Here is a 57671-nt window from a genome sequence, read left to right as displayed (position 1 = left end):
TTATCAGCATATAAAGGTAAAAGCGTTCCATTGGTTGTCATAGCAATGTCTTCGATTCCTGGAATTTTTGAGAGCTTTTCTATTAAGATAGGCAAATCTTTTCGCATTAAAGGTTCACCACCCGTGATGCGTATTTTCACCACACCTAAGTCCTTTGCAAAAAGGGTAGCAAGCTGTTCAATTTCTTCGAAACTAAGCAGTTCTTCTTTATTCAAAAAAGGATAATCTGGTCCAAAAATTTCAGCAGGCATACAGTACGTACATCTAAAGTTACAGCGATCTGTTACTGATATTCTTAAATCGCGCAATGGTCGATGTCTCTTATCCAATATACTGTCCATACTTTGCCTCCTATTCTGTAATACGCTGATGGTGAGTGTAGATATTAAAAGATTTTCCTCTGACGAATCCAACTGTCGTGATATTTAATTCTTCTGCCATATTAAGCGCCAGCTCAGTAGGTGCTGATTTTGAGATGACGATCGACACTCCTAGTTTTGCTGCCTTCAATAAAACTTCTGACGATATCCGGCCGCTAAACACAAGGATTTTATCTCTAAGTGGAATTCGATGAAGTAAACAGTATCCATAGATTTTATCTAAAGCATTATGTCTTCCTATATCAGTTCTAGTGATGAATAGCTTCTCTGTGTCACACAGTCCAGCATTATGCACACCACCAGTATGTTGAAATAATTGGCTTTCTTCTTGTAAACACTTCATTAGATGCATACAGGTTTCAGCAGAAATGTTGATTCGATCAATGGCTGTTTTTGCCGTTTTCACATCTTGGAGAAAATAAAAGTGTCTCCCTTTCCCACAACAAGAACCAATCACTCGCTTTGTAAAATCTGATGACTGAAATCCGCTTGAGTGAACTAAATCAACATATGCAAAGCCCATACTTTCATCTATTGTAAACCTTTTAATCTCATTTTCAAATCGAATGACTCCTTCTGAAGCTAAAAAACCGATAACCAATTCTTTCAAATGATCTGGTGAACAAACAAGTGTCACAAATTCCTCTCCATTCACGATCACAGTTAAAGGGAATTCTTCTACAACTTCATCTGTTTTGCAAGTAAATTGGCCTTCACTGTATTGGTGTATGACTCGTTTCTTTTTAACAGAAGGATTCATTGTATGATCTTCCTTTCAGCACAAATTTAGTTATATGATCCAATCAAATTATGATATTATTTTAAAAAGTCATAAAATTGTAACATATTCCTATCTTATCAAACTTTTTGATTGCTTTATATGGGGGAACAAAATGAACAAATCGAAAAATCGCTGGCTCATTGCAACAAGTGCTGTAGGAATTCATTTATCTATTGGGTCTGTTTATGCTTGGAGTGTTTTTACGAATCCTTTACATCAAGCTTTTCAGTGGTCATTGACAGAAATAAGCTTGACCTTCAGTATTGCTATTTTATTTTTAGGATTATCTGCTGCTTTCATGGGGCATTTCGTTGAAAGGTATGGTCCAAGAGCATCGGGGCTTTTCTCAGCCATTTTCTTCGGTATCGGAATGACAGGATCAGGGTTCGCTGTCCACATGTCCTCACTCCCTCTCCTCTATTTATTTTATGGTGTACTCGCTGGGATAGGATTAGGGGTAGGTTACATTGCACCTGTATCAACTTTAGTGAAATGGTTTCCGGACCGAAGAGGACTTGCAACCGGCTTAGCTATTATGGGTTTTGGATTTGCTTCTCTTATTTGCAGCCCAATTATCCAATATCTCATTGAAAAAGTGAACATCGCAAATACCTTTTACATTCTTGGAATTTCCTATTTTATGATCATGGTGATCTCATCTCTTTATTTATCACCACCAACATCTGAAGACGTCAAACAGTTTGATGTGTTAAAAACAAATCAAAGAAAAATCCCTCAGGATTTATCACAGCTTACAGCAAATGAAGCGATCAAAACACGACGTTTTTATTATTTGTGGCTCATGCTCTTTATTAATATCACATGCGGAATTGCCATTATTTCAGTTGCATCGCCTCTTGCACAAGAAAGTGTTGGATTCACTGCAGGTGCTGCAGCTACCCTTGTTGGTATTTTAGGTGCTTTTAATGGTTTAGGGCGGATTGGCTGGGCATCCTTCTCAGATTATATCGGAAGGCCGAATACGTATACAATCTTCTTTAGTATCCAGCTCATTGCCTTTCCTTTACTCCCCTATTTAAAAGAACCGCTCGTCTTTTCAATCGTGATGGCGATCATTTATACGTGCTATGGAGGAGGGTTTGCTTCAATTCCAGCCTATATTGGGGATTTATTTGGCACGAAACAACTTGGTGCCATACACGGTTATATTCTGACTGCCTGGGCCGCTGCTGGTTTAGCTGGACCTTTATTTTCATCCTTTATTCGAGATATAACAGGTAACTACACGCAAAGTCTGATGGTGTTCTCTGGCTTATTTTTCATCGCTTTTATCATATCTCTTCTCATACGGAAAGATATTCAACAGCTTAGAGAAACAAACCTTACTGCTACTTCTTCTGTCTCAGCCCGACCTTAATTTGAATTTGACAGAATCACAATCTAAAGGTAATTTTTAGATATGAAAACGCTTCATAAAGTAATAGGAGGGTGATGATATCATGGGGAAAACAAAACATAAGGGGCCTATTAAGCTTAATAAAAAACCCTCACCAAAGCTATGGGCCTCTTTTGCGCCTATGGGGCTTGGAAAAGTAAAACCGAAACACATTCGAGATACGATGAAAGTGGCATGGGAAAACAAGGATAATCTCCCCTATGCATATCGTATTTTAACGCAGGGCGTGTGTGATGGCTGTGCCCTGGGTGTTTCAGGGTTATATGACCAAACGCTCGCAGGACCTCATATATGCACCACAAGACTAAATGTACTTCGTCTTAATACAATGCCAGCTATTGATCCAAAATGGTTCGAAGATATTCAACAGCTCAAACAAATGGACAGCACCTCTCTTCGCAAACTTGGCCGTATTCCTTATCCACTGATTCGAAAAAAAGGTGACAATGCCTTTACGCGTATTTCCTGGGATGATGCATTAGATCAAATCGCAGCTAAAATCAAATCAATTGATAAACGGCAGCTCGCTTTCTATTTAACGGCTAGAGGAATTACAAATGAAGTCTATTATACCGCTGCGAAGGCAGCTCGCTTTATCGGGACAAATCATATTGATAATGCGTCTCGCATTTGTCATTCACCGAGCAAAACCGCTCTTAAACGATCCCTTGGTATAGGAGCCTCCAGCTGTAATTACAACGATTGGATCGGAACGGATGTCTTAATTTTTTGGGGATCTGTCGCAGCAAACAATCAGCCCGTTTCCACTAAATATATGTATGCGGCGAAAAAGAAAGGAACCAAAATTATTGTCATCAATCCGTACAAAGAGCCTGCCATGGAAAAGTACTGGGTTCCCTCTATTCCAGAAAGTGCTCTATTCGGCACAAAAATCGCGGATGATTTCTATCAAGTCAATATAGGCGGCGATATTGCGTTTATGAACGGCGTCATCAAACATTGGTTTGACATGGAGCAGCATGCTCCCCATTCCGCTCTTGATCATGAATTTATTCAAGCCCATACTACCGGCATACAGGATTTAAAGCAGCATGCCGCACAGTTGAAGTGGGAGGACCTAGAAGCATCATCAGGCTTATCAAAAGAAAGAATGAAGGAATTTGCGATCCTCCTTGCCAATGCCAATTCAGGCGTTTTTATTTGGAGTATGGGTCTTACCCAGCACCGCTTTGCAACTGATAATATATCACAGGTCGCCAACCTTGCTATGTTACGTGGATTTATTGGCAGGAAACATTGTGGTGTCATGCCAATTCGGGGGCATAGCGGCGTTCAAGGTTCTGGTGAAATGGGTGCTGATCCATTCGTTTTGCCGGGCAGTGATTTTGATGAAGAGAATATTGAAAGAATCGAAAAAATTTGGGGGTTTGACATTCCGAAATGGCATGGTGACACCATTGGGCAATCCTTTGAGAAAATGGCTCTCCCAAAAGAACATCCGCAAAAACTCAAAATGCTGTTTACGAGCGGCGGAAACTTTTTAGAAACGATGCCAAATCCAGAAGCGATCGAAAAAGCTTTATCTGAGCTTGAACTCCGTGTCCATCAAGATATCATTTTGAATACCTCTACACTTGTAGAGGCAGAAGAGACGGTAATTGTTCTGCCTGCTATGACAAGGTATGAACAGCCAGGAGGCGGTACATCCACTAGTACGGAACGCATGGTATATTTCAGTCCAGAAATTGAAGGACCTCGTATTGAGGAAGCCAGATCAGAATGGGACATTTATATTGATCTTGCAAAAAGAGTCCGGCCAGAAGATGCTGAGCTGATTCATTTCGAAACGGCTGAAGACATTCGCCGTGAGATTGCGGTCGCAAATCGAAACTATGACGGCATCCAGCATTTGCGTCATAAAGGAGACGTTTTTCAATGGGGTGGCGCATGGCTATGTGAAGACGGGGAGTGTCCAACACCGGACGGCAAAGGACATCTTCTTCCTGCCCAGCTGCCTCAATACCGAAAAACGGAAGGACATTTTAATATCACGACAAGAAGAGGAAAGCAATTCAACTCCATGATCTATAGTGAAAAGGATGCCTTTAATGGTGGGAAGCGTCATTCTATCTTGATGAATAACGAAGATGCAAAAGAACTTTATGTCCAAGAAGGTGATCCAGTTGTCTTGTTTAATCAATATGGGACCTATCAAGGAGTGGCTCAATTCGGGGATTTGAAACGTGGCAATATCGCTGTTTATTGGCCTGAAGGGAACGTTTTAATTCCAAAGGGTGTGTATGAGAGCTACTCACAGATTCCCGAGTATAATACGGCGGCCATATTAGAAAAAGCCGAAACTTTTCATGCAAGAAAAGATCAGCACTACGTGGAGAAACGAATTGATGAATTAGAAACTACTTTGAATTGATCTTCAACTAAAAAACAGCTGGGGAAAACAATCCCCAGCTCCCATTCATATCCTACTGACCAAAAGCGCTCGCTTCATTTTGTAGAATGTGATTCAATTCTTCGGCATTCGCAGCCGGTTGATATTGTCCACCACCCGCTTTTGCAACAGACTTTAGACTTTTTGCTTCTTTTTCATTCACGTCAAAGCCGATGATATTGACAATGGTGTCAATTCCGTCTTCATGTAATTCCTTTGCTGCTTGTGAAGGGCTTCCTCCACAAGTTTCTTTACCATCACTGACGACATAGACAATATTTTTTCCTTCAGCCTGGTGATCTTCAAAATCTTGTTTCGTATCTGTTAATGCTTTTGCAAGTGGTGTCCAGCCGGTCGGCTTATACACATTCAGTGCTTGCTGAAATGTTGATGGCTCATATGATCCAAATCCGTAAACGGCTTCAGAGCTTCCACAAGAAACTGCTTTTCCTGCATTTTTATTGGTTCCTTCATGACCAAACACACGTAGCAGGACTTGTGTATCTTCTGATAAAATACTTGCGAAGCTTTGAATAGAACGTTTGGCGATATCGATTTTCTTTTCGTCTTCAACTGATTGTGCCATGCTGCCGCTTAAATCAAGTAATATCACCACATGAGCAGGCTCCTGTTTTGTCACAGCATGAGCTGGTGAAGAAAGAAGCAGGACAAGACTAGCCAAAATGGTTAATACAATATTTCGTTTCATTCATAAAAACCTCCCTTTTTACATTTGTACAGAAAAAGAGAAACGATAGCATACATCAATCGTTTCCCTTTTGTTCAGCAAGTTATTCGTGTAGTTTTAATGATTCTGCCGACAAGATAGAACCCATTTCTTTACCAGTGCTTGCTTGGTAGTATTGGCCTTTACCCGCTTTGGCTACTTGCTTCAATTGACCTTCATAGCCATCGTTAAAGTCTAATCCGATCACATTAACAACAGTCGATCCTTTTGAGTTATGCAATTCTTTTGCTACTTTTACTGGATCTCCGCCACAAGTTTCTTCACCATCAGTGATTAGGTACACAATATGTTTTGTTCCACCATTAAGCTGTTCATCCGTTTGCTTTGCATTTTCAAGAGCACGAGCAATCGGTGTCCAGCCATTTGGTCCAAGTCCGTTTAAAGAGTTTTCAAAGCTTTCTTTTTCGTAAGGCTGTACGCCATAAACGCCTCTAATGACTTCACATGATTGAGCTTTACCTGAATTTTTGTTGTTACCTTCAGAGCCAAACAAGCTCATACGAATTTTAGCGTCTTTTGGAAGTGACTGAGCAAATTTAAATACCTCTTGTTTTGCGAGGTCAAATTTGCGTTCTCCCTCTACTTTTCTTGCCATGCTTCCACTTGCATCAAGTAAGATAGTAACTCTTACATCTTTGTTATGTTTTTTGACTGTAGATGCTTTTGCAAATACTGGTGAAGAGATTGACATAGATAATGTCAATACAGCTAAGGTTACGAGTGTAAATACTTTTTTCAACATCATTTTTCCTTCCTCCTTATGTATTTAATTGAAACATCTTAATCGTAAAATATTCTGTCTTAGAATGGTATAGGACTCGGTCCCTTTTTCTCTTTCATCAAAATCACTAAAAATCTGTCAGTTGTCTAGATATATTCACCTAACACATCATTTTTTCTTTTGTTTTCTCCTTCTTTCGAGGTGCTTTGTATCGGCCATCGGTTCTTGTCGGGACGTAAATGTTTAAGATTTCCTGAGGTGCGTCTTAAGTCGCAAATTGACACATTCTGTTCAAACCTCTTGGAACACAAAAAAAGATGCCCCATTTCTGAGGCAACTTTGCTTTATTTTTTAGCCATATACGTGTTGAGAAAACGTTCAGCTGATTCAATTTGAATCCCTTTATAATAATGTTTCACGATAGCCTCTACTTTTTTGCCTGACTGTGCCATATAGTGCGCACCATACTGACTCATTCCAACCCCATGGCCATACCCTTTTGTCGTAATGATAATTTGCTGGCCCTGTCGTTCCCATGTAAAGTCCGCTGAATGAAGTCCTAGTGACTCTCGAATGTCTCTGCCTGTCAGTGTTTTACCGTTTATTACGGCTTTCGCTACTTGATTTCCTGGCGTCCGTTCTACTATCTGTCCTACCTGAGCCTGCTGAGTGAGCGTCACACCTAATTTTTGCTGAAATTCACTAACTGTGATGGTTTTCTTATTTTGAAATTTTGGCGATTTTTCGTCCCATTTACTTGAGACACTTTTCAAATATGGGATTTCGTTTTTCCAATAAGCTTCGGCATTTTCCGTTTTTCCGTTACTTGTTGAAAAGAATGAGGCATCAATTGGCTTCTCATCATAAGTCAGCACTTTTCCTTGTGTGCTGGCGACAGCTTCTGTGACTTTTTTTAACTTCCAATTGTACGCTTTCCCCCAAATTTTCTTGAGTTCCTGCTTGTTTTTATAAACTTGGAACATTTGGGTGTCATCTACAAGAGAGCCCTTTGGTGATTTGACAGTCTTATCGATGATCATTTGTCTGACGATATACGTTCTTGCAGCGAGTGCCTGTGCCTTGAGTGCTTCCATTTCAAAATCAGCTGGCATTTCAGACGCTACGACACCGATCACATACTCTTCTAAGGGGATGTTTTCTACCTGCTGATGAGCTGAACGATAGACGGGGATAGCGACGGGTGATTGCTTCAATTTGACTGTACCCTTCACTTCTTTTTTAACTGATGGCTCCGCTGATACATGCTGGCTTACCTCCGGTTTCCCTTGAAACGTCGGCAACACAAGTAAAGTTGGAATCATTAAAATAATGATGCATATTCCTGCGATTGTCCATATCATTGGTTTCATATTTGGCTGCCCCCATTTGTCATTGAATCTCTTTTATCCTATGGGCGGGGACAAGCTAATATGACAGCTTCTTTCATTCAGTGGACAAGTCTTTTGATGAAGATATGAGGCTGTTTATCAACTGATTTTACTGTTCGTCTTTATGAATAAAATTTAAGATGGTTGGATACACTAATGATAAGCTTTAAAAATAAAGCATTCTATGATTCTAAAAAAAATCAGCATGCCCTATGGACACACTGATTTCTTTATGATTACGCGTTCAGATCTGATACAACTTGTTCTTGTGTCACATCTGCTGTTTCATCGTTTACTCTTTCAATATCTGCACCGATTGCTGCAAGCTTCTGGTGGAAGTTCACATAACCACGATCGATATGTTTCAACTCAGTGACACGTGTATGACCTTCTGCTACTAATCCAGCAAGTACAAGTGCTGCTCCTGCTCTTAAATCAGTCGCTGATACTTCAGCACCTTGAAGTTGAACCGGCCCGTTGATAATCACAGAGCGACCCTCAATTTTAATATCGCCATTCATGCGGCGGAATTCTTCAGCATGCATAAAGCGGTTTTCAAACACCGTTTCTGTAATCATACTTGTTCCGTTCGCACGAAGCAATAGCGCCATCATCTGAGATTGCATATCCGTTGGGAAACCAGGATGTGGCATTGTTTTTAGATCGATTGGCTTGAGCTCAGATGGTCCAATGACTCTTAAACCTTCTTCTTCTTCAATGATCTGAATACCCATTTCTTCCATTTTTGCTACAAGTGATGTCATGTGCTCTGGCACTGCGCCCTTTACAAGAACATTTCCTTCTGTAATAGCTGCTGCCACCATGAAAGTACCTGCTTCAATTCTGTCAGGGATGATGTTGTGTTTTGCACCGTGAAGTGTTTCCACACCTTCGATTTTGATTGTACCAGTACCAGCTCCGCGAACCTTACCGCCCATGGCATTGATGTAGTTTGCCAAATCAACAATTTCAGGTTCTTTTGCTACGTTTTCTAAAATCGTTGTTCCTTCAGCTAATGCTGCTGCCATGATGATGTTTTCAGTTGCACCGACACTTGGGAAATCCAAATAGATTTTCGCACCTTTTAAACGGCCTTTTACTTCAGCCTCGATGAAACCATTTCCTACTTGAATTTTAGCTCCCATTGCTTCAAAGCCTTTTAAATGCTGGTCAATTGGTCTTGAACCAATCGCACAGCCTCCAGGTAATGCAACTCTTGCATGACCTGTTCTTGCTAAAAGTGGTCCCATGACGAGCACAGACGCTCGCATTTTACGGACATACTCAAACGGAGCCTCAGTTTCTAGTGCATGAGATGCATCCACTGATACTTCGTTATTTTCAAAATGTACTTCTGCTCCTAAATGACGTAACACTTCATTGATTGTATATACATCGGAGAGCGTAGGTACATCACAAATTACGCTTTTTTCTGTACTTGCTAACAAAGATGCAGCGATAACTGGTAAAACGGCATTTTTTGCGCCTTCTACTTTAACTGTGCCGTTTAACTTTTGACCGCCGCGGACGATGATTTTTTCCAAGGTCTTCCCCTCCGCGTCCCAAATTCTCTATATTAATATTCAGTCGTTACGATTGGTGTGCCAACCGTAATCGTATGATTTTCGTTCATTTCCGAACTTCTGATGGCAATTTGAACATTCATTTTATCATTTGAAGTCATAATGAACTGTTCCCACTTATCTGTGTAAGCGGAAAGCGACACAAAATTAGACTCAACGAGATACTCAACTGGTTTTGCTTGAAATTCATTTGCTAACGTTTCAGCTTTTTTTTGCAAAACAACATCCATCATACCATTTGCATGACCATCGAGACAAGTAAAAATTACAAATTTCTCTTGTAATATGCTTTTTGCATGACGTACGAACTGATCATATGTATGCTCCCAGGTATTCAGTGGGCGAGCACCTTTTTGCTCATATAATAAATACGACTTTTGATTGGATTTTGTGTCGGTCTTCACGAGTAAAATTTTCGATAAAGTATCATTTTTTTCATCTTTGTAAATTCCTGTGACTTTGGTGACATGTTTCTCTTCTTTTTCGGTCCACTCATACTGTCGTAGTTCGTCTTTCAAACGTTGCACTTTTTTTGAAAATTGATCGGATGAAATGTCTACATTTGTTTTGGCGTGAAGGGTCCATCCATCTACTTCAATTTGCTGGTTTTTCAGACCTTCTGCTATTTGGGCGAGCGGAGAAGATTCTTCCGCACGAACACCTTGAATCATCAGAACAAAAAAAAGAATAAACGCAAATAATGGCCAACCTTTTACATACTTTCTCACTTGTCATTCCCCCTTGCTACAAGTGTTGCCGCAAGGAGGTCTATGCATACGTGGAAAAGTCATCAAAGACCATACTTTTGACGCTTCTTTTTACGTTCCCGCATAAGGCAGTGACCAAACCTTTTATGTTAGAACATATAAGGAATTTGTCTAGAGAAATTTAAGTAATCAAGGAAGAAATTGCTGACTGCAGATGCGATGGCAATGGTAATGAGCATCATCAGCAATCTTGCCTGAACGATTTTCCCTTTTTTAATCAGTGGATCAATATTTACGGCAAGCAATGCCCACCATGTAACCGCAATAAAAAACAGGTGGATCACAATACTCACGATGGCTTGTTGTCCTACGTCTTCCATATAGTTGAATCCTCCTTTTATTTATTTCTGTAAAGGAAAACTCCCTTTCATTATATCCTCGAAAATCGGAAAGATGAATCATTTGGAAAAAAGAGCTACATTTAGAGTAAATCCCCTCTTATCCTGGTGCCAAGGAGATGATATACTGCGTGTGGAAGGAGCTGAACACATTGAAAGATTCTTTTCCTGACTTTGTTGATTTGTACGGAGAACTGGTTCCCTCATTTGATCATGAATGGGAGGCCATTGCTTTCTACTTTGATTATAGACAGACACAGCTAGAAGAATTAGCGCAATTGTGTCATTTTCATAACATTTCTTTGGATTATTCTGAGGAAAGCCTGTATCAGTTAGAATCACTATACTTTGATGCATTTACCAAGCAGCTGTTTGCTGAGTGGAAAATGCCAATAGATGCATTAGAAGCGATGATGAGTGTGTATATGGGAGAAGTTGTCCTCCGTCATCATTCAGATGCTGACTGGGTAGTACGGCCTTATATGGACTCTCCGCATCAATATACGCTTGGTTTGCGCCGGCACAATAAAACGTGGCATAGTACGCAGTTTTGCGAGCACTTATATCTTGAAAAACAGGATTCTCACCCGTATGTGTCGATGTACCAATCTCTCATGTCATTCTAAAAAAATCCTTCTTATCACAATGATAAGAAGGATTTTCTGTTTTATTTCCCTGCTACATTTAAACGGTTTAACGCCCGTTTTAATGCGAGTTCCGCCCGGCGTACATCACTTTCATTCGGGTGGTTCAAATGCTCTTCAGCACGCTGTTTCGCTGATTTAGCACGATCGACATCAACTTTATCTGATGTTTCAGCGGCCTGAGCAAGAATGGTTACTTGTTCAGGGCGAACTTCAACAAATCCGCCACTTACTGCAACCAATTCAGTTGATCCACTATGTTTTAAGCGAACTGCACCGATTTTTAGCGGAGCAACCATTGGAACGTGGCCAGCTAAAATACCAAGCTCACCGCTTTCTGCTCTGACACTGACCATTTCCACATCCGCTTCATACACTGGGCCGTCGGGAGTAACGATATTGACTTGAACGGTCTTCATGCTTTTACCCTCCTAAGGACCAGATTAGGCCTCTACACCCATCTCTTTGGCTTTTTCAACCACTTCTTCAATGCGTCCAACTAAGCGGAATGCATCTTCTGGAAGGTGATCGTATTTACCAGATAAGATTTCCTTGAAGCCTTTAACAGTTTCTTTCAATGGCACATAAGAACCTTTTTGGCCAGTGAACTGCTCTGCTACGTGGAAGTTTTGAGATAGGAAGAATTGAACACGACGTGCTCTGTGTACCACAAGCTTATCGTCCTCAGATAATTCATCCATACCTAAAATGGCAATGATATCTTGTAGTTCTTTATAACGCTGCAATGTTTGCTGCACTTCACGCGCAATGGCATAATGCTCTTCACCAACGATCTCAGGTGCAAGTGCACGAGATGTTGAAGCAAGAGGATCAACCGCTGGGTAAATACCCATTTCAGTCAGCTTACGCTCAAGGTTTGTCGTTGCATCAAGGTGAGCGAACGTTGTTGCTGGAGCTGGATCCGTATAGTCATCCGCAGGTACATAGATCGCTTGAATCGATGTAACCGATCCTACGTTTGTAGACGTGATACGTTCTTGCAGCTGACCCATTTCTGTTGCAAGTGTCGGCTGATAACCTACCGCTGAAGGCATACGTCCAAGTAGAGCTGATACTTCAGAGCCTGCTTGTGTAAAACGATAGATATTATCGATGAAGAACAATACGTCTTGACCTAGTTCATCACGGAAATGCTCTGCCATTGTCAAACCAGTTAGGGCAACACGCATACGTGCACCTGGCGGCTCGTTCATTTGACCGAAGACCATGGCTGTTTTTTCGATAACGCCAGAATCTTTCATTTCGTAGTAAAGGTCGTTTCCTTCACGTGTACGCTCTCCAACACCAGCGAATACAGAAATACCGCCGTGTTCTTGTGCGATGTTGTTGATCAATTCTTGAATCAGAACGGTTTTACCTACACCGGCTCCACCGAATAGACCGATCTTTCCACCCTTGATGTAAGGAGCAAGAAGGTCAACAACTTTGATACCTGTTTCAAGAATTTCAACTTCAGTAGAAAGTTGATCAAAAGAAGGCGCTTGTCTGTGGATTGGATCTCTTTGAGCTTCCACACCAAGTGGCTCATCTAAGTCAATGTTATCTCCCAGTACGTTGAATACACGTCCAAGTGTTACGTTACCAACTGGTACTGAAATTGGTTTTCCAAGGTCTACAGCTTCCATACCGCGCTTCACACCGTCTGTTGATGCCATTGCGATGGTTCTGACTGTATTATCACCTAAATGTAGTGCTACTTCTAAAGTTAAGTCGATAGTAACTTCACTTTCGCTTTCCGCTTTATGCGAAACTCTGATCGCATTATAAATCTCAGGCAAGTGACCGTCTTCAAAATGAACGTCTACGACTGGTCCCATGATCTGACTGATGCGTCCTGTTTTCATTGCATTCCCTCCTGACAATTATTTCTATTCTAAGGCAGCTGCTCCGCCGACAATTTCTGTAATCTCTTGTGTAATCGCTGCTTGACGAGCACGGTTATAAGAGAGTGTCAGGTTGTCGATCAATTCTTTTGCGTTGTCTGTTGCACTCTTCATTGCTGTCATCCTTGCAGCATGTTCACTTGCTTTGCTGTCAAGAAGCGCACCGAAAATCAAACTCTCTGCATATTGAGGAAGGAGAACTTCAAGAATTTCTTCTTCAGAAGGCTCAAACTCATAAGATGCGGAACGTTTATTTGGTGTCGCTGCGGCCGAAAGGTCCGTTAGCGGCAATAATTTCTTCTCTGTTACTTCTTGTGAAATGGCACTGACAAAGTGGTTGTAGAACATGTAAAGTTCGTCAAACGCTTCATCAGAGAACATTTGAACTGTACTGCTTGCTAATTCTTTAATATCAGCAAACGCTACTTCGTCTCCAAGCCCTGTTACTTCAGAAATAACTGGAATACCGCGCTTTTTGAAGAAGTCGCGTCCGATTTTACCAATCACAATCACCGCATATTCATCAGCGGATTGATGACGAGATTGAATGGTTTGGTAAGCGGCACGCAAAATCGAGCTGTTAAAAGGTCCTGCAAGCCCCCGATCAGATGTAATGACGAGATACCCTGTTTTCTTGACAGGTCTTGAAAGAAGCATTGGGTGCTTAGCACTTGTTCCAGTTGCGATTGCAGCAACCACTTCCTGGATTTTCTCCATGTAAGGAACAAAAGACTTCGCATTGTTTTCAGCACGATTCAGTTTCGCAGCTGATACCATTTGCATCGCTTTTGTGATCTGACTCGATTTTTTCGTTGACGTGATCCTTGACTTTATATCGCGTAATGAGGCCAAAGATTTCACCACCTTTTTTCAGGAATCCGTGTTCATTTACGTGAAAAGAGAGAAAAAGAGAATCTTTTTCTCTCGGAAAGATTACTAATTAGTTGCTTGGTGCAAACGTACGTTTAAAGCCTTCGATTGCTGTATTCCACTCTTCATCAGCAGGCATGTTTCCTGTTTGAGAGATGGTGTCAAACAAGTCTTTATGGTTTTCTTCAATGTACATGAATAACTCAGCTTCAAAACGTTTGACATCAGCAATCGCGACATCGTCTAAGTATCCTCTTGTGAGTGCATAAAGAATCGCTACTTGTTTTTCAACTTTAAGCGGTTTGTTCAAGTCTTGTTTTAAGACTTCAACTGTTCTAGCACCACGGTTTAATTTTGCTTGAGTCGCTTGGTCTAGATCAGATCCAAACTGAGCGAATGCTTCAAGCTCACGATAAGAAGCAAGATCCAGACGAAGTGTACCTGCTACCTTTTTCATCGCTTTGATTTGTGCAGAACCACCTACACGAGATACAGACAATCCTGCGTTTACTGCTGGACGTACGCCTGAGAAGAAGAGATCAGATTGTAAGAAAATCTGTCCATCTGTGATTGAAATAACGTTTGTTGGGATATATGCAGAGATATCGCCAGCTTGCGTTTCTACGAAAGGCAATGCTGTGATAGATCCGCCACCCTTTTCGTCACTAAGCTTCGCTGCACGCTCTAATAAACGAGAGTGAAGATAGAAAACATCACCAGGGAATGCCTCACGACCTGGAGGACGGCGAAGCAATAATGAAAGCTCACGGTAAGCTGCCGCTTGTTTAGAAAGGTCATCATATACAACAAGTACGTGCTTGCTGTTATACATGAATTCCTCACCCATCGTTACACCTGCATAAGGAGCAAGGTAAAGAAGCGGGGCTGGCTGTGATGCAGAAGCTGTGACTACGATTGTGTAATCAAGCGCACCATGCTTACGAAGTGTTTCAACAACACCACGAACCGTTGATTCTTTTTGTCCGATCGCTACATAAATACAGATCATGTCTTGATCTTTTTGGTTTAGGATCGTATCAATTGCAACAGATGTTTTACCTGTTTGACGGTCACCAATGATCAATTCACGCTGTCCGCGTCCGATTGGAATCAAGGCATCAATTGCTTTAATCCCTGTTTGAAGCGGCTCATGTACAGATTTACGATCCATAACGCCTGGTGCTTCACTTTCGATTGGACGAGTTTTGCTCGTTAAGATTGGACCTAGTCCATCAACAGGCTGACCAAGTGGGTTCACAATACGTCCGATTAATTCTTCACCTACTGGAACCTCCATGATACGACCTGTACGTTTTACATCGTCACCTTCACGGATATCTTTGTAAGGTCCTAAAATCACTATACCTACGTTAGACTCCTCAAGGTTTTGAGCCATACCCATTACACCGTTAGAGAACTCAACCAGCTCTCCTGCCATAATGTTGTCAAGGCCATGTACACGCGCGATACCGTCCCCTACTTGAATGACTGTACCGACATCTTTTACTTCAATTTCAGATTGATAGTTTTGGATTTGCTGCTTTATCAGCGCGCTAATCTCTTCAGCTTTGATACTCACTAAGGTTTCACCCCTTCTAACGATTTTCGCCTGCAAGCTGACGTTCAATGCGGGAAAGCTTTCCGCTGACACTGCCGTCATAAATGCGGTTTCCGATACGGATTTTCACTCCGCCTATTAGATCCTTGTCAATCACATTTTCAACACGCAGTGATGTGACTCCGGCTTTTTTGGCAAATACTTCAGATAAAGATTGAATTTCAGCGCCGCTCAGCGGTTTCACTGAATACACGACCGCATCGTCTATTTGTTTCGTGCGGTTTGCAAGTTTCACAAACTCAGACGTCATTTCAGAGAAAATATTCGTGCGTCCGCGGTCAATCAATAAATACATTGTGTGCAATACATGTGTCGAAACACCTTTGAAAGCTTCTGCAATCAAATGTTTCTTTTTATCTGCCGTAATCTTTGGATGAACAAGAAAGTCATTCAATTCTTGGTCAGCCTTTAGAACTTTTTTGATCTCATTCAGCTCTTTTTCAGTTTCGTCTACTGCCGAAGAAGCAAGAACGATGTCAAAAAGAGCAGAAGCGTAACGCTTAGAGACAATAGTCACGCTCATCGGCTTTCGCCTGCCTCTTTAAGATACTCTTGAATCAATTTCTCTTGTGCTTGCTCATCAAGTTCTCTTTCAATCACTTTAGATGCAATGAGTACAGATAGTGATGCAACCTGCTCGCGCAGTGCAGCCACAGCTTGTTCTTTTTCTTTCACGATTTCAGTTCTAGCAGACTCTTTCAAGCGCTCTGACTCTTGACGTGCTGCTTGAATGATCTCTTCTTTTTGTTTCTCACCAATCTTTTTCGCATTTTCGATGAGTGTATGTGATTCTTCGCGTGCTTCTTTCAATAAGACACGTTGTTCTTCAAGAAGCTTTTCAGCTTGAACGTGCTTTTGTTCAGCACTTGAAATTTCATTTCCTATATAATCTTCACGCTGCTTCATAATACCTAATAAAGGTTTAAGCGCAAATTTCTTTAAAAGTGCAAGCAGGATGAGCATAGCGATAAGCTGGAATAACATATCCCCGGCGTTGAAACTTAAGCCACCTGCTCCTAAAACCACTGGTAACTGAGACATTTAGTACGGCAACTCCCTTCTTTAAATAATATGTTAAGAAACAAAACATAAAGGAATGGCGAAGTTTCGAACTAATCTGATCTTCGCCATTAAAATTCATATTAGAACGCTTCTCACATATTAACCAAAGAATGCCAAGAATGCGATAACGACAGCGATAATTGGAAGTGCCTCAACTAAAGCGACCCCGATGAACATAAGTGTTCTTAGTTCTCTACCAGCTTCTGGCTGACGAGCGATTCCTTCAACTGTTTTAGATACGATTAGACCGTTACCAATACCTGCTCCTAGTGCTCCCAAACCGATTGCAATTGCTGCTGCTATTAAATTCATTAAAAAGCTCCTCCTTTAAAATAACGTCCTTTTTGGACTCTCAATTTTTTAGTGTTCATCGCTGACTTTATGGGAAATGTACACCATTGTCAGCATGGTGAAGATAAATGCTTGGATTGTTCCGACAAACAAACTGAATGCCTGCCATACAATCATCGGCACGATGGCACCTAATGTACCAACGATACCAAGTGCAATGTTTTGCGTGTAGAAATTGGTCGCAAGTCCTGCAAGCAAACCAAGAAGAATCTCTCCAGCAAAAATGTTTCCATAAAGACGCAAACCAAGTGTTAGCGTGTTTGCAAATTCTTCAATAAGTTTCAATGGTACTAAAAGCGGAATTGGTCTGAAGTAGTCTTTCGTATATTCCTTGACTCCTTTTGCCTTGACACCGTAGTAATGTGTCAATCCCATGACCATAATCGCTAGTGTCATTGTGATTGCAGGGTCTGCTGTTGGTGATTTCCACCACAAGTTGTGATCGACCGTAATCGAGAATGGCAGTCCAAGCATGTTTGAAACAAATATGTACATGAGTAATGTAACGCCAAGCGCTAGAAATGGGGCTCCTGTTTTCATGTCCATCGAACTACCTATGATATTTCGAACAAAATCAACAATCCATTCCATGAAGTTCTGCGCCTTTGTCGGACGAATAGACAGAACACGAGTAGTCAGCACCGCTATGAGAAGAACGATGATACTAGCAATCGTAATCATGAGAACATTGGATAAGTTGAACGTTAACCCTAAAAATTCTGTAGTTTTTGAACTGTGACCCAAAGAGTATTCACCTCTCTTCCATAGTAGAACGTTTAAGTTGAATGAAGGAATCTATCATAATGACAGGATATATTGTCATTAATCCTATAACAACACCTGCCAGATGAACTTCATTAGGGTAACGCCAAGCAATCGCTACTGCGAGAATTGCGTTGGCCCACCTGGCTGTACTTCCCATTGAACGAATGGATTTTCCTTTTTTAACCGCTCGATCAAAAGCGTGCATTCTCCGTATAAGTAGGAATAAATTAAAGAAAGCAAAAATTGTGCCGATAATGAAACCAAGAAACAGTGGTTTAAAACCAGGCATGGCATAGCCAAACACAAAAATTGCCAATAGATAGAACATATATTTACTCTGTCTGCGGAAAATCGCGTTTGGATCGTTCATTCATCTGACTCCCGATGAAAAATATTGTAAAAAAGGTGATAATTGGTGATGAAAACTGCGTAGAAGACGCTTATGATAAGCAGTCCTGTTCGAAAAAAATCAATCACCCATCGGTCTAATTGCACAATCAGACTTGAAATCTAAAGATCTATGGGATGCTGCTTCATTCGCTGATACAAACCCTGATAATTAAAGGGTTCACAATGAGGATTAGTAGAGTGCTATAGGCTATGAAAACCTTACCATAATACCCTCGTTTAGCATACAATAGCGTCTATGATGTGTCAATCCGTTGAAAGTTAAAAAACTTTTCTATAGTGATAGAGCACACAAAATGTTCACAATTTCATCAAACTTTAGGAGACACGTGACATTCATTCAAAAAAACAGCTAATGTTCAGTATACATTGATTTTTCTAAGAACGATATCAATCGTTTGTCATATATTTCAAAAAGCCCACATGCACGTTTGCATGTGGGCTTTTATTAAAACATGTTATTTCGTTCCATACATACGGTCACCAGCATCACCAAGACCTGGGATAATGTAGCCTTTTTCGTTCAATTTCTCATCTAATGCTGCAATGTAGATATCAACATCAGGATGATGCTTTTGCATTTCTTCTACACCTTCAGGGGCAGCAATAAGACACATGAAGCGAATGTTTTTCGCCCCGCGTTTTTTCAAGCTGTTCAATGCTTCGACTGCTGAACCGCCAGTTGCAAGCATTGGATCTACTACGATAAATTCACGCTCTTCCACATCAGATGGAAGCTTCACATAATATTCAACAGGCTTTAATGTTTTCGGATCACGGTATAAACCGACATGTCCCACTTTAGCAGCTGGAATGAGTTTCAAAATCCCGTCCACCATTCCAAGACCTGCTCTTAAAATTGGCACAACACCGAGTTTCTTCCCTGAGATCACGTTTGATTTCGCTACTTGTACAGGTGTTTCTACATCTACCTCTTCAAGCGGTAAGTCTCTTGTGATTTCAAATGCCATTAATGTTGCGACTTCATCCACTAGCTCCCTAAATTCTTTTGTTCCTGTATGAACGTCACGAATATATGTAAGTTTGTGCTGAATAAGCGGGTGATCAAATACATAAACCTTTGCCATTGCTTGCTACAACTCCTTTTCTGTCATCTTCCGGTGAACTTTGCACACTTCCTACAATTCTACATAAAAAGACGTCATCTTTCAATATGATTCGCAAATCCTACAAAAAAAACCCACATGCCAAAAATAGGCAAATGGGTCTGCTTTTTAATAATCTAATTCGTTATATAGAGGGAAGCGGGCTGTCAGATCAGATACTCGCTTTTTCGCTTCTTCTAATTTCGCTTCATTTTCATGATGTTTTAGAGCAAGCGCAATAATGGAACCGACTTCTTTCATCGCCTCTTGATCGAAACCGCGGCTTGTCACTGCTGCTGTACCAACACGTACACCACTTGTGACAAAAGGTTTTTCTGGATCATAAGGAATCGCATTTTTGTTCACTGTAATACCGATTTCATCAAGAACATTTTCTGCAATTTTTCCTGTGATGCCAAGAGAACGCAAGTCGATGAGAACAAGATGGTTATCCGTTCCACCAGATACAAGCTGAATATCTTCAGATAACAGGGTTTCAGCTAGCTGCTTTGCATTATCAATGACGTTTTGTGCATATGTTTTGAAATCTCCGTTCAATACTTCACCGAAAGAAACAGCTTTTGCAGAGATGACATGCATCAGTGGTCCACCTTGAATACCAGGGAAGATCGATTTGTCGATCTTTTTACCAAACTCTTCACGGCATAGAATCATTCCGCCGCGAGGTCCACGCAATGTTTTGTGAGTTGTCGTTGTCACAAAATCTGCATAAGGAACTGGATTTGGATGAAGACCTACTGCAACAAGACCTGCAATGTGAGCCATGTCGACCATAAAGTAAGCACCGACTTCATCCGCAATCTCACGGAACTTTTTGAAATCAATTTGACGTGGATATGCACTTGCACCCGCAACAATTAGCTTCGGCTTATGTTCACGTGCTTTTTCAAGTACATCTTGATAGTCGATATGCTGCGTTTCTTTATCGACACCATATTCTACAAAGTTGTACTGTACACCACTAAAGTTAACAGGGCTTCCGTGCGTTAAATGCCCGCCATGTGATAAGTTCATGCCTAGCACTGTATCGCCATGCTCAAGAATGGTAAAGTATACGGCCATATTCGCTTGAGCACCTGAGTGAGGCTGTACGTTCACATACTCAGCGCCAAAAATTTCTTTTGCGCGGTCACGTGCGATATCTTCTACAACGTCTACATGTTCACAGCCGCCATAGTAGCGTTTACCAGGGTAGCCCTCTGCATATTTGTTTGTTAATACAGAGCCCTGTGCTTCCATGACTGCTTCGCTTACAAAGTTTTCTGATGCAATTAATTCGATTTTGTCCTGCTGGCGTTTCCGCTCTAGTTGAATTGCCTTGAATACTTGTGCGTCTTGCTCAGGTAAATGTTTCATCAGCGAAATCCTCTCCAATCTATTTCCATTCGATGTTTTCACCATCTCATTGTACACGGTTTTTGAGTGAAATGTAAAAGTTTTTTTAGAAAATCGCCTTCTTTTTTTGCGAAAAACCGAATATTCAAGCGGTGAAGCGTCTTCATCATTCAACATTATATTAGAAATATGTCTAAGCTATGATCTTGTATAAACCGCTCGTTCTCCGCCAATCAGCTTCGGACGCGTTTTCGCAAACGTCACATGTGCATGTCCTAATTGATGACGACTGAGGCGAACAGGTACAGCGACTCTCTTTAGATGCATCCCAATTAATGTATCACCGATATCGATTCCAGCATGCGCCTTGATGGATTCAACTAACACAGGATGTTCCATGTGCTGATACGCATGAGCCGCCATCGAACCACCCGCCTTTCGGACAGGTACTGCCGCTACAATCTCTAGGTTAAGCCGGAAAGCCACTTCTTCTTCCACAACAAGAGCACGATTCAGATGCTCACAGCACTGGAAAGCGAGCTCAATGCCAGTCTCTCGTCTTAGCTGATCCAATTCTTGATAGATAGACGCAGCTATTTGCTCACTTCCTGCTGTCCCAATATGCTCACCAGCCACTTCTGATGTACTGCAGCCGATCACTAAGATTTGCCCAGCACGCAGTTCGACCATTTGATGAAACTCTTTTAACATTTCAAGCCAATCTTGACCAATGTTCATGTTAAGCGCTCCTTATAGGTGCTTTTCTTCGTAATCAGCGATTTTACCAATCCGCACAGCATGTCGTCCTGCCGTAAATTCTGTTGTCAACCAAATGTGCGCAATCTCACGTGCTAATCCAGGTCCAATGACTCGCTCTCCCATCGCAAGGACGTTTGTATCATTATGTTCTCTAGTCGCTTTCGCACTAAATGTATCATGCGCCAGCGCACAGCGAATTCCTTTCACTTTGTTTGCTGAGATGCTCATACCGATGCCTGTCCCGCAAATTAAAATGCCGCGGTCGACTTCTCCGTTTGCCACCATATTAGCTACAGGAAAAGCATAATCTGGGTAGTCTACAGAACCTGATCCACATTCACAACCCATATCAATGTATTCAATCTTCAATTCATCCATCAGTTGTTTGATTTCTTCACGAATATTCGTTCCGCCGTGATCGGATGCAATGGCTACTTTCATCGGGCAATTCCTCCTAAGGGTGAGTTGATCTGTCATGCCTTACATTTATTCTTTATTTACAGTTATATTTTAACCTCTGCCTAGTCATTTGCAAACAAAAGCAGAAAAACCGTTGACGCAACGGTTTTACAGGTTGTCCATTATGAGGATGTCTGATCTTTTTTCAATTTCTCAGCCAGTTGATAGAGCAATGCTTCAAGTTCATCACGTGTTTCCTGATAAACAGACAGACTTCCTCCAAACGGATCGGATACATCGCCTTCTGTTCCTGTCGCAAATTCCTTTAGAGTGAAGATCTTGTCTTTTGCATGCGCATATTGCTCCACAATCAACTGTTTATGCTGCATGGTCATGGTGAAGACGTAATCTGCTTCTCGCAGAAGATCCTCTGTCAGTTTTGATGAAGAGTGATTCAGTGGAATGCTTTTCTCAAATAATGCTTCGACCGCTTGAGGAGAAGCCTTCCCAGCATCTGAGGCAAAAATGCCCGCTGATTTAACAGTGACCTCTAAACCTTTATCATATGCAATTGAAGCAAAAAGGGCTTGAGCCATCGGACTTCTGCATGTATTTCCCGTACAAACAAATAAGATTTTCATCTTTCGCCCTCCTTTTCTTCTATTATATAGCATTTCATTCTACATGTTATGTAAGGAGACTGACTAGAGCGGAAATAATAATTTGATACCAAAGGCTAGTAAAATGATTCCGCCAAGCGCCCCGCTATATGATCCAACCCATGATCGAACCTGTTTACCGAGTAATAATCCAAGCCATGTGAGGATCATACTAAAAAAACCAAACAATAAAATGGTCATCCACACGTGAGAACCGTAAATTCCGAGACTTAAACCAACGGAAAAACTGTCTAAGCTGACACTTGTTGCAAAAAGAACGAGACCAGCCCCAACAGGTGCGATAAATGGTTTATCCTCTTTGCGAATAGACGCAACGATCATTTGCAGCCCGAGCACCAAAAGCAGCGCCCCGCCGATATAGGTGGCAAGGAGACCGAGCCAGCCTGATAGGAGCTGACCTGTCAGCATACCAAAAAGCGGCATAAACATATGAAATATCCCAATGACAAGTCCAATATAAATGATCTGGCGGAACCTCAGCTGAACCATCCCCATGCCAAGTCCAACCGAAAAAGCATCCATTCCCAATGCAAAAGCCATGATGCTGAGCGTCAGCAATTCGCCAGCTAGTTCGTACATGTAAATCCCCCTTGGACACGCATTCTCCTTTAACCTATGTTTGTCCAAGAAGGGTTAGAACTATTTGAATGAAGAGAGAGTACGCCCTCCTGCCGCTTTTTGCAGACGGTTCATAATCGCTGAACCCACTCCCTGCTCTGAAAAAGCTTCTGAAATAATGACATCTACATCTGTCTCATCAAATTGTCTCAGTACACGATATAAGTTTGCCGCAATCGTTTCAGGTTTCCCTCTCCATCCACAGCTGAAAACAACATCTGCCGCAAACAACGATTTCTTTTCTTCTGTTGTCAGCACGCCCACTTTTAGACCTTCTGCCTGGTATGTTTGAATGTGATGCTGCATCTCTTCATCACTTCCAGAAAAAAGATACATTTGAGCTTCAGGTGCATAGTGTGTGTATTTCATTCCTGGCGATACAGGCGCTTCGTCCTTTTTTGTCAGCCCCGGGTCGATACTGACCGCTCCAACTACCTCTTCTAAAGCTTCTTTTGTAATCCCGCCAGGCCTTAAGATCACTGGAATCTCGTCGACACAGGATACAACCGTTGACTCAACGCCAATTCCAGTTGAACCGCCATCGACAATCCCAGCGATTCTTCCATCGAGATCACTCGCTACATGGTCAGCTTGTGTCGGTGAAGGTTTGCCTGAACGGTTGGCACTTGGTGCGGCAATCGGCAGACCAGCTGCTCGGATGAGCTCAAGCGCAATCGGATGGTCAGGCATTCTCACACCGACCGTGGATAAACCTGCTGTGACCTGCTTTGATAAAGCACCCGGCTTACATGGAAGAACAATGGTTAAAGCGCCCGGCCAAAAGGCTTCCATCAGCGCCTTTGCTTTTTCACTTTCTATTTGCGCAAATTCGTGAAGCTGCTGAACCTCCGCAATGTGGACAATCAATGGATTATCACTTGGACGCCCTTTCGCTTCATATATTTTCATGACAGCTTCTGTCTCTTTCGCATTTGCCCCTAGTCCGTAAACAGTCTCAGTCGGAAAAGCGACCACTTCGTTTTGCTGCAATAACACAGCTGCCTGTTCAATTTGTGGATAGTATGTGGATAAACTCTTTTCTAAATCCACAGACCACCTTTTTGTATTTAACATCATACAAACTCCTTTTAAAAAAGATAAAACTGTTGATATATCTCAATTATCCTTTTGAAAGTATAAAAGATGATGATCAATAAAACAAGCGTTGTCCACAATTTGTGGATAACGCTTGTTTAACAGTGGATAAGTATGTGTATAAGTCCAGTATGTTGTGATTAACTTCCTTTTTTATGAAGAACCACAGCTTGTTCTTTCGCCAATATCTCTTTTGCATGTGCAGATACCCACATGCTTTCTGGAATGTCCTCTAATGGCGTGAAGCCCATCAATGCCAAAAAGTCATGTGAGGAGGAGTGGTTTGCGACGACATAAAAAGTATCCACACCTATTTTTCCTCCGAGCGTTTGAACACTTTGGAACAAAGACACGATGTGTCCCTGACCTAGTTTATCTGATATGACAAGGGACCGCAGCAAGCCCTCTTGTTCACTAAGCTGTTCAAGACCTAAACACCCCGCCAGCTGACCGTCCGCATCTTCCATGACAACAAATGTCGTACGCTCTGCAAGCGTGACGCCGCCTTTCGCTTGTCCCTTTTCAAGAAAAGCATTGATCGCTGGGGCATCTTCTTCTGTGGCTATTCTTAATTGATAATACATGCTTTCACCTCTTTTTGATCTCTTACTTCAACTCTATGAGGCAAAAACAGATTTATACCTTTTTTAGGAGAAAAGACTAGAGACCCATTCGAATAAAAAGAATTTCACTTCACCGGTCTCTTCTTTCTCTTCTTTCACCACTTCATTAACAGACTCATCTGTTTGCTGCGCTGTCACTTGGTTATCCTCATCCCCCTCTGGCGATGCGATGGCTTCTCCATTTGAAAAATCGATAAAGCAGAGCGGCGGGAATAACACACACCACCAATTGGCTCCATCCCCTTCTCCAAGTGTAATTAAAATGGCTTCATATTCCCCTGCAGGATAGACGAAATTCCCATATAGCTTTGTTGGAAATGAGGCTTTTTGAAAGCTGACTGAGACGGATTGATCAATGTGCTGTTCCTTCAATTTCGCTTTGGCAATACGATTGATTTCTGGCAGCTTGGTCCGAATTACACGTCTTGCTTCTTCAATGGACGTGAGGTCTTTAACCCACTCTGTCATATTGGCATTGACCTCGTCACGAATGCTTCTTTTCACATCCTGATCCGCTGAACGATCACTATTTGCTAAAATGCGTAAGCGGATCGCTTCGTCTGGTATTACAACAGGCTGATTTGCAGAAGCAGCCGCTGTCTCCTCCCTTCCAAGGTTTGCAAAAGCACCGCATAATAATAGAAACATATAAAGACAAATCATCATTTTACTTTTAAACATGATGTGTTCCCCCCACTTTTTCTCTTCGCTACAAACATTGTGTCCAGGAAACCCATCTCATAAACAGACAAAATGATTTTTTTAATAGATTATAAGTCAAATCAAAAAAAGCCGTCCCATTAAAAACGGCTTTGGAGTGAGGATTGGTAATCGGAAGGGTACAGTCTCCCATCCCAATCTCGGCTGATTTTTAACCCTGATTCTGTTTTGATGACAGTCATTGCTCCTTTTTTCTTGATTTCTTTTTTAACCTTTCCTTTTTGATCAATAAATTGAATCATCATTTCATAGTCAAATTCAATTCTGTCATCGCTTTCATCTGAAGGCGTAAACGTAATTTTCTTCAGCTTAATTTGACAATCTTGATCCTTTGCTGCTTCTAACACGCTCGGGAACATGCTGTCTTGTGTATATTCTTGATATTCATGCTCAGTTAAATAAAACTTCAGCTTCTCCTTCATGTCAGTTAGGTCATCTGTTCGATTCACTGTGTATTGTGCTTTTTTATAGCTTTCTCCAAATGCTGCTGCTTCTTTTTTAAAGCTCGGTTTACCACAAGCACTCACAATCAATAGTACACTGACGATGACCAACACCATCGCATACCTTCTGTTCACACCATTCGCTCCTTCAAAACAAATTTATGTAAAAAAATCATGATCAGAATGTTCATTCTTCTATATATACGTTTCTCTTTTACCATAAGTTTCATCTTTACATAATAAAATAGTCCGACTTTTTTCAGCCGGACTTTCCGTTTTGAATGTGTGCGCAAACAGCTCGGTCTTTCCCGTTTATGTCCTTGACGATGCGGACATCTGCCGCGGGAAATGACTGCAAGAGATGTGCTTTTACATCTTGCCCTTGCGTATGTCCAATTTCAAAGACAACGACCGCCTGCTCATGAAGTACACAGTGAAGATCACGAATGAGACGCTTGTAAAACCACAGACCATCACGTCCATCTGTCAGCGCATTCACTGGCTCATGCTTCGTAACCACCTCTGACAAACTGTCCATTTCTTCTGCTGCAATATAAGGTGGATTGGAAATAAACAGATCCACTTTGATGCCTTGATCCATGATAGGTTCGAGTAAGTCACCTTGTAAAAAATGGACGTCTGCACCAAGCGCTTGTTGATTCCGCTTTGCTACCGCAAGTGCTTCATGTGAAATATCCGTTGCTGTGACAGATAATGTTTCTTTTTCAAGAGCCAGCGTAATCGCAATTGCCCCGCTTCCTGTGCCAACGTCCACTGCTTTGAGCGGCTGATCGTGCGGGAAGACGTCACTCACCAGATTCAGCGCCGCCAAAACGACCTCTTCCGTTTCAGGACGAGGAATGAGAACATGTTTGTTCACCTCGAAGGGACGGCCGTAAAAGAATTCAATACCCGTTAGATGCTGAACAGGCACGCCTTTCTTATGCTGCGTGACAAACTCGCTGAACAACCGATCTTGCTCCTCTGGCAGCAGATCATGAAAACGTGCAAGAAGTTCACTTCTGCTTAGGCCCAGTACATGCATCAAAAGAAGCTCTGCTGCGTTTTGGTCTCTACCGGCTTCCGTTAACAAAGAAGAAGCCCATTTAAGGGCTTCAAAGATGGTTCGTTGATTATTTTGCATTTTGAAGCTTTCTTGCTTGGTCTTCCATAATTAATGCATCTATGACCTCGTCAAGTTTTCCTTCTAAAATTTGATCAAGCTTTTGAATCGTCAATCCGATGCGGTGGTCCGTTACACGGTTTTGCGGGAAATTGTACGTACGGATACGCTCTGAACGATCCCCTGTTCCAACAGCAGATTTACGCGTTTGATCATATTCAGCCTGTGCTTCACGCTGGAATTTATCATAAATTCTCGCACGCAACACTTTCATGGCTTTTTCTTTGTTTTTGATTTGCGACTTCTCATCCTGACAGGATACAACCACACCTGTTGGAAGGTGAGTTAATCGAACAGCAGACATGGTCGTATTGACACTTTGTCCGCCAGGTCCGCTTGATGTGAAAGTATCTACACGGATGTCTTTTTCATGGATATCAATTTCAACTTCTTCAGCCTCAGGCAAGACAGCAACTGTCGCTGTTGATGTATGAATCCGTCCGCCTGATTCTGTTTCCGGAACACGCTGCACGCGGTGTGCGCCGTTTTCAAACTTTAGTTTGGAGTATGCGCCTTTCCCGCTGATCATAAAGATAATCTCCTTATAACCGCCTGTGCCAGTGACACTCGCTTCCATCACTTCCGTTTTCCAGCCTTGCATTTCAGCATAACGGCTGTACATACGGTAAAGATTTCCAGCAAAAAGCGCGGCCTCTTCTCCTCCCGCTGCACCACGAACCTCCACAATAACGTTTTTGTTGTCATTTGGATCTTTCGGGATCAGCAAGATTTTCAGCTCGTCTTCTAAACGTTCCGTTTCCTCTGTGAGCTCTGAAATTTCTTCTTTGACCATGTCGCGCATCTCGGCATCCAGCTTCTCTTCCAGCATTGCTTTCGCTTCACTCAACTGGTCGTATGCCGCACGATATTGTCTATATACCTCAACAGTTTCTTGAATATCAGATTGTTCCTTCGAATATTCACGAAGCTTCTTAGGGTCGTTCACCACTTCAGGATCACTTAAATATTCATTTAGCTTTTCATAGCGTTCTTCAATTGATTTTAAACGGTCTAACATGGTCTTCACCTCTGTTTTGTGCGTAACAGTCTAATTATAGTATAGCGGGGTATGACAGTCAAAAAAATTTCCAAAACAATTGATTTTCTGCAATTTTTCGCTAGAAAACACGATCTTTGGCGATTGGTTACTTGTTTTGTCTAACGTGAAGGAACAGGTCCTCCTTGAAGAGAATGGTACTTATAATTGAAAAAAGGGAGGGCATTTGGTTTGAATACAAATGAGGTTGCAAAAGAAATTGGTGTTTCTTCAAAAACGATTCAGCGTTGGGTTAAACAGCTCAACATCCCTGTCGCCCGGAATGAACTTGGACATTATGAATTTCATGAAGATATTGTACAGCTGCTCAAAGAAGTCAAACACCAAATGAGTGAAGGTGTGATCCTCCAAGACATTCGACTGCCAATCCACGAGGAAACCGTTCAACAGTTATCACCTGCTGCAGAAACTGATGCCTCCACAAAGCGGATTGAAGCATTAGAAAAGCAAGTGAAACAGCTCATTCAGCAGCAATTGCATGTCACTACTGATGTAGAAAATCGACTCCAAGAACTCGAACGGAAACTGGCTAAAAAAGCAGATGAAGGTGTATCATACCAGCTGCTTCAGCACCGCAGAGAAATTGAAGATCTCACCACTAAACTTGAGCGTCTTGCCGCGAGCTTGAAACAACCCTCTCAAATAGAAGAAAAAAAGGAAATCACACACCCTGACATCAAAAAAAAGCGTGTGCTCTTCCCTCTGTTTCATTCATTTCGCTAAGAAAGGCTGCCTCAAGAGGCAGCCTTCTACTATATTATACGGTAAGCGCAATAATGATCGGTAATGTAATGAGTGACATGATGGCACTGATCACAAATGCGGATGCAGTTTCTGCCTCTTGTTTCTCAAATCGTGTGGCGATCATCGCTGCAACAGCTGAACCTGGGAAGGCAACAAGCAATACAGCTTTTGTAATTTCATCCGCCGAAAGACCCATAAGAATGGCGATAAGATACATAAGAAGCGGTTGTACAGCTACTTTTAATAGTGCAATACTAAATGCTGGTAAGCTCAGTTTAATTTTTCGAATACCTACAGTGACACCGACTGCGAATAGTGCAACCCCTGATGTCACACTTCCGATTTCCTCTAACATTTCATGTCCGATTTCAGGAAGTTTAAATCCTAAAAGTACAAGAATGATACTTGCTAGCGGTGCAAGTGCAAGCGGCTCTGATAAACCGTGCAAAATCGCTTTTGTTGTCATTTTTAAGAAACTTTCGCCGTCTTTGGCTTTTCCTTTTGTTTTTTCACCGACAGTTGACACAATAATGGCAATTGGATCAAGCAATGCATTTACAACTATTCCGGTAATAGCAATCGGAATTGCAACTTCTTGAGCCCCAAATAAACTGCCCAAGACCGGAATCCCCATAAATGCAAAGGTCGGTTGTGCTGAGTTTAACGAGAAAACAGATGAATCTGTTAAATCATATTTAAAAGCAAATTTCGTAACTAAAAGGATAATGATATAAAAACCAACGATTCCGAAAATCAATGCAATGAAAAATGGAATTTGACTATAGAATTTATCTTTTGGTGTTGACAGAATGCTGGCGATAAAGTGCGCTGGCAAAGCATACTTTGTAACAAGTGTACTTACACCTTTTGCAGATTTAGCGTCATAGCTGCCGAAGTTCCCTGCGAACCAACCCAGCGCGATAACGAAAAAAATCGGTGCTAGGAGGATCAAAATATTTAAAAAGTCCATCTTACTATTCCTCCTTGAATCTTTTACATGTCTCTTATTTTATTGCGGCATTGCTTAGATTACCCGAAACAATGCCGCGTTACACTTTTTATTATGCTCTTACAATTTTTTTATATTCAGGAATCCACATTGCATCTTTCACAGCTTGTTCGATGTTGTCAGGCGTTTTTCTTGCGACACCATCTTCAATAGCTGCTTTCGCTACTTCAACAGCCACATGGATTGACACTTCTTGCAATTTATCAATGCTTGGCAGTAGACCAGCACCTGGTTTCTCATGATCAACCATTTCAGCAATTGCATTCGCAGAAGCGACGAACATGGCTTTTGTGATGATTTTTGATTCTGTTACGATCGAACCAAGACCAAGTCCAGGGAAAACGAACGCATTGTTTGATTGTCCGATTTCATATTCGATTCCGTTATACTCAACGTTTTCGAACGGGCTTCCTGTCGCAATCAGTGCACGGCCGTCTGTCCATTTGAATAGATCCTCTGGCACTGCTTCAGCAAGTGGTGTTGGATTAGACATTGGCATGATCACTGGACGCTCTGTATGAGCTGCCATTTCTTTAATGATTTCTTCAGTGAATGCACCGCCTTGACCTGATGTACCGATAAGGATTGTTGGCTTCGCTTGGCGAACAGTTTCAGCAAATGAGATTTGTCCTTTTTCATCGCGTGCCCAGCCTTCTACTTCAGCAGAAGAACGAAGGTATGGTTTTTGGAAATCAAGCACTTCATCTTCAAATTGATCTGTTAGCAAACCTCTGTAGTCTAATGTCCAGAATGCATTGTTTGCTTCTTCTTCCGTTAGACCTTCAAGGACCATTGCGTCACGCACTTGATCTGCGATTCCGATACCAGCTGATCCAGCTCCGAAAATGACAACACGGTGATCTTTCAATTGAGTACCAGTTTTCTTGACAGCTGCAAGAACACCCGCTAAAGTAATGGCACCAGTACCTTGAATATCATCATTGAACGTTAAGATGTTATCATTGTATTTTTTCATGATGTTACGCGCATTTTTGTTTCCAAGGTCTTCCCAGTGAAGTAAGGCTTTCGGGAAGAATTTAAGCGCTGCTTTTACATAAGCATCAATGAATTCTTCGTATTTTTCACCTTGTACACGTTTGTGATGGTTTCCGATGTATAATGGATCATTCAATAATTTTTCATTGTTTGTGCCAACATCTAATACGACTGGAATCACGCGGCTTGGATCAATACCTGCTGCAGCCGTGTAAACAGCTAATTTACCGATTGCGATGTTGATACCACCAACACCCCAGTCACCAATTCCAAGAATGCTCTCAGAGTCAGTTGCAACGATAAGGTCAATATCTCCTGCTGTTGCATGTAAGTTTTCAAATGCTTTCTCAATGCCGTCAATGTTGTCGATTGAAAGATAGACACCATGAGGTCTTCTGTATTCATGGCTGTATTCTTGAATCGCTTCACCAACAGTTGGTGTGTACACAACAGGAAGCATTTCACGAAGCTTGTCTGTTAGAAGCTTATAGAACAATACTTCGTTACGGTTTTGCAAATCACTTAAGTATACGTTTTGACGAAGACGATCTGGCTGTGCCAGAAATTGCTTATACGCTCTCTCCGCTTGTTGTTCTAGAGTGAGAACAGTTGGAGGAAGTAAACCTTCTAGTCCAAGCTCTTGTCTTTCTTCTTCAGAGAAAGCAACGCCTTTGTTCAACGTTGGAATCGATAATACATCTTTACCTGTCAAAGTGGTTTCGAGGTACCCTTCTTTTGTTTTCTTCACGTTGTTCATCAAAAACTACCCTCTTTCTAAAATATAAATAAAGTGAACTATTAATTTAAAGAACGATTAAGGAGGAAAATCCTTAATCAAAAAAAATTATGACAAGAAATCGAACTTTTCGTTAAAATGCTTTACACTACAGTTAGTCATTTTATGCCTGCTTATGCTAAAACGCAAGCGTTGAAAATTAGATAATTTTTTCGTAGCGTTATTTAATTTATTTAAGTACAAATGATGGGTGTTCAGCCAAAATCTCGAAAAACGAAACACAGCGGCATTTGCTATTTTTTTAATTGTCAAGTGTTGTACCAACGTCAAGTCTTGGTACTTCATGGTGATGTCTGCATCGTGCTTCGTATGATTCCTGCGCACCTACTAAAATAATGGGATCATCATAGGATGCGGGTTTACCGTCGATCAAGCGTTGTGTTCTACTCGCTGGGGAGCCGCATACCGAACAAACTGCTTGAAGTTTTGTTACAAGCTCTGCACATGCCATTAAATGCGGAACAACACCAAATGGCTCTCCTCTGAAATCTTGATCAAGGCCTGCAACAATGACTCGGTAACCTTTATCAGCCAATTGAGTGACAATATCAATGATTGTCTCATCAAAAAATTGCACCTCATCAATGCCAATGACATCGGTTCTTTCTGATATGTGCGTTATTATGTCTTTTGGTGAGGCTACTGCAATCCCATCGACTGATGAACCGTTATGTGAGACAACTGAGCTTGTACTATATCGGTTATCAATCGCTGGTTTGAATATTTTTACTTCTTGTTTGGCAAAGGTGGCTCTTTTGGCTCTCCGAATCAATTCTTCCGACTTTCCAGAAAACATACTTCCGCAGATGACTTCAAGCCAACCGCTTTGTTTCATCACATACATAAGGTCTTCTCCCCCGTTTTAAAGTTCCATCAATCCACGTAAAAAAACAGGCAAGAACGGATTCCTGCCTGTTTATTGTATCTATTATTACTTAAGACCGTATTTTTTGTTAAAGCGGTCAACACGTCCATCAGCAGAAGCGAATTTTTGACGGCCTGTATAGAAAGGATGGCACTCAGAGCAAATCTCGATGCGTACCTCTTCTTTTACTGATCCAGTTTCAAACTCATTTCCACAAGCGCATTTGACTGTAGCTTTTTTGTAGTTAGGATGAATTCCTGTTTTCATCTACTGTCATCTCCTTCCGCCCTGAATCCAATTCGGAAACAGAGTTAATATCTCAGAATAAATTCTGAAACGCACATGATGAAATTATAACAGTGTGAGTCTATGATTGCAAATGTATTTTTTCAACAAGCTATCTTTTTGATGCAGACATGTTCGCTTGTTTCCATTCTTGCGTTAAAATATCGAAAAATTCTTGGTTTGTCTTTGTTTTTCTCATTTTGCGCATGAACTTCTCAGCAAAGTCAGGTGTATCTGACATCGATTTTCTCATCGCCCATAGACGGTCAAGATGCTCTTTTGGTACAAGCAGTTCTTCTTTTCTCGTACCAGAACGACGAATGTCGATCGCTGGGAAAATTCTTCTTTCTGCAAGAGATCGGTCCAAATGAAGCTCCATGTTCCCCGTTCCCTTAAACTCCTCATAAATCACATCATCCATACGTGATCCCGTATCCACAAGCGCAGTGGCTAAAATCGTCAAGCTTCCGCCTTCTTCAATGTTACGCGCAGCACCAAAGAAGCGTTTTGGACGGTGGAAGGCCGCTGGATCAATACCGCCGGAAAGCGTTCGGCCGCTTGGCGGGATGACAAGGTTGTATGCACGAGCAAGCCTTGTGATGCTGTCCATTAAGATGATGACATCTTTCTTATGTTCAACAAGACGCATGGCACGCTCTAATACAAGCTCTGCTACTTTAATGTGGTTTTCCGGTACTTCGTCAAAGGTTGAACTAACAACATCCCCTGCAACAGAACGTTCGATATCTGTTACTTCCTCCGGGCGTTCGTCTATCAAAAGGACAATCAGCTCTGACTCTGGGTGATTTTCAGAAATGCTGTTGGCAATTTCTTTGAGCAAAATGGTTTTCCCAGCCTTAGGCGGTGCAACAATTAAACCACGCTGCCCAAATCCAACTGGCGCCATCATATCCATAATTCTAGTAGACAGGTGATTAGGCTGTGTTTCAAGAATCATTTGACGATCAGGGAATAGCGGCGTGAGTGCAGGAAAGTGAACACGTTCCTTAGCTGATTCTGGGTCGTCCCCATTTACCGCTTCTACATGAAGGAGGCCATAGTAGCGTTCATTCTCTTTTGGAGGTCGTACCTTTCCAGACACCTTATCTCCGTTTCGTAAATCAAAGCGTCTGATTTGTGAAGCTGAAATATAAATGTCTTCAGAACTTGGAGAATAGTTAATTGGTCTTAAGAAACCAAATCCCTCAGACTGAATAATTTCAAGAACCCCTTCCATAAATAAGAGATCCTCTTGCTCAGCGTTCGCCTTTAAGATGGCAAAAATTAATTCTTTTTTTGTTAGTTTGCTGTAATAAGAGATTTTGTATTTTTTTGCTAACTCATACAGCTCTTTTAATTTCATATTTTCCAAAGATGAAATCGAAACATCTTTCAATATGGACACCACACTTTTCTAGTCAATGTATTTCATTACAAATGCATGACCATTGTATTTGATTAGCTTTTAATTCCGTTTTGTTGGAATGACCTCGCTCTCATGGTAACGCTCCCACTCGTTTTATCGTAAAAGATAGGAACAATGTGAAATTGAGCTTTGTCAACATAGAGAAGGATAATGAGTATATCGTCATGATGCGGCAGTATTTAAACTTGTTGAAGCTTAAAAGAAGTAAATTCGCAGAAAATTTCGCAGCACTCTTTAGTTTTACCTCATTTGCAGAGAATATTCAACTTTAAAAAGAAAATGATATACATTTGACACCTATATGAAAAGCGGGTAATGAATACCCGCTTTCAGATTACGGACGAATGACAAGATTCGGTTTTTTCTTTAAGCTGTGTCTGCCGTCTACGAAACGAACTGTACCCGATTTCGCACGCATAACAACACTATGTGTTGTTCCAACAGAGCCTTTGAATTGAACACCTTTTAATAGCTCGCCGTCTGTTACACCAGTCGCTGCAAAAATGGCGTCGTCGCCCTTCACGAGGTCTTCCATTCTTAGGACTTTTCCAACATCCAGCCCCATTTTCTCACAGCGTCTCAGTTCTTCTTCACTTTGAGGAAGAAGCTTTCCGTGGATTTCACCACCAAGTGCCTTTAACGCAACAGCAGAAAGAACACCTTCTGGCGCTCCGCCTGAACCAAATAGAATATCAACACCTGTGTGATCAAATGCTGTATTAATAGCTCCTGCAACGTCACCATCATCGATCAGTTTAATTCTTGCTCCTGCTTCTCTCAGTTCAGCAATAATTTTCTCATGTCGATCTCTGTTTAAAATCGTTGCAACGACATCTTCAATATCTTTGTTTTTTGCTTTTGCCACAGCGCGAAGATTATCAATGACAGGCGCTTCGATGTCGATGCAGCCTACCGCTTCTGGACCTACTGCAATCTTATCCATGTACATATCAGGTGCATTCAGCAGGTTGCCATGATCTGCAACCGCAATAACAGCTAAGGCATTCCAGCCGCCGCTTGCCACAATATTTGTTCCTTCTAATGGATCAACAGCAACATCCACGCGGGGTCCGTATCCGTTCCCAAGCTTTTCCCCAATATAAAGCATTGGTGCTTCGTCCATTTCTCCCTCGCCAATGACCACTGTTCCTTTCATCGGAATGGTATCAAATACATCACGCATTGCACTTGTTGCAGCATCATCTGCTTCGTCTTTTAATCCTCTTCCCATCCAACGGGCAGATTTTAATGCGGCTGCTTCTGTCACCCGTACTAGTTCCATCGATAAACTTCTTTCCATTTTTGTCCAAATCTCCTCTCACAGTCAAAGCCTTACGAATTTTGAAGTTCTTCTATTTCTTGGTCATTCAGCTTTTCACGCCAGATGGTTGCACCCAAGCCTTCAAGCTTCTTCTCAAGCAAACTATATCCTCTGTCTATATGTTCAAGCCCTGTGATTTCGGTCACACCGTCTGCCATTAACCCTGCAACGACGAGACAAGCACCTGCACGAAGGTCACTTGCTTTGACCTTTGCTCCTTGAAGCTGCGTTTGCCCAGTTATAATGGCAGATCTACCTTCGACCTTCATGTTTGCACCCATTCGACGCAATTCGTCAATGTGCTTAAAGCGGGCTGAGTAGATCGTATCTGTGACCACACTCGTGCCTTTCGCCTTTGTTAACAGCGCCGTCATCGGCTGCTGAAGGTCAGTCGGAAAGCCCGGATACACAAGGGTTTTGATATCGACAGGCTTGAGTCCTTCGTTTCTGCCAACGATCAGCATCTGATCGTTGCTCGTTTCAATGGTGAACCCCATTTCTCTAAGTTTCGCCGTAATTGATTCTAAATGAGTTGGGATCACATTATCAAGAACAACTTCATCTCCCATCGCAGCACCAGCAATTAAAAATGTGCCTGCTTCTATGCGGTCAGGGATGATGGAATGCTTACAGCCATGAAGAGATTCTACACCTTCGATTCGAATCACATCAGTACCCGCACCTTTGATTTTGGCTCCCATGCTTGCAAGCAGTGTCGCTACATCAATAATTTCGGGTTCTTTTGCGGCATTTTCAATCACCGTTTTTCCTTCAGCCAGTACGGCTGCCAGCATGATATTGATGGTCGCACCTACACTGACAACATCAAGGTAAATACGAGCTCCGACTAATTTTTCAGCGCGCAAATAAATCGCACCCTGCTCGTTTGTCACCTCGGCACCAAGTGCTTCAAAGCCTTTGATATGCTGATCGATCGGCCTAGGTCCTAAGTGACATCCTCCTGGCAGTCCGATGACAGCCTGCTTGAACCTGCCGAGCATGGCTCCCATTAAATAATAGGATGCACGCAGTTTCTTCACCTTTCCATTAGGAAGCGGCATACTGATCATGGAAGAAGGATTGACGATCATTTCACCTTTTTCAAACGTAACCTTTCCGCCAATCTCTTCTAACAGATCTCGTAATGTGTCAATATCTGAAATATGCGGAAGGCCCTCAATGGTTACTGGAGAATCAGCGAGAATCGTGGCAGGAATCAGTGCCACTGCACTATTTTTCGCACCACTAATATGTACGGTCCCGCGCAAAGGGTCACCGCCGGCAATGTTTAACTTTTCCATATTTGTCTCCCTTCTTAAAGAAGATCACTGTTGGAGTTATACTGTTTGTGGATGTCGCGCTTTAAAAGGTCTTGTCCAAAATTTAGCCAATATCAAGAGAAAGAATACAGGTTAAACGAAATTTGTCGGAAGAAAAATAATCGAAGCTTTGCGAGGCTGTGATGTTCTCTTCTTTGCACAAAACATTTCTTAGCGTTTTTAAGGAAAACTGCGGCAAACGGGAGACAATCCCGTCTGCCACAATCACTTATTTATTCCAGTCTGCTAAAAATTGCTCAATGCCTGCATCCGTTAACGGGTGTTTTGTCAGCTGCTTGATGACTTTCAGCGGCATTGTGCCGATATGAGCACCTCTAAGCGCAGCTTCTGTCACGTGCTGCGGGTGACGAATGGATGCAGCAATGATTTGTGTATCTAATCCGTGAACATCAAAAATGGTTTTCACTTCGCTGATGAGATCGAGACCATTTTGGCCAATGTCATCTAAGCGGCCGAGGAATGGAGAGACATACGTTGCACCAGCTCTAGCTGCAAGCAATGCCTGGTTTGCACTAAAAATCAAAGTGACGTTTGTTTTAATACCAAGGTCTGTTAACGCTTTGACAGCTTTAAGGCCATCTGTTGTCATCGGTACTTTGACCGTGATATTTGGTGCGATGGCAGCAAGCTCTTTTCCTTCTTCAATCATTTCCTCTGCTTTAAGGGAAATCACTTCTGCACTGACAGAACCTGATACGACGTCAGTGATTTCGCGAAGACGGTCGTGGAATGATACGTCCTTTTCTTTCGCTACTAAACTAGGGTTTGTTGTGACGCCTGCTAAAATGCCAAGCTCGTGCGCCTCTTTGATGTCTGCGATATTCGCTGTATCTACGAAAAATAACATAACCGTGCCACTCTCCTATCAATAAATTGTCTGAAATGTAAATTTTGATTGCGCTTTCTCAAGATATGGAGAAAACCGCCTGTGACTCAGGCGGCTTTCGGTTCTCATCAAATTATGCTTGGTTAGAAGAACCAAATTCGCGCATTTTGCCGATAACAGTCGCTTTAATTGCGTCACGAGCTGGTCCAAGATATTTACGTGGATCATACTCTTCTGTTTTTGCAGCAAGTGTTTCGCGTACTGCTTTCGCAGAAGCAATTTGGTTTTCAGTGTTTACATTGATTTTTGCTGTACCAAGTGAAATTGAACGCTTGATGTCAGCAGTTGGGATACCTGTTCCGCCGTGAAGAACAAGTGGAAGGCCTGTCATTTTACCGATTTCTTCCATTTCAGCGAAACCAAGGTTTGGTTCACCTTTGTATGGACCATGAACTGAACCTAGTGCAGGTGCAAGGCAGTCAATGCCAGTGCGTTCTACAAGCTCTTGGCATTCTTTTGGATCAGCATAAATAACGCCCTCAGCGATGACGTCGTCTTCTTGTCCGCCAACAGTTCCAAGCTCAGCTTCTACAGATACACCGTGGAAATGTGCAAGCTCAACTACTTTCGCAGTTGTTGCTACGTTCTCATCGAATGGGTGGTGAGAAGCGTCGATCATGACAGAAGTAAATCCTGCATGGATTGCTTTTGCACAAGATTCAAAGCTTGAACCGTGATCTAAATGAATCGCAACAGGAACTGTTACATTATATTCTTCGATTAACGCTTTTACCATTGCGACAACTGTTTTGAAGCCGCCCATGTAGCGTCCTGCCCCTTCAGATACTCCTAAGATAACTGGAGATTTCTCTTCTTCAGCAGCTTGTAAAATCGCTTGCGTGAATTCTAAATTATTTAAGTTAAACTGTCCAACAGCGTAACCTTTTTCCTTTGCGTCTTTCAACATTTCTGTCATTGAAACTAAAGGCATGATGAAAAATCCTCCCTATGTAGCTAATTTGCTTACTAAAAAAAGCTCTCCACCCTAGCATGACCAGAATTTCTCGCCATATGTAAACTTTCAAAGTCAGATCGCTTTCTTCTTCTTATCTAGGATACCAATTATTCGACAAATCGGCAACAGAATGACTCGATTCAATCATTTCCATCTAACCATTTGTTTCGAGCGGCAAGTATTCTTTAACAGCATCTCGGATTTCATCAATATCAAATGGTTTCGCAAAGTGCGTCAATGCACCGAGTTCTTTTGATTCTTGGATCATGTCTAATTCGCCATAGGCTGTCATAATGATGACACGGATGTCTTCATCAATTAATTTCATGCGTTTTAAAATTTCAATACCATCCATTCCGGGAATCTTCATATCAAGCAGGACAAGGTTTGGTCTATGATTTTTCACAATATCTAACGCCTGAAGTCCATTGGCTGCTTGGAAGGTTTGATAGCCTTCTTTATGAAACACTTCATTTAATAATATTCTAATACCGTATTGATCATCGACAATTAAAATTTTCTCATTCATCTGTTACACCCCATTGCTTTCATTTTTCGCCATAAAAAGAGCTGTTGTTAAATAATTCTGTTTGATTTTCACATTTCCTTTATTTATAATAGTTTACTTTACGACATTTTCTGAGCATTTTTCCTAATATTCTCTTTATATTCTATTATAAAATGATCTGACCGAAGGAGGTAATCAGTCTTGTTAAAAATTTTCACGACCCAGTTATCAGGTATTTTTTCACGTATTGGAGAAAAGCAGGCTGAAGCGATCGAGGATGGTGCACGCCTTCTTGCACAAGCCGTTGTCAGTGGACATGCTGTTTATTTTCACGGAAAGAATGAACTGGCTGCTGTAGCCCTAGAGGCAACTGAAAGCAAGGAGCCCTTTCCAGGTGCGAAAGTACTGCCGCTTGATCAAACGGAGCTCAGCTTGCTTCATCCAAGTGACAGGGTGCTGCTATTTTATTCAGACCCAGAAGACGAGGATATTCAATCTCTTGTAAAAGAGCTGCACGCTCAAGGTACGCCCATTGTTGGTGTCGGTCCAGCACAAAAGGAGCCGTCCATGATTGAAGAGCATTGTGATGTCCACATTGATTTTCAGCTCAAGAAACCGCTTGTGCCCGCTGATGACGGAACAAGGTTCGGTTATCCTGCTTTAATGACATGCTTATACGTCTACCACGCTCTATCGTTTACTGTGAAAGAAATCGTTGAGGAATATGAATAAAAAAACTGCCGAGAAGATCATATTCTCGGCAGTTTTTGATTTATTTTGATTCAGATGCTTGCAGTGAAGCACCAACGAAATCTCTAAATAATGGCTGTGGTCTTGTCGGTCTTGAGACGAATTCTGGGTGGAACTGAGAAGCAAGGAACCAAGGATGATCCTTCAGCTCGATAATTTCAACAAGACGTCCGTCTGGGCTTGTACCAGAGAAGACAAAGCCTGCGGCTTCCATTTGCTGTCTGAATTCATTATTAAACTCATAGCGATGACGGTGGCGTTCGTAGACCACTTCGTCATTGTATGCAGCAAATGCTTTTGAGTCTTCATTTAATTTACATGGATACAGACCAAGACGAAGTGTTCCGCCTAGATCATCTACATCCTTCTGTTCTGGAAGAAGGTCAATGATTGGGAATGCTGTTTCAGGATCAATTTCCGCTGAATGAGCTCCCTCAAGGCCTAGTACGTTTCTCGCATATTCGATCGACGCAACTTGCATTCCTAAGCAGATTCCGAAGAATGGCACTTTGTTTTCACGGGCATATTGTGTAGCAATGATTTTCCCTTCCACTCCGCGGTCTCCGAAGCCTCCAGGAACGATGATGCCGTCTACATCTTGCGCGAAATCAGCCATATTTTCTGCTGTCACTTCTTCTGCATTGATCCATTTGATTTGAACGTCTGCATCAAATGCATAACCAGCATGGCGAAGTGATTCAACGACAGAAATGTATGCATCTTGCAGTTCAACATATTTTCCTACTAGACCAATTGTGACTTGTTTTGAGAGATTTTGTACTTTATCGACTAGCGCTGTCCACTCCGTCATGTCTGCATCTTGGCAGTCAAGTTTCATATGTTCACATACAAGCTTGTCTAGTCCTTGTTTTTGTAAATCAAGCGGAATAGAGTACAGCGTGTCTGCATCCTGACATTCAATAACAGCTTTTGTATCGATATCACAGAATAACGCAATTTTGTCCTTCATGTCTTGGGTCATTGGCATTTCAGTTCTGACCACAATAACGTTTGGCTGGATACCAAGGCTGCGAAGTTCTTTTACACTATGCTGTGTTGGTTTTGTTTTCAGTTCACCAGCTGCTCGGATGTAAGGAACAAGGGTACAATGAATGTACATCACGTTTTCACGGCCAATGTCACTCTTCATTTGACGAATCGCTTCAAGGAAAGGAAGGGATTCGATGTCTCCTACTGTTCCACCGATTTCTGTAATGACCACATCTGCACCTGTTTCTTTTCCGGCACGGTACACGCGGTCTTTGATTTCATTTGTAATATGGGGAATAACCTGTACGGTTCCGCCTAAATAGTCGCCTCGGCGCTCTTTCTTCAGAACAGTAGAGTAGATTTTACCAGTTGTGACGTTGCTGTACTTATTTAAGTTAATATCAATGAAGCGCTCGTAGTGACCTAAGTCAAGGTCTGTTTCAGCACCGTCATCTGTGACGAAGACCTCACCGTGCTGATATGGACTCATCGTCCCTGGGTCTACGTTGATATATGGATCGAATTTTTGAATGGTGACATCCATCCCTCTATTTTTCAGAAGGCGGCCTAACGATGCAGCCGTGATCCCTTTTCCAAGTGAGGAAACAACTCCTCCTGTTACAAAAATATACTTTGTCATTTCGTATGCTCCTCTCTTTTTTACCCTTGCATGACTAGACATGCACAGCTTCATCCTTTTTAGAGTGTATCCCTAAATCTCTTGAAAAATAAGAAAGCTCCCTTTCAAATAAATGAAAGGGAGCGTAAATGAACGTATCTTTACGTACTCTTTTTAGAGAGCCCAAAATACATACTACATAGTTCGCTCTCGAAAGTCAAGACGGTTTTGTCCTGTTTTGAGGACCGGTTTGTGAGGGTTATTTTTCTTTCTTATTATCGTCTAAATCGTCTTCGTCAATTTCTGTTAAGCCGTCATCATCTTCGTCGTCATCGTCTTCGTCGAAGTCTTCTATATCTTCGTCAATTTCCTCATCATCGTCTAGGTCGAGATCATCGTCGTCTTCAACAAGATCAAGGTCTTCTTCAAGCTCTTCGATTTCTTCTTCCTCTTCAATTTCATCGAAGTCTTCTTCAACGACAGCTGCTTTTGTTTTTTTCTTTTTCGCTTTTGTTTTCACAGCTGGCTGAACTTCTTCTTCGATTTGATCAACTGGATACCAGCTGCGAAGTCCCCATCTCTGATCACCTAACGAAATAAAGCGGCCATCTATATTTAAGTCTGTATAAAATTGAGCAAGTCGATCATCAAGATCAGATTTTTGTATCCCTTGTAAACGGACCATTTCATCTATTAACTCGGAAAACGTAATCGGTGTTTTGCTGTCTCTGAAAATTTCATATGCAAGTTCAACTAAAGACATGTGCTTGAGCTGCTCCTGTGAGTATTCTTTCAAACTCAAGGTCAGACACTCCCTTTCTATTACATGTATGTATCCATTTATCAGTGAAATAATAAGTGTTTATACCTTATTTTTACGACAAACCATACCTCTCATTATAAACAAATTAGAGGAGTTTATGCCACCTTTAATCATGTTAATTTTTGATTTTTTCTCATGGGGCGCACCATCTGCGTGAAATTGGTCTGGCTTTTGTGTACGGTATGCTTTTTGTCTTTTAGTTTGTTCATCTCTATTTTAAAACTGGATTCTCTGAATGAATAAGATAACGATAGCAATCGTACATACCATTCCCGCAGGCATGAGGACAAATAGTTTTCTGCGGCTGTTTTCTTTTTCTTCCTTCTTTTTTGGAGACTTTGAAAGCTCTGTGGAGACCATAATCCATATGATCATCGTGACTAATCCTAAAATACCCATAAATGTTGTGTTCATCATGATAACCTCCATATTGATACTTTTGCACATTTTATCATATTGATAAGGTGGCATGGGACAATATTGGAAATGATTTCACATTTAAGAACTGATTATCGCACCAAAACAGACCACCTCACGTCAGGTGGTCTTTGCTTGGTTTCTACATATCTAGCAGTTTGCGCGAGATGACTAGGCGCTGGATTTCTTGTGTGCCTTCATAAATTTGAGTGATTTTCGCATCTCGCATGTATCGTTCGACTGGGTAATCCTTTGTATAACCGTAGCCGCCGAAGATTTGAACGGCTTCTGTTGTTACTTTCATGGCTGTATCTCCAGCAAAGAGCTTTGACATAGCTGATTCCTTTCCATACGGAAACCCTTTCGTTTCAAGCCATGCTGCCTGATAAGTAAGCAGCCTGGAGGCTTCAATTGCAGTTGCCATATCTGCCAGCTTAAAAGCGATCCCTTGCTGCTGTATGATTGGTTTGCCAAATTGCTTGCGCTCCTTCGCATAATGGACCGCCGCATCAAGAGCGCCTTGTGCAATCCCAACAGCCTGAGCAGCAATACCGTTTCTACCGCCATCGAGCGTCATCATGGCTATTTTGAATCCTTCTCCTTCTTGTCCGAGCCGGTTCCTTTCATGAATCCGGCAATCTTCAAATCGAATTTCAGTCGTTGGCGATGAGCGGATGCCCAGTTTGCTTTCCTTTTTGCCAACCGAGAACCCGGGGGTCTCTTTTTCTACAATAAAGGCGGTTGTATTTCGAGATGCAGCTTCTTGGTCTGTCACGGCAAACACAATATAATAATCCGCAATGCCGCCATTTGTAATAAAGATTTTCGCACCGTTCAGGACGTATTCACTGCCTGCCTTTACTGCCGTTGTCTTCATTCCACCGGCATCTGAACCTGAACCGCTCTCAGTGAGTGCGTATGCCCCTACCTTCTGTCCTTCTGCAAGCGGCTTTAAATAGGTCTCCTTTTGTTCATCTGTTCCGAAAGTATAGATGGGCCACGAGGCGAGAGAGGTGTGAGCGGAGAGGGTGACGCCTGTAGAGGCGCACACTCTTGAAAGCTCCTCAACTGCGATGACGTAGGCTAAATAGTCACTGCCGATCCCGCCTACCTCTTCCGGCCAAGGGATACCCGTTAAACCGAGCTCCGCCATCTGGCGAAAAATAGCTGGATCATACGTTTCTGTCTCGTCCCGCTCTGCTGCTGTTGGCTCTACTTCATTTTTCGCAAAATCTCTCACCATTTTTCGGATCATTTCATGTTCATCACTTAATTGAAACTGCATCATGAGCCACCTCGTTTCATATTAGCTGTTTACAAATGACCAGCCTTTGAATTTCACTTGTTCCTTCGTAGATTTCACAAACTTTCGCATCACGAAAGTAACGTTCTGTTTGATAGCGATTCGTATAACCATCCATGCCGAGCAAATGGATCACTTCTGTACTGATCTCAACTGCCGTTTTTGACGCAAATAGCTTTGCCATTGATGCTTCCTTTGTGACCGGACGATTCGCCTCTTTATAAGAAGCCGCTTGATAGACCAGCAGCTTGGCTGCTTCAAGCTTCGCCGCCAAATCACCCAGCCGAATGGTCGTTTCTAGACCTGCTGGGTGCTGCTTTAAATACGTCACTGCCTCCGCTAATGCGGCTTCTGCTATACCAAGGCTTTGAGCCGAGATACCGATTCTCCCCGCATTTAAACTAGACATGGCTATGTGAAAGCCCTCTCCTTCTGCACCGAGCAGCTGCTGCTTTGGAATCCGCACACCATCAAAATGAAGCGTTACTGTTTTTGACCCGTGCAGTCCCATCTTTTTCTCATCTTTTCCGATCGTAAATCCTGGTGTATCTTTTTCGACAATGAACGCCGATATATTTTTTTTCGCAGAGGCAGGGTCTGTCACTGCAAAGACAAGATACAGTTCTGCTTCCCCGCCGCTTGTAATAAACATTTTCGTACCATTTAACACATAGTGGTCGCCTGCCCGCTCCGCTCTTAACTGAATACTGGAGGCATCTGAGCCAGCCTTGGGTTCAGTCAGGCAAAATGCCCCCAGTTTCTGCCCGGATGCAAGCAGCGGAACATAGGATTTTTTTTGCTCATTCGTTCCAAAAGCCAAAATAGGCATCGTCACAACAGATGTATGAACGGACACAATGACACCGATAGTCGCACTCACTTTGGATAATTCATGAATCGCAATGATATATGTTGTAAAATCTGCTCCTAAGCCTTGATACGAAGCTGGTATTGGAATCCCTAGAAAGCCTTGGCGTCCCATTTCAGCTAAAAGTGTTCTTGGGAACTGACCTTGTTCCATGGCTTCCACTTCAGGGAATACACGCTGTCTTGCAAATTCTGCTGCCTGTTCTCTCCAGAGACGCTGTTGATCCGTAAGCAAAACATCCATCTTGACTCCCCCTATGAGTGGTCGTGGTATGTGTAAAAACCTCTCATTGTCTTTTTGCCCAGCCAGCCTGCATTTACGTATTTTTTCAAAAGAGGACAAGGTCGGTATTTGCTATCCCCAAGTCCTTCATGAAGGGTATTCATAATAAATAAACATGTATCTAGTCCGATGAAATCAGCGAGACGAAGCGGCCCCATTGGGTGATTCATTCCAAGCGTCATGACCCCGTCAATGCTTTCTGCATCTGCCACGCCTTCATAAAGGGTGTAAATGGCTTCATTGATCATTGGCATCAATATGCGATTTGATACAAACCCTGGGAAGTCTTCCACTTCAATTGGGGTTTTGTTTAATGTCTTTGCTGTTTCATAAACGATTTGATACGTGTCGTCACTTGTTTGCAGCGCTCGAATGACCTCAACCAGTTTCATGACAGGCACCGGGTTCATAAAATGCATGCCAATCACTTGCTCCGGTCTCCCCGTAACAGCTGCTAATTCTGTGATTGACAAGGAAGATGTGTTTGTTGCAAATATCGTCTTCGCCTCTGCAAATTGATCAAGTGTTTCAAAGATTTGTTTCTTCACACTCATTTGTTCAGATGCAGCTTCAATCACTAAATGAGCCTGCTGCACGTCCTTTAAATCTGTGGAAACGGCAAGCCGCTGCGTAATATCTCGGACTGCCTGATGGGCCAGCTTTCCTTTTTCTGCTCGTTTCGTCAGTTGTTTGGTCATGGAGGAAATGGCTCGATGAATCTGCTTTTCAGATGCATCATGCAGCAGGACTGTGTAGCCTGACTGAGCAAAAACTTGGGCAATGCCTGATCCCATTTGACCTGCTCCAACGACCATGACGGTCTCTTCTGTACTCATGACGATGAACGCCTCCCTTTTAATCTACCTTTATCATGATGGCATCTCCTTGACCGCCTCCACTGCAAATCGCCGCGATACCAATGCCTCCGCCTCTTTGTCTCAATGCATGAACCAAAGTCAATATGATACGTGTTCCGCTTGCCCCAATGGGATGACCAAGCGCAACTGCACCACCGTTGATATTCATTTTCCGCCGATCCAGCCCGGTTATTTTTTCACATGCCAGAGCCACAGCTGAGAAGGCTTCATTGATTTCAAATAGATCGATATCCTCTAGACGCTTGCCTGTTTTCTGTAAAATTCTCTCGATGGCAAAGGCTGGTGTTTTCGGAAAATCCTTTGCCTCTACGGCTACCTGCGTATGCCCAAGCACGACTGCCATTGGCTTTACGTCATGCTGCTCCGCATATGTGTCTTTCATTAAAAGAAGCGCACTTGCTCCATCATTGACACCTGGTGCATTTCCAGCGGTAATGGTACCCGTTTGATCAAAAACAGGCATGAGCTTTGACAGTCGTTCATATGACGTATCACGCCGCGGGGATTCATCTTCTGTGATCAGCCGCTCTCCCGTTTTCGTCTTGACGGTGACTGGGGTGATTTCCTGTTGAAAAAAGCCGTTTTTCTGCGCTTCGATGGCCCGTTCATGACTTCTTAGTGCCCAAAGGTCTTGCTCTTCCCGCGTGATACCAAGCTCCTTTGCAGCCATGCTCCCATACTCACCCATATGAACGCCTGTGAACGAACAGGTTAATCCATCTAAAATCATCGCATCTTGTACCGCACCATCTCCCATTTTGTAGCCCCATCGCGCTTTTTTTAGCAAATAAGGGGCGTGTGACATGGATTCCATACCGCCCGCTACGATGACCTCAGCATCTCCAGCTCGAATGATTTGATCTGCTGTGCTCACACTGCGCATTCCTGATGCACAGACTTTATTGATAGTTTGCGTCGGAACGGACCACGGAAGGTCAGCATATCTTGCTGCTTGCCTTGAAGGAATCTGACCTTGTCCTCCCTGCAAAACACTTCCCATGATGACCTCATCCACATGATGCGAACTCGGCACTCTTTCCAGCGCAGCTTTGATCGCTATTCCGCCTAGTTCTGCGGCAGTCAACCCACTGAAAGCACCGCCTAGTTTTCCAAATGGTGTTCTTGCTCCAGATACAATGACCGTCTTACTCATGTATGTCCCCTCCCGTTTGTTACCGCTTACATATTATCTAGGCAGCTGATGTACAGCGCCATGTATAAGCCGATGAATATCCTATTCATCGGCCTGTTTTGTTTACGAAACCTGCTTTCCAGCCTCACCAAACACTGATTTTTCAAGAAGTTCTGCGACATCAAATGTGCCTACCTGCTCCTCTACTTCCTTCGCCTTCGTGCCATCTCCCAGCATGGTGAGGCAATAAGGGCATCCTGAGCTGATGATGGACGGCTGCACCTGTAACGCCTGCTCCGTTCGGGCAGTGTTAATCCGGGTACCTGTCTCTTCTTCCATCCACATTAAGCCCCCGCCTGCACCGCAGCACATACCGGTTTCACGATGACGCTCCATTTCTCTCAGCGTCACACCAGGGATGGCTTTTAAAATGTCTCTCGGCGGATCATACACTTCGTTATATCTGCCTAGGTAGCAAGAGTCGTGGAAGGTAATCACTTCGTTCACTTCATGTACAGGCGTTATTTTCCCTTCTTTCACTAGCTCTGCCAGTAATTCTGTATGATGGTACACTTCTGCCTCAAGTCCGAAGTCTGGATACTCATTTTTAAATAAATTGTAGGCGTGCGGATCAATTGTCACAATCTTTGTGACCCCGTTTTTCTGGAATTCTTCAATATTTTTTGCAGCAAGCTCTTGGAATAAAAATTCGTTTCCAAGTCTTCTTGGTGTATCGCCTGAGTTTTTCTCTTTATTGCCTAGGATGGCAAAGGAGACCCCTGCTTCGTTGAGGAGCTTTGCAAAGGCAAGCGCAATTTTTTGGCTTCGATTGTCATATGCCCCCATTGAACCAACCCAGAATAAATAATCGAAGGTTTGATCTGCTTTTTTCAGCTCTTTTACTGTCGGCACATGCACATCTTCTCTCAGTTCACGCCAATTTTCTCTTTCTTTCCGGTTCAATCCCCACGGGTTCCCTTGGCGCTCAATGCTTGTCATGGCACGCTGTGCATCTGCATCCATTTTCCCTTCGGTCAGCACAAGATATCTGCGCATATCAATAATCTTGTCGACGTGTTCATTCATGACAGGGCATTGGTCTTCACAGTTTCGGCACGTCGTACATGCCCAAATTTCTTCTTCTGTAATGACCTCACCAATGAGAGAAGGATGATACATTGAGCTGGCCGCCGATTCCTCTGCACCTGCTCCTCTCGCCTGCAGCGCCAGCTGATTTCCTGTTGTCTGCCTGAAGGCAAGCTGCGGGACCCATGGTGTCTTCGATGTAATGGCGGCCCCTTTATTTGTTAAATGATCTCTTAACCTTAAAATCAAATCCATTGGAGACAGCATCTTCCCTGTTCCTGTTGCCGGGCACATATTTGTGCATCGCCCGCATTCCACACAGGCGTAAAGGTCGATCAGCTGTGACTGACGGAAGTCTTCAATTTTTCCCACACCGAAGGTCTCTTGTGTCTCATCTTCAAAATCAATTTTTTGCAGCTTGCCTGGCGGGTCTAATCTGCTGGCAAATACATTCACCGGTCCTGCAATGAGGTGAGCGTGCTTTGACTGCGGGACATATACTAAGAATGTCAGCAAAATAAGGAGATGCACCCACCATGCGACATAAAAAACGACCGTTGCTGCAAGAGGTGAAATTCCGCCCAGCAAGAAAGCAATACTGGAGGCGATTGGCTCAGTTGGTGATAGAGAGTGTCCATGCCAAATGATGTTCATCCCGTTCCCCAGTAAGACTGTCAGCATCAAGCCGCCAATAAATAAAAGCACTAGACCTGATTTAAAGCCTCGTTTTAAACGGACAAGCTTCTCCACATACCTTCTATGGAATGCCCAAACAACGGCTACTAAAATGAGAAGTGTGACCACCTCTTGGAAAAAGGTAAAGAAGCCGTAAAGCGGACCTAAAGGGAGTCCGCTGCCCGGAACGAGTCCCTTCATAATAAAATCAAGGGCTCCGAACTGTACAAGGATAAATCCGTAGAAAAACAGCACATGAATGATGCCGCTCTTCTTGTCCTTTAACAGCTTCTTTTGCCCAAACACATTGACCCAAACACGCTCTAAGCGTTTCTTCATGTCTTGTTGAAATTCTTCTTTTTTACCAAGACGAATATACGCCGCTCGTGTTCGAATGAGATAAATAAACAAATACACAGCGTAAGCGGTCACCGCCGCAAATGCGATCAAGTTCATTATTAAAAGGCTATTCATCTTGCTCCCCCTTTCATTCCCCAAAAACCACTTTGTTCCGTTTCTATGTTGTACCTCTATCATAAATAATGAATGAGCATTCAGTCAATATTTTTTACACGATTGGGTACACTATTGAAATATGCAAAAAAGGAGGAAGCTTCATGATCGCATTGATCATCCTACTCGTACTCATTGCCATCGTTTTTCTCGTGATGGTAGACCTTTATATGGGAAAGAAATATTTTTCTACCCGCGCTTTTGAACGGTCTTTTGACAAAACAAGCGGTGATGCAGCTTTTTATCATGATGGCGAACCATTTTTTGATCAGCTGCTCGCGGATATTCAACAGGCCTCTTCTTCTATTCATATGATGTTCTTTATTGTAAAGAACGACAAGATTGGCCAAAGGGTCTTACAAGCACTGAAAGCCAAAGCGGAACAAGGGGTTTCAGTCTTTTTGCTGACCGATCGACTAGGGTCCTATCCGTTTGATCAAAAGTCCATTGATATGCTAGAAAAAAGCGGCATCCAATTTTACTTTTTAAATAAGCCTCGTTTCCCTTTTTTGATTTATCGGTTAAACATGAGAAATCATCGTAAAATTACGGTGATTGATGGAAAGATTGGCTATATTGGCGGGTTTAATATTGGCGATGAATATGTTGGAAAAAATGGCCAGTTTGGCATTTGGAAAGATTATCATTTGCGCATGACAGGGCAAGTTGTCGCAGATCTCCAGCATGTGTTTTTGAATGATTTATACCGGTCATCTGGCATTCATCAGCTGCAATATGAGGTTTTTCCTGCTTTGGAACCGGGAACACTACAATGCACAACACGCGCGACTGCTGGTTTTTCTTTAGAAGCTTTGTTTCTCAAAGATATTCAGCAGGCGAGAAAGCAGATCATCATCTGTACGCCTTACTTTATTCCATCTGCCCCTCTTCTGAGTGCACTGCTTGATGCACGAGAGCGAGGTGTCACGGTTGAAATCATCATCCCAATGAAAGCGGATCATCCACTTGTCAAAGAGGCTGGATTTCATTATTTGAAGGACCTCATTGCCTCTGGCTGCCTTGTGTATCGTTTTTATAAAGGATTTTATCATGCGAAAGCCATTCTAATTGACCAGAGACGCTGTATGATTAGCACGGCAAATTTTGATAAACGCAGCTTGTTTCTAAATGAGGAAGTAGACGTCGCCATTGATGATGCCGACTTTACTGCACACGTAGAGGAAAAAATTCGGGAGCACATGGAAGTGTCTGAGCTTATGACAGAGGAGAAAATGACCCAGCGTCCGCTTTTGTCACGTCCGCTGGAATGGGTTGGCGCCATGTTCTCGTACTTTTTATAAAGGAGATGACCTATGCGTTATCGATTTGGTTATGTATCCAATGCCGTCACCTTGTGGGAAGCTTCTCCTGCCAAGTCGCTGACCTTTGCAAGATACAGTAAGCTCTCAAAGGAAGAGAGAGAAGAGGCTTTATTGCGAACAACGAAAGCCAATCTCGTGAATACATTAAGAACGCTCTATTTCGCCATTGCCCATGATATCCCGCTTTACCGTTTTTCAAGTTCGATCGTCCCGCTCGCGACCCATCCCGATGTGCGCTGGGACTTTGTGACACCTTTTCAAAAGGAGTTTCTTGAAATTGGCGAGTTGGTGAAACGGCATGGGCTACGTGTGAGCTTTCACCCTAATCAATTTACCTTGTTTACTAGCCCAAAGCCTTCAATCACAGAAAATGCCGTGATCGATATGACGTACCATTATCAAATGCTTGAAGCGATGAAGCTCGAAAAGGAAGGCTATATGAACATTCATGTGGGCGGTGCGTACGGTGATAAAGAATCGGCGCTTCAACGTTTTGATGACAATATCAAAAAGCTTCCGGCGCATATCAAGGCGAGAATGACGCTTGAGAATGATGACAAAACGTATACGTCGTTAGAAACCCTTGGTGTATGTGAAAAGCACGGTATTCCATTTGTTTTTGATTACCATCATCACGTGGCCAATAAAGATGACGATGCCGCGCTTGAAGACATCCTGCCAAGAATGTTCGACACTTGGACGAGCACTGGCATTCCGCCTAAAATCCATCTATCCTCACCTAAATCAGAAAAAGCCATACGCAGTCATGCAGATGGTGTAGATATGTCCTTTGTCTTACCGCTTTTTCATGCTTTAAAACCGTATGGGCGTGATGTAGATTTTATGATTGAGGCGAAGTTAAAGGATCAGGCACTGCTCCGACTTGTCGAAGAGCTGTCTGCGATAAGAGGCAACAAGCGAACAGGCGGAGGAACCATTGAGTGGAAATCATAGAGAAAGGTTTATCCCTATGCAAACAAGGGTAACAAAGCTATTGTGAGAAAGTTATTAACAGGAGGATATGAAGATGTCTCAAATCTATTCAATCCAAATCGCTGCGAAAGCATTGAATTTACATAAGCTTATTTCTCTTTATCAAAAATGCCACCAGGCTCAACATCGTCTATATGTGTATTCTAAAAAAACAATGTGCAACATCAAGAACATCGTAGAGCTTGAAACCTTCAGGCTCACTCATTTAGAGTCTGACTACTTAATTGTCGTAGAGGGAAAAAAAGCGCAAGATCTCTTGCAGCCATTTGAAAAAGAGCAGGTTTCATAAAAAAGAGCAGCCCTCAGGCCGCTCTTTTGTTATATCCACTCTTTTGTCAACCAAACTTGTTTTGAAGCTGCATCCATTTTCACTTGTGCCCCGATTGGCATCGTAAGCATCGGGTGTGTATGGGCACAGTCAAAATCTGCGATGAGCGGTCTCTTTGTCTCTCCAAGCACCTCAAGTAAAATCTCGTAAGGTTCTTTTCCCGTTCCCTCATCATCAAACAGCTCATGTTTTCCCAAAAGAATACCTGATACCCGCTCAAACACTCCATTTACTTTCAATAAAGAGAAGTTTTTTTCTACAACCGAAGCGGTTTTCATGCAATCTTCAATAAGGAGGACGTCTCCGTTTTGAATGGCTGGCATGAACTCACTTCCCCATATGCCGTACATGGCATTCAGATTCCCGCCGATCAATCTACCTTCTGCCTGTCCCTCTATGACGCACAGCCAATCGTTTGGACGCTGCTTTTTATCACGCGTCTTTTCTTCCCAATTGATTCGTTCATCCGTCCAAAAAGGTGGTTTTTTGACCTGATAAGGAATGGTTTGAGGCTGCATCAGGATGTCTTCGAACGACTGATATGTATAAGCGACGAACGGTTCAAACTCTCCAAAAGATGGGACAAGCGCCGGTCCGTAGAATACAGGCAGTCCCGTTTTTTCGTAGGCTGCTAAAAGAATCGCTGTCGCATCTGAATAACCGATCATGATTTTCGGATGTTGATTCAGCAGCTCAAAATCAAGATAAGGCAGCAAACTATTTGAATTTGTCCCGCCAATCATTGACATGACACAAGCCAAGTCCTCTCTAGCCATTAGCTCATTCAGCTCATCGGCTCGTTCTTGAATTGTACCTGAACGGTAGTGATCCTCTTTCCCTGTTAATGATCCTGGTACCACAATGAATCCTTTTTGCTCAAGCCACTTCTTCGCCCGCTGATACCTAAGAGGCGAGGTCGCTGATGCAGGACTTGAAGGTGAAAAAATACCGATCTTATCTCCCTTTTGTAATCGCCGAAGCCCCTTCATTCCATCAGATCCTTCCTACACGAGTTTTTTCTATCCTAACAAAAAAAGCCCTTTATCAAAAGGGCTTTCAGATTTTTGACAAAGGGCTATAATGATCTTTATTTTAGTCCTTTATCTTTTTTCAGCGTGATAGAAAACCTTTGCAGTCTAGGAAGGACGAGCACTGGAGCGAAGCGAACTGAACATTCGTGAGCACCAGAGCGCAGGACTGACAACGAATGCGAGGGTTTGTCTACACGCTGAAAGCCCCTTATCAAAAGGGCTTTCTCTTTCTTCTTAATGACCAAACTGCGCTTCGTGCAGTCTGCTGTATACGCCGCCCATTTGGATTAAGTCTTGGTGGCGGCCTTGTTCTTGAATGCCTTCCTCTGTCACGACGATGATACGGTCGGCGTGTTTAATTGTCGCAAGGCGGTGGGCAATGACGAGTGTTGTCCGTCCGACAGCCAGTTCGCTCAATGCATCCTGTATGGCTTTTTCTGTTTCTGTATCAAGTGCTGATGTGGCTTCATCTAGAATGAGAATGGACGGGTTTTTCAGGAACATCCGCGCAATCGACAGACGCTGCTTTTGACCACCTGACAGTTTGACGCCGCGCTCACCTATCACGGTATTTAACCCTTCTGGGAAACGCTGAACGAGTTCCTCTAAATGCGCACTTCTTACAGCCTCCCAAATCTCTGCATCACTGGCTTCTAGGTTGCCGTACGCAATGTTTTCACGAATGGTGCCCGAGAATAAAAAGACATCCTGCTGCACAATACCGATCTGCTGCCTTAAAGAAGACAATGTCATAGACTTTGTGCTTACACCATCAATCGTGATCTCCCCTTCATCCACATCATAAAAACGAGGCAGTAGACTGCAAATGGTTGATTTCCCCGCTCCTGAAGGCCCGACAAACGCAACCGTTTCTCCTTGTTTGATCTTTAAATCGATATCCTTTAGCACATGGCTGTGTTCATCGTAGCCAAATGTCACGTTTCGATATTCAATTTCACCTTTCAGTCCGTATACATCACGTGCTCCCTCTGTATCCTTCACATCCGGCTCTGTTTCTAGTAAATCGACATAGCTTTTAAAGCCCGCAATGCCTTTTGGATACATTTCAATGACCGTGTTGATTTTATCAATCGGTCTAAATAAAACATTTGTGATCAGAACAAACGCGATAAAGCCACCTGCTGTTAATTGGCCTTGCAGGACAAACCATGTACCTGCGAGAAGGACAAACAGTGTCACAAGACGTGTGAGAATGTAACTGATCGATCCATTGACCGACATAATTTTATAAGAAAGAAGCTTCGCCTTCCGAAACCGGTTGTTGTTTTCAGCAAAACGTTTTTTCTCGAAATGTTCATTGGCAAAGGCTTGAACAAGACGAATGCCGCCGATATTGTTTTCAACCCTTGCATGAAAGTCTCCAATGTCATTGTTCAGCTGTGTAATCGCATGCGTCATTTTCTTATTAAAATGAAGGGCAAGCCAGATGATGACAGGCATGATCAGGAAGGTTAAAATAGCCAGCTGCCAGTTAATCATCAGCATGACAGCAAAGGCACCAAGAATTGTCATAATGGCTATAAACAAATCTTCAGGACCGTGATGTGCCACTTCTCCAATGTACATGAGGTCGTTTGTCATCCGTGACATGAGCTTACCCGTTTTGTTGTTATCAAAGAATTTAAAGGATAGGCGCTGAAAGTGATCAAACAGCTTCTTCCTCATATCTGTTTCAATATTAATTCCAAGCATATGCCCCCAGTACGACACAATAAATTGCATAACCGAGCTGAGTGCATAAATGACAAACAGCGCAAGTGCGGTCCAGCCAATGACCGCCCAGTTCCCTGTTGGCAATAATGTATCAATGAAGTAGTTCACGATAAGCGGGAAACCCAGTTCCATCAATCCAACGGCGACAGCGCAAAAGAAATCTAAAAAGAACAGACCTCGATAGGGCCTGTAATAGGCGAAAAAGCGTTTTAGCATATGTAAAAGAACCTCATTTCCTCTATAATTGATAATCATTTTCAATTATAGAGGAATCCTCTTTGAAATACTAGATCAGGAAATGATTTCTTTGACTTGAAATCCTCATAACACGCCAGAAAACAACCGGGCAAATGATTCCTTCAATCGCTCTTTTAACCCTCTTTTATAAAAATGAACAGGTCCCATTTGCTCACATTCTTTCATATCTTCCTCATAGTGGGCCATCAGTTGCTCAATTGGCTTTTTCGCGGCTGTAAAGACATTGACCTCAAAATTGAGCTGAAAGCTTCTCATATCCACATTTGCGGTGCCGACAGAGGCAAGTTCTCCATCTGCGATCATCACTTTTTGATGCATGAAGCCCTTTTGATAGTGATACACCTTGATACCTTCTTTTAGAAGCTCAGAAAAATAGGATCGTGTGGCGTATTGTGTGAGAAAGCCGTCATTGATCTCCGGAACCATCACCCGGACATCCACCCCTCTTGTAGCAGCAATTTTTAATGCTGTACGAAGGGATTCATTTGGGACAAAATAAGGTGTTGCAATCCAGACAAATTGTTTCGCATTTGAGATGAGTGCATCATATAAATCACTCATACTTTCTTTCATATCGGGTCCAGTCGGTACAACCTGAATGACATCCTCTCCCGTCACAGAGTGCGGCGTATGATACTTCGGATCATCAATTAATACTTCATCTGATACATACTCCCAGTCGAGCATAAAAACAGAGTGAAGGGTTTGAACAGCCTCACCCTTTAACATGGTATGCGTATCACGCCAAAAACCGATATTTTCATCACGTCCGACATATTCTTTTCCGACATTTAACCCACCGACAAACCCTGTCTTCCCATCAATTATCACGATTTTGCGGTGATTTCGGAAATTGAATTTTTGATTAAAAAAACCATATTTTAAAGGCAGAAAAGGAGCGACCTTTACTCCTTCCTGCTTCAAGCGTTTAATATCTTTTCGGGAGAAGCGAATGCTGCCAGCCGCATCATAGATGAAGCGAACCTCTACCCCTTCTTTCACTTTTTCTATCAGAATCTCCATCATCCGGTGCCCGAGGAAATCTGATTTGAACATGTAGTATTCTATATGGATGAACGATTTTGCCTTTTTTAATTCTTCAAAAATACGGGGAAAAGTCTCCTCCCCATTCTTTAAAATGTCCATATCACTATTTGTGTTCACATGCATGCCTGTTGCTTTTTCTGTGTAATGAAAAAAAGTTCGCTGATTTTCGGTTAGACGCGATTCATCCGGCTTGCTCTCAAGCTCAGATATTCTGCGTAACTTTTCACGGTTGTACATTCTCTTTGATTTGAATAAATGACCTTTCACATAGAGCTGTCCTGAGAACAAATAAAACATATAGCCAATGATCGGGAAAAAGATCAGCACATACATCCATAACAACGTGTGCTGTGATGTACGGTTCTCTAGCATGAGTGAGATGATACTAAATAAAATAATGGCGATATAAACTGCCGCGTACAGCTGAATGCTCCACGCTGGCACCGGCCACCAATACACCACATATGCCCCGAATATCATAAAATATAAAAATAAAAATTCCAGTCTCCTCTTTTTCACATTCTCCGCCCTCATTCGTTTCTGTCTTTTTCTCTTCCATACCCTTTGCACAGCTTGTATGAAACGCACGGCCTATGACTTTCTCCTAGCTTTTACAGACTTGGACCATTTGATCCGATATAATGGAGAAATATGTGATGGAAAGGAAGATTTGTTTATGCATACACCCTCTCCTTTAAAAAAGGGCGATCATATTCGTGTCATTGCTCCAAGCCGAAGTGCCAGCATTTTATCAGAAGATGGAATCTCTCAATCAAAAAAACGTTTAGAGACCTTAGGTTTCACTGTCTCTTTTGGAAAACACGCGTTTGAATGTGATCTTCATTCCTCGTTATCCATTGAACACCGCTTGTCTGATCTGCATGAGGCGTTCACAGATGATGAAGTCGACGGTATTTTGACAGCCATCGGAGGCTTCAATTGCAATGAACTCTTGCCTTACATTGATTACGACTTGATTCGTCAGCATCCTAAAGTTCTTTGCGGCTACAGTGATATCACCGCACTCGCAAGCGCCATTACCGCCAAATGTGATATGGTGACATACTCTGGACCCCATTTCTCCAGCTTCCAAATGGAGCAGGGGCAAGAGGAGCAGTCCGCTATGTTTCAGGCCTGCTTGATGAACGGCGGTGAGCCATTTGATGTGATCCCTTCGACAAAATGGAGTGATGACGCGTGGTATCTCGATCAAGCGAACAGGCAGTTTCATCCGACGAAATGGAAAATGTATCAGGAAGGAACAGCTGAAGGCACCTTGTTTGGCGGAAACCTTTGT

Annotated in this window: 59 protein-coding genes (2 of these 59 cut by a window edge); 9 read left to right on the top strand and 50 right to left on the bottom strand. The window is 42.5% G+C overall.

Going from position 1 to position 57671, the window contains the following annotated elements; translation table 11 throughout:
* On the bottom strand, nucleotides 1-341 hold the 5' portion of the coding sequence (gene moaA / locus C6Y03_RS05635) for a GTP 3',8-cyclase MoaA (RefSeq protein WP_034660268.1). Its footprint begins 667 nt before the window's first position; the window shows 341 of its 1008 coding nt (coding positions 1-341); the start codon lies at nucleotides 339-341; its stop codon lies off the left edge, out of view.
* A gap of 10 nt (nucleotides 342-351) precedes the next feature.
* Nucleotides 352-1140 (bottom strand): formate dehydrogenase accessory sulfurtransferase FdhD, encoded by a 789-nt coding sequence (gene fdhD / locus C6Y03_RS05630; RefSeq protein ID WP_106038980.1) that lies wholly within the window; start codon nucleotides 1138-1140, stop codon nucleotides 352-354.
* 133 nt (nucleotides 1141-1273) lie between these two features.
* On the opposite strand from fdhD, the gene C6Y03_RS05625 reads away from it, so the two are divergent.
* Both C6Y03_RS05625 and C6Y03_RS05620 read left to right on the top strand, forming a co-directional pair.
* Nucleotides 1274-2539 (top strand): L-lactate MFS transporter, encoded by a 1266-nt coding sequence (locus tag C6Y03_RS05625; RefSeq protein ID WP_106030611.1) that lies wholly within the window; start codon nucleotides 1274-1276, stop codon nucleotides 2537-2539.
* 82 nt (nucleotides 2540-2621) lie between these two features.
* Entirely contained in the window at nucleotides 2622-4970 is a 2349-nt protein-coding gene (locus C6Y03_RS05620) for an FdhF/YdeP family oxidoreductase (RefSeq protein WP_106038979.1), read from the top strand.
* 52 nt (nucleotides 4971-5022) lie between these two features.
* On the opposite strand, the gene C6Y03_RS05615 is transcribed toward C6Y03_RS05620, so the two are convergent.
* The 6 genes from C6Y03_RS05615 to C6Y03_RS05590 form a co-directional block, all read right to left on the bottom strand.
* Nucleotides 5023-5697 (bottom strand): VWA domain-containing protein, encoded by a 675-nt coding sequence (locus C6Y03_RS05615; protein ID WP_106038978.1) that lies wholly within the window; start codon nucleotides 5695-5697, stop codon nucleotides 5023-5025.
* 82 nt (nucleotides 5698-5779) lie between these two features.
* Nucleotides 5780-6478, bottom strand: a complete 699-nt coding sequence (locus C6Y03_RS05610; protein WP_080869567.1) for a VWA domain-containing protein — start codon at nucleotides 6476-6478, stop codon at nucleotides 5780-5782.
* 323 nt (nucleotides 6479-6801) lie between these two features.
* Nucleotides 6802-7827, bottom strand: a complete 1026-nt coding sequence (spoIID, locus tag C6Y03_RS05605) for a stage II sporulation protein D (protein ID WP_034660277.1) — start codon at nucleotides 7825-7827, stop codon at nucleotides 6802-6804.
* A 254-nt stretch (nucleotides 7828-8081) separates the two neighbouring features.
* A complete protein-coding gene (gene murA / locus C6Y03_RS05600; RefSeq protein WP_034660278.1) occupies nucleotides 8082-9389 on the bottom strand; it encodes a UDP-N-acetylglucosamine 1-carboxyvinyltransferase in 1308 nt (435 codons plus the stop codon).
* 32 nt (nucleotides 9390-9421) lie between these two features.
* On the bottom strand, nucleotides 9422-10156 hold the full coding sequence (locus C6Y03_RS05595; RefSeq protein ID WP_106038977.1) for a YwmB family TATA-box binding protein: 735 nt from the start codon (nucleotides 10154-10156) through the stop codon (nucleotides 9422-9424).
* A gap of 128 nt (nucleotides 10157-10284) precedes the next feature.
* Entirely contained in the window at nucleotides 10285-10515 is a 231-nt protein-coding gene (locus C6Y03_RS05590; RefSeq protein WP_034660280.1) for a DUF1146 family protein, read from the bottom strand.
* A 137-nt stretch (nucleotides 10516-10652) separates the two neighbouring features.
* Here C6Y03_RS05590 and C6Y03_RS05585 point away from each other — a divergent pair, with 137 nt between their 5' ends.
* Complete coding sequence (locus tag C6Y03_RS05585; RefSeq protein ID WP_374955720.1) at nucleotides 10653-11159, top strand: hypothetical protein; 507 nt, start codon at nucleotides 10653-10655, stop codon at nucleotides 11157-11159.
* A gap of 41 nt (nucleotides 11160-11200) precedes the next feature.
* Here the strand turns inward: C6Y03_RS05585 and C6Y03_RS05580 are convergent, their stop codons facing one another.
* From C6Y03_RS05580 to prfA, 21 genes are all read right to left on the bottom strand, one after another.
* Nucleotides 11201-11596: a F0F1 ATP synthase subunit epsilon gene (locus C6Y03_RS05580; protein WP_034660282.1), complete on the bottom strand. Its 396-nt coding sequence runs from the start codon at nucleotides 11594-11596 to the stop codon at nucleotides 11201-11203.
* Nucleotides 11597-11620: 24 nt separating this feature from the next.
* Nucleotides 11621-13042 carry a F0F1 ATP synthase subunit beta gene (gene atpD / locus C6Y03_RS05575; RefSeq protein ID WP_034660283.1) on the bottom strand — a complete coding sequence of 474 codons (1422 nt, stop codon included), beginning with the start codon at nucleotides 13040-13042 and terminating at the stop codon, nucleotides 11621-11623.
* Nucleotides 13043-13066: 24 nt separating this feature from the next.
* Nucleotides 13067-13933 (bottom strand): F0F1 ATP synthase subunit gamma, encoded by an 867-nt coding sequence (locus C6Y03_RS05570; protein ID WP_034660284.1) that lies wholly within the window; start codon nucleotides 13931-13933, stop codon nucleotides 13067-13069.
* Nucleotides 13934-14021: 88 nt separating this feature from the next.
* Nucleotides 14022-15530, bottom strand: a complete 1509-nt coding sequence (atpA, locus tag C6Y03_RS05565; protein ID WP_106038976.1) for a F0F1 ATP synthase subunit alpha — start codon at nucleotides 15528-15530, stop codon at nucleotides 14022-14024.
* A 16-nt stretch (nucleotides 15531-15546) separates the two neighbouring features.
* Nucleotides 15547-16092: a F0F1 ATP synthase subunit delta gene (locus C6Y03_RS05560; protein WP_034660287.1), complete on the bottom strand. Its 546-nt coding sequence runs from the start codon at nucleotides 16090-16092 to the stop codon at nucleotides 15547-15549.
* Nucleotides 16089-16610: a F0F1 ATP synthase subunit B gene (atpF, locus tag C6Y03_RS05555; RefSeq protein WP_034660288.1), complete on the bottom strand. Its 522-nt coding sequence runs from the start codon at nucleotides 16608-16610 to the stop codon at nucleotides 16089-16091. Before atpF ends, C6Y03_RS05560 begins: the two co-directional genes overlap by 4 nt.
* A gap of 120 nt (nucleotides 16611-16730) precedes the next feature.
* Nucleotides 16731-16943: a F0F1 ATP synthase subunit C gene (gene atpE / locus C6Y03_RS05550; protein WP_003214968.1), complete on the bottom strand. Its 213-nt coding sequence runs from the start codon at nucleotides 16941-16943 to the stop codon at nucleotides 16731-16733.
* A gap of 48 nt (nucleotides 16944-16991) precedes the next feature.
* Nucleotides 16992-17726, bottom strand: coding sequence for a F0F1 ATP synthase subunit A (gene atpB, locus C6Y03_RS05545; RefSeq protein WP_003215198.1), 735 nt, complete (start codon nucleotides 17724-17726; stop codon nucleotides 16992-16994).
* 7 nt (nucleotides 17727-17733) lie between these two features.
* Nucleotides 17734-18117: an ATP synthase subunit I gene (locus tag C6Y03_RS05540; protein ID WP_024423731.1), complete on the bottom strand. Its 384-nt coding sequence runs from the start codon at nucleotides 18115-18117 to the stop codon at nucleotides 17734-17736.
* 496 nt (nucleotides 18118-18613) lie between these two features.
* Nucleotides 18614-19243, bottom strand: a complete 630-nt coding sequence (gene upp, locus C6Y03_RS05535) for a uracil phosphoribosyltransferase (RefSeq protein WP_003214553.1) — start codon at nucleotides 19241-19243, stop codon at nucleotides 18614-18616.
* Nucleotides 19244-19390: 147 nt separating this feature from the next.
* Nucleotides 19391-20638: a serine hydroxymethyltransferase gene (gene glyA, locus C6Y03_RS05530; RefSeq protein ID WP_065097863.1), complete on the bottom strand. Its 1248-nt coding sequence runs from the start codon at nucleotides 20636-20638 to the stop codon at nucleotides 19391-19393.
* A 177-nt stretch (nucleotides 20639-20815) separates the two neighbouring features.
* Entirely contained in the window at nucleotides 20816-21355 is a 540-nt protein-coding gene (locus tag C6Y03_RS05525) for a TIGR01440 family protein (protein WP_034660290.1), read from the bottom strand.
* A 12-nt stretch (nucleotides 21356-21367) separates the two neighbouring features.
* Entirely contained in the window at nucleotides 21368-21817 is a 450-nt protein-coding gene (gene rpiB, locus C6Y03_RS05520) for a ribose 5-phosphate isomerase B (protein ID WP_003214714.1), read from the bottom strand.
* 140 nt (nucleotides 21818-21957) lie between these two features.
* Nucleotides 21958-22416 carry a low molecular weight protein arginine phosphatase gene (locus tag C6Y03_RS05515; RefSeq protein WP_106038975.1) on the bottom strand — a complete coding sequence of 153 codons (459 nt, stop codon included), beginning with the start codon at nucleotides 22414-22416 and terminating at the stop codon, nucleotides 21958-21960.
* 63 nt (nucleotides 22417-22479) lie between these two features.
* Entirely contained in the window at nucleotides 22480-23034 is a 555-nt protein-coding gene (locus tag C6Y03_RS05510) for a manganese efflux pump MntP (protein ID WP_034660292.1), read from the bottom strand.
* Between the two features lie 60 nt (nucleotides 23035-23094).
* On the bottom strand, nucleotides 23095-24147 hold the full coding sequence (locus C6Y03_RS05505) for an L-threonylcarbamoyladenylate synthase (RefSeq protein WP_095285680.1): 1053 nt from the start codon (nucleotides 24145-24147) through the stop codon (nucleotides 23095-23097).
* A gap of 161 nt (nucleotides 24148-24308) precedes the next feature.
* Nucleotides 24309-24752, bottom strand: coding sequence for a GNAT family N-acetyltransferase (locus tag C6Y03_RS05500; protein ID WP_034660294.1), 444 nt, complete (start codon nucleotides 24750-24752; stop codon nucleotides 24309-24311).
* 63 nt (nucleotides 24753-24815) lie between these two features.
* Nucleotides 24816-25472: a stage II sporulation protein R gene (spoIIR, locus tag C6Y03_RS05495; protein WP_034660295.1), complete on the bottom strand. Its 657-nt coding sequence runs from the start codon at nucleotides 25470-25472 to the stop codon at nucleotides 24816-24818.
* Between the two features lie 119 nt (nucleotides 25473-25591).
* Nucleotides 25592-26071, bottom strand: a complete 480-nt coding sequence (locus C6Y03_RS05490) for a hypothetical protein (protein ID WP_106038974.1) — start codon at nucleotides 26069-26071, stop codon at nucleotides 25592-25594.
* A 142-nt stretch (nucleotides 26072-26213) separates the two neighbouring features.
* Nucleotides 26214-27098: a peptide chain release factor N(5)-glutamine methyltransferase gene (prmC, locus tag C6Y03_RS05485; protein ID WP_106038973.1), complete on the bottom strand. Its 885-nt coding sequence runs from the start codon at nucleotides 27096-27098 to the stop codon at nucleotides 26214-26216.
* The gene (gene prfA / locus C6Y03_RS05480; RefSeq protein WP_034660298.1) at nucleotides 27088-28155 is read right to left on the bottom strand and encodes a peptide chain release factor 1; all 1068 of its coding nucleotides are present in this window, start codon (nucleotides 28153-28155) and stop codon (nucleotides 27088-27090) included. Before prfA ends, prmC begins: the two co-directional genes overlap by 11 nt.
* 210 nt (nucleotides 28156-28365) lie before the next feature.
* On the opposite strand from prfA, the gene racA reads away from it, so the two are divergent.
* On the top strand, nucleotides 28366-28917 hold the full coding sequence (gene racA, locus C6Y03_RS05475) for a chromosome-anchoring protein RacA (RefSeq protein WP_066031616.1): 552 nt from the start codon (nucleotides 28366-28368) through the stop codon (nucleotides 28915-28917).
* A gap of 34 nt (nucleotides 28918-28951) precedes the next feature.
* Here the strand turns inward: racA and C6Y03_RS05470 are convergent, their stop codons facing one another.
* The 10 genes from C6Y03_RS05470 to C6Y03_RS05425 form a co-directional block, all read right to left on the bottom strand.
* Nucleotides 28952-29908 (bottom strand): AEC family transporter, encoded by a 957-nt coding sequence (locus C6Y03_RS05470; protein WP_034666496.1) that lies wholly within the window; start codon nucleotides 29906-29908, stop codon nucleotides 28952-28954.
* 91 nt (nucleotides 29909-29999) lie between these two features.
* Entirely contained in the window at nucleotides 30000-31700 is a 1701-nt protein-coding gene (malS, locus tag C6Y03_RS05465; RefSeq protein WP_066031615.1) for an oxaloacetate-decarboxylating malate dehydrogenase, read from the bottom strand.
* 280 nt (nucleotides 31701-31980) lie between these two features.
* Nucleotides 31981-32583 carry a thymidine kinase gene (locus C6Y03_RS05460; protein ID WP_003214626.1) on the bottom strand — a complete coding sequence of 201 codons (603 nt, stop codon included), beginning with the start codon at nucleotides 32581-32583 and terminating at the stop codon, nucleotides 31981-31983.
* 87 nt (nucleotides 32584-32670) lie between these two features.
* Nucleotides 32671-32871, bottom strand: a complete 201-nt coding sequence (gene rpmE / locus C6Y03_RS05455) for a 50S ribosomal protein L31 (protein WP_003215407.1) — start codon at nucleotides 32869-32871, stop codon at nucleotides 32671-32673.
* A 130-nt stretch (nucleotides 32872-33001) separates the two neighbouring features.
* Nucleotides 33002-34285, bottom strand: coding sequence for a transcription termination factor Rho (gene rho, locus C6Y03_RS05450; protein ID WP_106038972.1), 1284 nt, complete (start codon nucleotides 34283-34285; stop codon nucleotides 33002-33004).
* A gap of 364 nt (nucleotides 34286-34649) precedes the next feature.
* Nucleotides 34650-35615 (bottom strand): class II fructose-bisphosphatase, encoded by a 966-nt coding sequence (gene glpX, locus C6Y03_RS05445; protein WP_012011567.1) that lies wholly within the window; start codon nucleotides 35613-35615, stop codon nucleotides 34650-34652.
* Nucleotides 35616-35647: 32 nt separating this feature from the next.
* Nucleotides 35648-36937, bottom strand: coding sequence for a UDP-N-acetylglucosamine 1-carboxyvinyltransferase (locus C6Y03_RS05440; RefSeq protein WP_034660302.1), 1290 nt, complete (start codon nucleotides 36935-36937; stop codon nucleotides 35648-35650).
* Nucleotides 36938-37184: 247 nt separating this feature from the next.
* The gene (fsa, locus tag C6Y03_RS05435; RefSeq protein ID WP_034660303.1) at nucleotides 37185-37823 is read right to left on the bottom strand and encodes a fructose-6-phosphate aldolase; all 639 of its coding nucleotides are present in this window, start codon (nucleotides 37821-37823) and stop codon (nucleotides 37185-37187) included.
* 112 nt (nucleotides 37824-37935) lie between these two features.
* Nucleotides 37936-38793, bottom strand: coding sequence for a class II fructose-bisphosphate aldolase (locus C6Y03_RS05430; protein WP_034660304.1), 858 nt, complete (start codon nucleotides 38791-38793; stop codon nucleotides 37936-37938).
* Between the two features lie 178 nt (nucleotides 38794-38971).
* Complete coding sequence (locus tag C6Y03_RS05425) at nucleotides 38972-39346, bottom strand: response regulator (protein ID WP_003214681.1); 375 nt, start codon at nucleotides 39344-39346, stop codon at nucleotides 38972-38974.
* A 180-nt stretch (nucleotides 39347-39526) separates the two neighbouring features.
* Between C6Y03_RS05425 and C6Y03_RS05420 the strand changes: the two genes are divergently transcribed.
* Entirely contained in the window at nucleotides 39527-40057 is a 531-nt protein-coding gene (locus C6Y03_RS05420; RefSeq protein WP_106038971.1) for a DUF2529 domain-containing protein, read from the top strand.
* A gap of 40 nt (nucleotides 40058-40097) precedes the next feature.
* On the opposite strand, the gene pyrG is transcribed toward C6Y03_RS05420, so the two are convergent.
* From pyrG to C6Y03_RS05380, 8 genes are all read right to left on the bottom strand, one after another.
* Nucleotides 40098-41705, bottom strand: a complete 1608-nt coding sequence (pyrG, locus tag C6Y03_RS05415) for a glutamine hydrolyzing CTP synthase (protein WP_003215143.1) — start codon at nucleotides 41703-41705, stop codon at nucleotides 40098-40100.
* Nucleotides 41706-41943: 238 nt separating this feature from the next.
* On the bottom strand, nucleotides 41944-42486 hold the full coding sequence (gene rpoE / locus C6Y03_RS05410) for a DNA-directed RNA polymerase subunit delta (RefSeq protein ID WP_106038970.1): 543 nt from the start codon (nucleotides 42484-42486) through the stop codon (nucleotides 41944-41946).
* 237 nt (nucleotides 42487-42723) lie between these two features.
* Complete coding sequence (locus C6Y03_RS05405; RefSeq protein ID WP_034660309.1) at nucleotides 42724-42921, bottom strand: hypothetical protein; 198 nt, start codon at nucleotides 42919-42921, stop codon at nucleotides 42724-42726.
* A 145-nt stretch (nucleotides 42922-43066) separates the two neighbouring features.
* The gene (locus C6Y03_RS05400; RefSeq protein WP_034660310.1) at nucleotides 43067-44209 is read right to left on the bottom strand and encodes an acyl-CoA dehydrogenase; all 1143 of its coding nucleotides are present in this window, start codon (nucleotides 44207-44209) and stop codon (nucleotides 43067-43069) included.
* Between the two features lie 16 nt (nucleotides 44210-44225).
* Nucleotides 44226-45338 carry an acyl-CoA dehydrogenase family protein gene (locus C6Y03_RS05395; RefSeq protein ID WP_106038969.1) on the bottom strand — a complete coding sequence of 371 codons (1113 nt, stop codon included), beginning with the start codon at nucleotides 45336-45338 and terminating at the stop codon, nucleotides 44226-44228.
* Nucleotides 45339-45349: 11 nt separating this feature from the next.
* Entirely contained in the window at nucleotides 45350-46213 is an 864-nt protein-coding gene (locus tag C6Y03_RS05390; protein WP_106038968.1) for a 3-hydroxybutyryl-CoA dehydrogenase, read from the bottom strand.
* Nucleotides 46214-46232: 19 nt separating this feature from the next.
* Nucleotides 46233-47408, bottom strand: a complete 1176-nt coding sequence (locus C6Y03_RS05385) for an acetyl-CoA C-acetyltransferase (protein ID WP_106038967.1) — start codon at nucleotides 47406-47408, stop codon at nucleotides 46233-46235.
* Between the two features lie 102 nt (nucleotides 47409-47510).
* Nucleotides 47511-49622: a (Fe-S)-binding protein gene (locus tag C6Y03_RS05380; protein WP_066031609.1), complete on the bottom strand. Its 2112-nt coding sequence runs from the start codon at nucleotides 49620-49622 to the stop codon at nucleotides 47511-47513.
* A gap of 143 nt (nucleotides 49623-49765) precedes the next feature.
* Here C6Y03_RS05380 and cls (C6Y03_RS05375) point away from each other — a divergent pair, with 143 nt between their 5' ends.
* From cls (C6Y03_RS05375) to C6Y03_RS05365, 3 genes are all read left to right on the top strand, one after another.
* Nucleotides 49766-50962 (top strand): cardiolipin synthase, encoded by a 1197-nt coding sequence (gene cls / locus C6Y03_RS05375; RefSeq protein ID WP_060597500.1) that lies wholly within the window; start codon nucleotides 49766-49768, stop codon nucleotides 50960-50962.
* Nucleotides 50963-50974: 12 nt separating this feature from the next.
* A complete protein-coding gene (gene uvsE / locus C6Y03_RS05370; protein ID WP_106038966.1) occupies nucleotides 50975-51937 on the top strand; it encodes a UV DNA damage repair endonuclease UvsE in 963 nt (320 codons plus the stop codon).
* Nucleotides 51938-52010: 73 nt separating this feature from the next.
* The gene (locus C6Y03_RS05365) at nucleotides 52011-52265 is read left to right on the top strand and encodes a general stress protein (RefSeq protein WP_095285673.1); all 255 of its coding nucleotides are present in this window, start codon (nucleotides 52011-52013) and stop codon (nucleotides 52263-52265) included.
* Between the two features lie 29 nt (nucleotides 52266-52294).
* Here C6Y03_RS05365 and C6Y03_RS05360 read toward each other — a convergent pair whose 3' ends face one another.
* From C6Y03_RS05360 to cls (C6Y03_RS05345), 3 genes are all read right to left on the bottom strand, one after another.
* Nucleotides 52295-53293, bottom strand: a complete 999-nt coding sequence (locus C6Y03_RS05360) for a S66 family peptidase (protein WP_066031605.1) — start codon at nucleotides 53291-53293, stop codon at nucleotides 52295-52297.
* Between the two features lie 276 nt (nucleotides 53294-53569).
* Nucleotides 53570-55285 (bottom strand): ABC transporter ATP-binding protein, encoded by a 1716-nt coding sequence (locus tag C6Y03_RS05350; protein WP_106039023.1) that lies wholly within the window; start codon nucleotides 55283-55285, stop codon nucleotides 53570-53572.
* 105 nt (nucleotides 55286-55390) lie between these two features.
* Nucleotides 55391-56893, bottom strand: coding sequence for a cardiolipin synthase (gene cls / locus C6Y03_RS05345; protein WP_060597739.1), 1503 nt, complete (start codon nucleotides 56891-56893; stop codon nucleotides 55391-55393).
* Nucleotides 56894-57050: 157 nt separating this feature from the next.
* Between cls (C6Y03_RS05345) and C6Y03_RS05340 the strand changes: the two genes are divergently transcribed.
* On the top strand, nucleotides 57051-57671 hold the 5' portion of the coding sequence (locus tag C6Y03_RS05340; protein WP_106038965.1) for a S66 family peptidase. The gene runs 351 nt beyond the window's last position; the window shows 621 of its 972 coding nt (coding positions 1-621); it begins with the start codon at nucleotides 57051-57053; its stop codon lies beyond the right edge, outside the window.

The sequence above is a fragment of the Bacillus sp. LNXM65 genome (assembly GCF_002998575.1).
Lineage (GTDB): Bacteria > Bacillota > Bacilli > Bacillales > Bacillaceae > Bacillus.
This window is presented reverse-complemented; position numbering and strand designations above follow the sequence as displayed.

Coding starts and splice junctions, on each gene's coding strand:
- fdhD (WP_106038980.1), bottom strand. CDS start 1,140: ATGAATCCTTCTGTTAAAAAGAAACGAGTCATACACCAATACAGTGAA.
- C6Y03_RS05625 (WP_106030611.1), top strand. CDS start 1,274: ATGAACAAATCGAAAAATCGCTGGCTCATTGCAACAAGTGCTGTAGGA.
- C6Y03_RS05620 (WP_106038979.1), top strand. CDS start 2,622: ATGGGGAAAACAAAACATAAGGGGCCTATTAAGCTTAATAAAAAACCC.
- C6Y03_RS05615 (WP_106038978.1), bottom strand. CDS start 5,697: ATGAAACGAAATATTGTATTAACCATTTTGGCTAGTCTTGTCCTGCTT.
- C6Y03_RS05610 (WP_080869567.1), bottom strand. CDS start 6,478: ATGTTGAAAAAAGTATTTACACTCGTAACCTTAGCTGTATTGACATTA.
- spoIID (WP_034660277.1), bottom strand. CDS start 7,827: ATGAAACCAATGATATGGACAATCGCAGGAATATGCATCATTATTTTA.
- C6Y03_RS05590 (WP_034660280.1), bottom strand. CDS start 10,515: ATGGAAGACGTAGGACAACAAGCCATCGTGAGTATTGTGATCCACCTG.
- C6Y03_RS05585 (WP_374955720.1), top strand. CDS start 10,653: ATGATATACTGCGTGTGGAAGGAGCTGAACACATTGAAAGATTCTTTT.
- C6Y03_RS05580 (WP_034660282.1), bottom strand. CDS start 11,596: ATGAAGACCGTTCAAGTCAATATCGTTACTCCCGACGGCCCAGTGTAT.
- atpD (WP_034660283.1), bottom strand. CDS start 13,042: ATGAAAACAGGACGCATCAGTCAGATCATGGGACCAGTCGTAGACGTT.
- C6Y03_RS05560 (WP_034660287.1), bottom strand. CDS start 16,092: ATGAGCGTGACTATTGTCTCTAAGCGTTACGCTTCTGCTCTTTTTGAC.
- atpF (WP_034660288.1), bottom strand. CDS start 16,610: ATGTCTCAGTTACCAGTGGTTTTAGGAGCAGGTGGCTTAAGTTTCAAC.
- atpE (WP_003214968.1), bottom strand. CDS start 16,943: ATGAATTTAATAGCAGCAGCAATTGCAATCGGTTTGGGAGCACTAGGA.
- C6Y03_RS05540 (WP_024423731.1), bottom strand. CDS start 18,117: ATGAACGATCCAAACGCGATTTTCCGCAGACAGAGTAAATATATGTTC.
- upp (WP_003214553.1), bottom strand. CDS start 19,243: ATGGCAAAGGTTTATGTATTTGATCACCCGCTTATTCAGCACAAACTT.
- glyA (WP_065097863.1), bottom strand. CDS start 20,638: ATGAAACATTTACCTGAGCAAGACGCACAAGTATTCAAGGCAATTCAA.
- C6Y03_RS05525 (WP_034660290.1), bottom strand. CDS start 21,355: ATGAACATTGGTCAAGATTGGCTTGAAATGTTAAAAGAGTTTCATCAA.
- rpiB (WP_003214714.1), bottom strand. CDS start 21,817: ATGAAAGTAGCCATTGCATCCGATCACGGCGGAACGAATATTCGTGAA.
- C6Y03_RS05515 (WP_106038975.1), bottom strand. CDS start 22,416: ATGAAAATCTTATTTGTTTGTACGGGAAATACATGCAGAAGTCCGATG.
- C6Y03_RS05510 (WP_034660292.1), bottom strand. CDS start 23,034: ATGTACGAACTAGCTGGCGAATTGCTGACGCTCAGCATCATGGCTTTT.
- C6Y03_RS05505 (WP_095285680.1), bottom strand. CDS start 24,147: ATGTTAAATACAAAAAGGTGGTCTGTGGATTTAGAAAAGAGTTTATCC.
- C6Y03_RS05500 (WP_034660294.1), bottom strand. CDS start 24,752: ATGTATTATCAATTAAGAATAGCCACAGAAGAAGATGCCCCAGCGATC.
- spoIIR (WP_034660295.1), bottom strand. CDS start 25,472: ATGTTTAAAAGTAAAATGATGATTTGTCTTTATATGTTTCTATTATTA.
- C6Y03_RS05490 (WP_106038974.1), bottom strand. CDS start 26,071: ATGGTGTTGGTCATCGTCAGTGTACTATTGATTGTGAGTGCTTGTGGT.
- prmC (WP_106038973.1), bottom strand. CDS start 27,098: ATGCAAAATAATCAACGAACCATCTTTGAAGCCCTTAAATGGGCTTCT.
- prfA (WP_034660298.1), bottom strand. CDS start 28,155: ATGTTAGACCGTTTAAAATCAATTGAAGAACGCTATGAAAAGCTAAAT.
- C6Y03_RS05470 (WP_034666496.1), bottom strand. CDS start 29,908: ATGGACTTTTTAAATATTTTGATCCTCCTAGCACCGATTTTTTTCGTT.
- malS (WP_066031615.1), bottom strand. CDS start 31,700: ATGAACAACGTGAAGAAAACAAAAGAAGGGTACCTCGAAACCACTTTG.
- C6Y03_RS05460 (WP_003214626.1), bottom strand. CDS start 32,583: ATGTATGTGATGAAACAAAGCGGTTGGCTTGAAGTCATCTGCGGAAGT.
- rpmE (WP_003215407.1), bottom strand. CDS start 32,871: ATGAAAACAGGAATTCATCCTAACTACAAAAAAGCTACAGTCAAATGC.
- glpX (WP_012011567.1), bottom strand. CDS start 35,615: ATGGAAAGAAGTTTATCGATGGAACTAGTACGGGTGACAGAAGCAGCC.
- C6Y03_RS05440 (WP_034660302.1), bottom strand. CDS start 36,937: ATGGAAAAGTTAAACATTGCCGGCGGTGACCCTTTGCGCGGGACCGTA.
- fsa (WP_034660303.1), bottom strand. CDS start 37,823: ATGTTATTTTTCGTAGATACAGCGAATATCGCAGACATCAAAGAGGCG.
- C6Y03_RS05430 (WP_034660304.1), bottom strand. CDS start 38,793: ATGCCTTTAGTTTCAATGACAGAAATGTTGAAAGACGCAAAGGAAAAA.
- C6Y03_RS05425 (WP_003214681.1), bottom strand. CDS start 39,346: ATGAATGAGAAAATTTTAATTGTCGATGATCAATACGGTATTAGAATA.
- pyrG (WP_003215143.1), bottom strand. CDS start 41,705: ATGACAAAGTATATTTTTGTAACAGGAGGAGTTGTTTCCTCACTTGGA.
- C6Y03_RS05405 (WP_034660309.1), bottom strand. CDS start 42,921: ATGAACACAACATTTATGGGTATTTTAGGATTAGTCACGATGATCATA.
- C6Y03_RS05400 (WP_034660310.1), bottom strand. CDS start 44,209: ATGCAGTTTCAATTAAGTGATGAACATGAAATGATCCGAAAAATGGTG.
- C6Y03_RS05395 (WP_106038969.1), bottom strand. CDS start 45,338: ATGGATGTTTTGCTTACGGATCAACAGCGTCTCTGGAGAGAACAGGCA.
- C6Y03_RS05390 (WP_106038968.1), bottom strand. CDS start 46,213: ATGAGTACAGAAGAGACCGTCATGGTCGTTGGAGCAGGTCAAATGGGA.
- C6Y03_RS05385 (WP_106038967.1), bottom strand. CDS start 47,408: ATGAGTAAGACGGTCATTGTATCTGGAGCAAGAACACCATTTGGAAAA.
- C6Y03_RS05380 (WP_066031609.1), bottom strand. CDS start 49,622: ATGAATAGCCTTTTAATAATGAACTTGATCGCATTTGCGGCGGTGACC.
- cls (WP_060597500.1), top strand. CDS start 49,766: ATGATCGCATTGATCATCCTACTCGTACTCATTGCCATCGTTTTTCTC.
- uvsE (WP_106038966.1), top strand. CDS start 50,975: ATGCGTTATCGATTTGGTTATGTATCCAATGCCGTCACCTTGTGGGAA.
- C6Y03_RS05365 (WP_095285673.1), top strand. CDS start 52,011: ATGTCTCAAATCTATTCAATCCAAATCGCTGCGAAAGCATTGAATTTA.
- C6Y03_RS05360 (WP_066031605.1), bottom strand. CDS start 53,293: ATGAAGGGGCTTCGGCGATTACAAAAGGGAGATAAGATCGGTATTTTT.
- C6Y03_RS05350 (WP_106039023.1), bottom strand. CDS start 55,285: ATGCTAAAACGCTTTTTCGCCTATTACAGGCCCTATCGAGGTCTGTTC.